The organism is Leifsonia sp. Soil_N53 (assembly GCF_057655165.1).
In genome coordinates, this window is the sequence record NZ_JBDGMM010000044.1 from 1 (window position 1) to 55,570 (window position 55,570).

The 55,570-nt window shown below is 70.7% G+C and carries 53 protein-coding genes (1 of these 53 cut by a window edge); 31 read left to right on the top strand and 22 right to left on the bottom strand.

All coding sequences use genetic code 11. The annotated features are described in order from the left end of the window. From AC3A3H_RS05000 to AC3A3H_RS05015, 4 genes are all read right to left on the bottom strand, one after another. Positions 1–1,986, bottom strand: a 1,986-nt coding sequence (locus AC3A3H_RS05000) for an FAD-binding and (Fe-S)-binding domain-containing protein (RefSeq protein WP_487613444.1), incomplete at its 3' end; no start/stop codon positions are given. Positions 1,987–2,059: 73 nt separating this feature from the next. Then, positions 2,060–2,974, bottom strand: a complete 915-nt coding sequence (locus tag AC3A3H_RS05005) for a polysaccharide deacetylase family protein (RefSeq protein WP_487613445.1) — start codon at positions 2,972–2,974, stop codon at positions 2,060–2,062. Beyond that, a complete protein-coding gene (locus AC3A3H_RS05010; RefSeq protein WP_487613446.1) occupies positions 2,971–3,702 on the bottom strand; it encodes an isochorismatase family protein in 732 nt (243 codons plus the stop codon). Before AC3A3H_RS05010 ends, AC3A3H_RS05005 begins: the two co-directional genes overlap by 4 nt. Continuing rightward, a complete protein-coding gene (locus AC3A3H_RS05015; protein ID WP_487613447.1) occupies positions 3,699–4,880 on the bottom strand; it encodes a CaiB/BaiF CoA transferase family protein in 1,182 nt (393 codons plus the stop codon). The genes AC3A3H_RS05010 and AC3A3H_RS05015 overlap by 4 nt, the downstream gene beginning before the upstream one ends. A gap of 210 nt (positions 4,881–5,090) precedes the next feature. Between AC3A3H_RS05015 and AC3A3H_RS05020 the strand changes: the two genes are divergently transcribed. From AC3A3H_RS05020 to AC3A3H_RS05045, 6 genes are read left to right on the top strand one after another with little or no spacing between them, the layout of a single operon-like run. Further along, complete coding sequence (locus tag AC3A3H_RS05020; RefSeq protein WP_487613448.1) at positions 5,091–5,822, top strand: IclR family transcriptional regulator; 732 nt, start codon at positions 5,091–5,093, stop codon at positions 5,820–5,822. Then, positions 5,819–6,709 (top strand): HpcH/HpaI aldolase/citrate lyase family protein, encoded by an 891-nt coding sequence (locus AC3A3H_RS05025; protein WP_487613449.1) that lies wholly within the window; start codon positions 5,819–5,821, stop codon positions 6,707–6,709. The genes AC3A3H_RS05020 and AC3A3H_RS05025 overlap by 4 nt, the downstream gene beginning before the upstream one ends. Next, positions 6,706–7,698 carry an ABC transporter permease gene (locus tag AC3A3H_RS05030; protein ID WP_487613450.1) on the top strand — a complete coding sequence of 331 codons (993 nt, stop codon included), beginning with the start codon at positions 6,706–6,708 and terminating at the stop codon, positions 7,696–7,698. Before AC3A3H_RS05025 ends, AC3A3H_RS05030 begins: the two co-directional genes overlap by 4 nt. Positions 7,699–7,758: 60 nt before the next feature. Then, a complete protein-coding gene (locus AC3A3H_RS05035) occupies positions 7,759–8,922 on the top strand; it encodes a sugar ABC transporter substrate-binding protein (protein WP_487613451.1) in 1,164 nt (387 codons plus the stop codon). After that, positions 8,919–10,460: a sugar ABC transporter ATP-binding protein gene (locus tag AC3A3H_RS05040; RefSeq protein WP_487613452.1), complete on the top strand. Its 1,542-nt coding sequence runs from the start codon at positions 8,919–8,921 to the stop codon at positions 10,458–10,460. The genes AC3A3H_RS05035 and AC3A3H_RS05040 overlap by 4 nt, the downstream gene beginning before the upstream one ends. Positions 10,461–10,476: 16 nt before the next feature. Next, positions 10,477–11,373, top strand: coding sequence for a cyclase family protein (locus AC3A3H_RS05045; RefSeq protein WP_487613453.1), 897 nt, complete (start codon positions 10,477–10,479; stop codon positions 11,371–11,373). A 50-nt stretch (positions 11,374–11,423) separates the two neighbouring features. Here AC3A3H_RS05045 and AC3A3H_RS05050 read toward each other — a convergent pair whose 3' ends face one another. The 10 genes from AC3A3H_RS05050 to AC3A3H_RS05095 form a co-directional block, all read right to left on the bottom strand. Then, positions 11,424–12,455, bottom strand: coding sequence for an NAD(P)-dependent alcohol dehydrogenase (locus AC3A3H_RS05050; RefSeq protein ID WP_487613454.1), 1,032 nt, complete (start codon positions 12,453–12,455; stop codon positions 11,424–11,426). A gap of 19 nt (positions 12,456–12,474) precedes the next feature. Continuing rightward, positions 12,475–13,527, bottom strand: coding sequence for an NAD-dependent epimerase/dehydratase family protein (locus AC3A3H_RS05055; RefSeq protein ID WP_487613455.1), 1,053 nt, complete (start codon positions 13,525–13,527; stop codon positions 12,475–12,477). Between the two features lie 49 nt (positions 13,528–13,576). Then, on the bottom strand, positions 13,577–13,942 hold the full coding sequence (locus tag AC3A3H_RS05060; protein WP_487613456.1) for a tautomerase family protein: 366 nt from the start codon (positions 13,940–13,942) through the stop codon (positions 13,577–13,579). Between the two features lie 69 nt (positions 13,943–14,011). After that, positions 14,012–14,803, bottom strand: a complete 792-nt coding sequence (locus tag AC3A3H_RS05065) for a carbohydrate ABC transporter permease (RefSeq protein WP_487613457.1) — start codon at positions 14,801–14,803, stop codon at positions 14,012–14,014. Beyond that, positions 14,803–15,660 (bottom strand): carbohydrate ABC transporter permease, encoded by an 858-nt coding sequence (locus AC3A3H_RS05070; RefSeq protein WP_487613458.1) that lies wholly within the window; start codon positions 15,658–15,660, stop codon positions 14,803–14,805. Before AC3A3H_RS05070 ends, AC3A3H_RS05065 begins: the two co-directional genes overlap by 1 nt. Before the next feature lie 143 nt (positions 15,661–15,803). Beyond that, positions 15,804–17,174 carry an ABC transporter substrate-binding protein gene (locus AC3A3H_RS05075; protein WP_487613459.1) on the bottom strand — a complete coding sequence of 457 codons (1,371 nt, stop codon included), beginning with the start codon at positions 17,172–17,174 and terminating at the stop codon, positions 15,804–15,806. 344 nt (positions 17,175–17,518) lie between these two features. Then, positions 17,519–18,547 (bottom strand): LacI family DNA-binding transcriptional regulator, encoded by a 1,029-nt coding sequence (locus tag AC3A3H_RS05080; RefSeq protein ID WP_487613460.1) that lies wholly within the window; start codon positions 18,545–18,547, stop codon positions 17,519–17,521. 90 nt (positions 18,548–18,637) lie between these two features. Beyond that, positions 18,638–19,369 (bottom strand): SDR family NAD(P)-dependent oxidoreductase, encoded by a 732-nt coding sequence (locus tag AC3A3H_RS05085; protein WP_487613461.1) that lies wholly within the window; start codon positions 19,367–19,369, stop codon positions 18,638–18,640. 105 nt (positions 19,370–19,474) lie between these two features. Then, a complete protein-coding gene (locus AC3A3H_RS05090; protein ID WP_487613462.1) occupies positions 19,475–20,197 on the bottom strand; it encodes an SDR family oxidoreductase in 723 nt (240 codons plus the stop codon). Further along, a complete protein-coding gene (locus AC3A3H_RS05095) occupies positions 20,194–21,249 on the bottom strand; it encodes a LacI family DNA-binding transcriptional regulator (RefSeq protein ID WP_487613463.1) in 1,056 nt (351 codons plus the stop codon). The genes AC3A3H_RS05090 and AC3A3H_RS05095 overlap by 4 nt, the downstream gene beginning before the upstream one ends. Positions 21,250–21,326: 77 nt before the next feature. Between AC3A3H_RS05095 and AC3A3H_RS05100 the strand changes: the two genes are divergently transcribed. The 9 genes from AC3A3H_RS05100 to AC3A3H_RS05140 all read left to right on the top strand — a co-directional run bounded on the left by AC3A3H_RS05100 (position 21,327) and on the right by AC3A3H_RS05140 (position 30,408). Continuing rightward, positions 21,327–22,160 carry a sugar phosphate isomerase/epimerase family protein gene (locus tag AC3A3H_RS05100; protein ID WP_487613464.1) on the top strand — a complete coding sequence of 278 codons (834 nt, stop codon included), beginning with the start codon at positions 21,327–21,329 and terminating at the stop codon, positions 22,158–22,160. After that, positions 22,157–23,134: a Gfo/Idh/MocA family protein gene (locus AC3A3H_RS05105; RefSeq protein WP_487613465.1), complete on the top strand. Its 978-nt coding sequence runs from the start codon at positions 22,157–22,159 to the stop codon at positions 23,132–23,134. Before AC3A3H_RS05100 ends, AC3A3H_RS05105 begins: the two co-directional genes overlap by 4 nt. A 104-nt stretch (positions 23,135–23,238) precedes the next feature. Next, positions 23,239–24,510: an ABC transporter substrate-binding protein gene (locus AC3A3H_RS05110; protein ID WP_487613466.1), complete on the top strand. Its 1,272-nt coding sequence runs from the start codon at positions 23,239–23,241 to the stop codon at positions 24,508–24,510. A 119-nt stretch (positions 24,511–24,629) separates the two neighbouring features. Next, positions 24,630–25,466 (top strand): carbohydrate ABC transporter permease, encoded by an 837-nt coding sequence (locus AC3A3H_RS05115; protein WP_487613467.1) that lies wholly within the window; start codon positions 24,630–24,632, stop codon positions 25,464–25,466. Continuing rightward, on the top strand, positions 25,459–26,328 hold the full coding sequence (locus tag AC3A3H_RS05120) for a carbohydrate ABC transporter permease (protein WP_487613468.1): 870 nt from the start codon (positions 25,459–25,461) through the stop codon (positions 26,326–26,328). Before AC3A3H_RS05115 ends, AC3A3H_RS05120 begins: the two co-directional genes overlap by 8 nt. 20 nt (positions 26,329–26,348) lie before the next feature. Continuing rightward, on the top strand, positions 26,349–27,899 hold the full coding sequence (locus tag AC3A3H_RS05125; protein ID WP_487613469.1) for an alpha-L-fucosidase: 1,551 nt from the start codon (positions 26,349–26,351) through the stop codon (positions 27,897–27,899). A gap of 2 nt (positions 27,900–27,901) precedes the next feature. Further along, positions 27,902–28,897, top strand: a complete 996-nt coding sequence (locus AC3A3H_RS05130) for a zinc-binding dehydrogenase (RefSeq protein WP_487613470.1) — start codon at positions 27,902–27,904, stop codon at positions 28,895–28,897. A 54-nt stretch (positions 28,898–28,951) separates the two neighbouring features. After that, complete coding sequence (locus AC3A3H_RS05135) at positions 28,952–29,998, top strand: aldo/keto reductase (protein WP_487613471.1); 1,047 nt, start codon at positions 28,952–28,954, stop codon at positions 29,996–29,998. After that, entirely contained in the window at positions 29,995–30,408 is a 414-nt protein-coding gene (locus AC3A3H_RS05140; RefSeq protein ID WP_487613472.1) for an RbsD/FucU family protein, read from the top strand. The genes AC3A3H_RS05135 and AC3A3H_RS05140 overlap by 4 nt, the downstream gene beginning before the upstream one ends. A 15-nt stretch (positions 30,409–30,423) precedes the next feature. Here the strand turns inward: AC3A3H_RS05140 and AC3A3H_RS05145 are convergent, their stop codons facing one another. Beyond that, positions 30,424–31,425, bottom strand: a complete 1,002-nt coding sequence (locus tag AC3A3H_RS05145; RefSeq protein ID WP_487613473.1) for a LacI family DNA-binding transcriptional regulator — start codon at positions 31,423–31,425, stop codon at positions 30,424–30,426. A gap of 235 nt (positions 31,426–31,660) precedes the next feature. Here AC3A3H_RS05145 and AC3A3H_RS05150 point away from each other — a divergent pair, with 235 nt between their 5' ends. Then, positions 31,661–32,593, top strand: a complete 933-nt coding sequence (locus AC3A3H_RS05150) for an aldo/keto reductase (protein ID WP_487613474.1) — start codon at positions 31,661–31,663, stop codon at positions 32,591–32,593. 37 nt (positions 32,594–32,630) lie between these two features. Here AC3A3H_RS05150 and AC3A3H_RS05155 read toward each other — a convergent pair whose 3' ends face one another. Then, positions 32,631–33,356: an SDR family oxidoreductase gene (locus tag AC3A3H_RS05155; protein ID WP_487613475.1), complete on the bottom strand. Its 726-nt coding sequence runs from the start codon at positions 33,354–33,356 to the stop codon at positions 32,631–32,633. Between the two features lie 87 nt (positions 33,357–33,443). Between AC3A3H_RS05155 and AC3A3H_RS05160 the strand changes: the two genes are divergently transcribed. Next, positions 33,444–34,016, top strand: a complete 573-nt coding sequence (locus AC3A3H_RS05160) for a TetR family transcriptional regulator (protein ID WP_487613476.1) — start codon at positions 33,444–33,446, stop codon at positions 34,014–34,016. 24 nt (positions 34,017–34,040) lie between these two features. On the opposite strand, the gene AC3A3H_RS05165 is transcribed toward AC3A3H_RS05160, so the two are convergent. From AC3A3H_RS05165 to AC3A3H_RS05175, 3 genes are read right to left on the bottom strand one after another with little or no spacing between them, the layout of a single operon-like run. Beyond that, positions 34,041–34,901, bottom strand: a complete 861-nt coding sequence (locus AC3A3H_RS05165) for a carbohydrate ABC transporter permease (protein WP_487613477.1) — start codon at positions 34,899–34,901, stop codon at positions 34,041–34,043. After that, entirely contained in the window at positions 34,898–35,857 is a 960-nt protein-coding gene (locus tag AC3A3H_RS05170) for a carbohydrate ABC transporter permease (RefSeq protein WP_487613478.1), read from the bottom strand. Before AC3A3H_RS05170 ends, AC3A3H_RS05165 begins: the two co-directional genes overlap by 4 nt. Positions 35,858–35,860: 3 nt before the next feature. Further along, positions 35,861–37,168 (bottom strand): ABC transporter substrate-binding protein, encoded by a 1,308-nt coding sequence (locus AC3A3H_RS05175; protein WP_487613479.1) that lies wholly within the window; start codon positions 37,166–37,168, stop codon positions 35,861–35,863. A 206-nt stretch (positions 37,169–37,374) separates the two neighbouring features. Here AC3A3H_RS05175 and AC3A3H_RS05180 point away from each other — a divergent pair, with 206 nt between their 5' ends. The 6 genes from AC3A3H_RS05180 (at position 37,375) to AC3A3H_RS05205 (ending at position 45,180) form a co-directional block, all read left to right on the top strand. Further along, entirely contained in the window at positions 37,375–38,427 is a 1,053-nt protein-coding gene (locus tag AC3A3H_RS05180) for a LacI family DNA-binding transcriptional regulator (RefSeq protein ID WP_487613480.1), read from the top strand. 104 nt (positions 38,428–38,531) lie between these two features. Further along, positions 38,532–39,974, top strand: coding sequence for a glycoside hydrolase family 5 protein (locus AC3A3H_RS05185; protein ID WP_487613481.1), 1,443 nt, complete (start codon positions 38,532–38,534; stop codon positions 39,972–39,974). Positions 39,975–39,977: 3 nt separating this feature from the next. After that, positions 39,978–41,081: a zinc-binding dehydrogenase gene (locus tag AC3A3H_RS05190; RefSeq protein WP_487613482.1), complete on the top strand. Its 1,104-nt coding sequence runs from the start codon at positions 39,978–39,980 to the stop codon at positions 41,079–41,081. Between the two features lie 30 nt (positions 41,082–41,111). Next, complete coding sequence (locus tag AC3A3H_RS05195) at positions 41,112–42,821, top strand: IlvD/Edd family dehydratase (RefSeq protein ID WP_487613483.1); 1,710 nt, start codon at positions 41,112–41,114, stop codon at positions 42,819–42,821. After that, positions 42,818–43,717: a fumarylacetoacetate hydrolase family protein gene (locus AC3A3H_RS05200; RefSeq protein ID WP_487613484.1), complete on the top strand. Its 900-nt coding sequence runs from the start codon at positions 42,818–42,820 to the stop codon at positions 43,715–43,717. Before AC3A3H_RS05195 ends, AC3A3H_RS05200 begins: the two co-directional genes overlap by 4 nt. Continuing rightward, the gene (locus tag AC3A3H_RS05205) at positions 43,714–45,180 is read left to right on the top strand and encodes an aldehyde dehydrogenase (NADP(+)) (protein WP_487613485.1); all 1,467 of its coding nucleotides are present in this window, start codon (positions 43,714–43,716) and stop codon (positions 45,178–45,180) included. The genes AC3A3H_RS05200 and AC3A3H_RS05205 overlap by 4 nt, the downstream gene beginning before the upstream one ends. Here the strand turns inward: AC3A3H_RS05205 and AC3A3H_RS05210 are convergent. Both AC3A3H_RS05210 and AC3A3H_RS05215 read right to left on the bottom strand, forming a co-directional pair. Then, positions 45,168–46,031, bottom strand: coding sequence for an SMP-30/gluconolactonase/LRE family protein (locus AC3A3H_RS05210; RefSeq protein ID WP_487613486.1), 864 nt, complete (start codon positions 46,029–46,031; stop codon positions 45,168–45,170). The two genes, AC3A3H_RS05205 and AC3A3H_RS05210, sit on opposite strands and share 13 nt — an antisense overlap. Next, positions 46,028–46,810, bottom strand: coding sequence for an SDR family NAD(P)-dependent oxidoreductase (locus tag AC3A3H_RS05215; protein ID WP_487613487.1), 783 nt, complete (start codon positions 46,808–46,810; stop codon positions 46,028–46,030). The genes AC3A3H_RS05210 and AC3A3H_RS05215 overlap by 4 nt, the downstream gene beginning before the upstream one ends. 139 nt (positions 46,811–46,949) lie before the next feature. Here AC3A3H_RS05215 and AC3A3H_RS05220 point away from each other — a divergent pair, with 139 nt between their 5' ends. The 8 genes from AC3A3H_RS05220 to AC3A3H_RS05255 all read left to right on the top strand — a co-directional run bounded on the left by AC3A3H_RS05220 (position 46,950) and on the right by AC3A3H_RS05255 (position 54,790). Further along, on the top strand, positions 46,950–47,978 hold the full coding sequence (locus AC3A3H_RS05220) for a LacI family DNA-binding transcriptional regulator (RefSeq protein ID WP_487613488.1): 1,029 nt from the start codon (positions 46,950–46,952) through the stop codon (positions 47,976–47,978). Between the two features lie 250 nt (positions 47,979–48,228). Beyond that, complete coding sequence (locus AC3A3H_RS05225) at positions 48,229–49,605, top strand: ABC transporter substrate-binding protein (RefSeq protein ID WP_487613489.1); 1,377 nt, start codon at positions 48,229–48,231, stop codon at positions 49,603–49,605. Next, the gene (locus AC3A3H_RS05230) at positions 49,602–50,585 is read left to right on the top strand and encodes a carbohydrate ABC transporter permease (RefSeq protein ID WP_487613490.1); all 984 of its coding nucleotides are present in this window, start codon (positions 49,602–49,604) and stop codon (positions 50,583–50,585) included. Before AC3A3H_RS05225 ends, AC3A3H_RS05230 begins: the two co-directional genes overlap by 4 nt. Continuing rightward, positions 50,585–51,373: a carbohydrate ABC transporter permease gene (locus AC3A3H_RS05235; RefSeq protein ID WP_487613491.1), complete on the top strand. Its 789-nt coding sequence runs from the start codon at positions 50,585–50,587 to the stop codon at positions 51,371–51,373. The genes AC3A3H_RS05230 and AC3A3H_RS05235 overlap by 1 nt, the downstream gene beginning before the upstream one ends. A 24-nt stretch (positions 51,374–51,397) precedes the next feature. Continuing rightward, positions 51,398–51,754 carry a tautomerase family protein gene (locus AC3A3H_RS05240; protein ID WP_487613492.1) on the top strand — a complete coding sequence of 119 codons (357 nt, stop codon included), beginning with the start codon at positions 51,398–51,400 and terminating at the stop codon, positions 51,752–51,754. After that, positions 51,751–52,833, top strand: coding sequence for an NAD-dependent epimerase/dehydratase family protein (locus AC3A3H_RS05245; RefSeq protein WP_487613493.1), 1,083 nt, complete (start codon positions 51,751–51,753; stop codon positions 52,831–52,833). Before AC3A3H_RS05240 ends, AC3A3H_RS05245 begins: the two co-directional genes overlap by 4 nt. Before the next feature lie 2 nt (positions 52,834–52,835). Further along, positions 52,836–53,777, top strand: a complete 942-nt coding sequence (locus AC3A3H_RS05250; protein ID WP_487613494.1) for an aldo/keto reductase — start codon at positions 52,836–52,838, stop codon at positions 53,775–53,777. Further along, entirely contained in the window at positions 53,774–54,790 is a 1,017-nt protein-coding gene (locus tag AC3A3H_RS05255; protein WP_487613495.1) for a Gfo/Idh/MocA family protein, read from the top strand. The genes AC3A3H_RS05250 and AC3A3H_RS05255 overlap by 4 nt, the downstream gene beginning before the upstream one ends. Here the strand turns inward: AC3A3H_RS05255 and AC3A3H_RS05260 are convergent. Continuing rightward, positions 54,787–55,570, bottom strand: the 3' portion of a protein-coding gene (locus tag AC3A3H_RS05260) for a LacI family DNA-binding transcriptional regulator (RefSeq protein ID WP_487613496.1). The gene runs 233 nt beyond the window's last position; only the last 784 of its 1,017 coding nucleotides appear in the window; its start codon lies off the right edge, out of view — the gene reads right to left on this strand; the stop codon is at positions 54,787–54,789. The two genes, AC3A3H_RS05255 and AC3A3H_RS05260, sit on opposite strands and share 4 nt — an antisense overlap.

A 55,570-nucleotide genomic window follows, 5' to 3' on the forward strand; every position in this document is an offset into this window, starting at 1 on the left:
CGCGGTGAGCGCCAGCGAGCCGGCGCGGGTGGCGGGACCCCACGCGGCCGCGGCGGCACGCCATCCCGCGGCGAGGACCGGGTCGGCGTCCTCGCGGCGCAGGCGCTTCACGAGCGCGCCGGTATTGATGCCGACCGGGCACGCCGTCTGGCACATCCCGTCGACCGCGCAGGTCTGGACGCCGTCGTAGTCGTACTCGCGCTCCAACTGGGCCACGAGCTCCGTGTCGCCGCGGGCGGCGGCCGAGGCGGCGGCGCGGCGCACGACGATCCGCTGCCGCGGGGTGAGGGTGAGGTCCCGGCTCGGGCACACCGGCTCGCAGTACCCGCACTCCACGCAGCGGTCGACCTCCTCCTCGACCGTCGGCGCGAGGGCGACGTCGCGGAGGTGGATGTCGGGATCGTCGCTGATGATGACGCCCGGGTTGAGGACGCCGGCCGGGTCGCACGCCCGCTTGAGCTCCCGCATCACCTCGTAGAGCTCGTCGCCGTACTGGCGGCGCACGTAGGGCGCCATCGCGCGGCCGGTGCCGTGCTCCGCTTTGAGGTTGCCGCCTGCCGCCAGCACCAGGTCGACCATCCCCTCGGTGAACCCGACGAATCGCGACAGGGCCTGCTCGCCCTCGAACCGGTCGGTGAGCATGAAGTGGAGGTTGCCGTCCTTCGCGTGCCCGAAGATCACGCTGTCGGCGTAGCCGAACCGCGCGAAGAGCTGCTGCAGCCCGTCGCACGTGTCGGCGAGGGCCGGGACCGGGACGGCGATGTCCTCCAGTAGGGCGGTCGTGCCGCTCGGCCGCGCCCCGGCGACGGACGCGTAGAGGCCCTTGCGGAACGACCACGCCGCCGCCCGGGCGGGCGCGTCCGTGTCGAACGGCGAGAACCCGCCGGTCGCCGCGGTCAGCACGTCGGCGCCCGCGGCGGCAGCACGGTCGAGTTCGACCCGGTCGTCCGCGTGGTACTCCACGAGCAGGGCGGCCTGCGTGCCGACCTCGAACCCCAGGATCTGCGCCGGCGCGCCGCGCAGGCGCTGCCCCACCCGCAGAGAGGTGGAGTCCATCAGCTCGAGCGTCGCCGCACCGGTCGCGACCAGGGCGGGCAGCGCGCGCGTCGCGCTGTCCAGGTCGTCGAACACGGTGAGCGAGGTGGTCGCGAGGGCGGTGAGCGGGACAGTGCGGAAGGTGGCCTCGGCGACGAACGCGAGCGTCCCCTCCGAGCCGATGATCAGGCGGGCGAGCAGTTCGGCGGGCCGGTCGTGGTCGAGGAACGCGTTGAGGCCGTAGCCCATCGTGTTCTTCAGGGCGAACTGGCGGCGGATCGCGGAGACGGACGAGCTGTCGGCGCGCACCCGGTCGCGCAGCCGCAGCACGCTGTCGGCGAGCGCGGGCTCGCGCTCGTGGAGAAGCCGGTCGGCGGCCGGGTCAGCGGTGTCGACGACCGTGCCGGAGGGGAGGACGAAGACCATCGACTCGAGGGTGCGATAAGTGTTCTCGTCGATTCCGCACGCCATCCCGCTGGAGTTGTCGGCGACGACCCCGCCGACGGTGCAGGCCGCCTCGCTGGCCGGGTCCGGGCCGAGGCGGGTGCCGTACGGCTTCAGCCGCGCGTTGACCTGACGCACCGTGGCGCCGGGCTGGACGCGCACCCGTGACCCGTCGTCGAGCACGTCGATGCGGCGGAAATTGCGGCGCACGTCGACGAGGACATCGCGGCTCACCGCCTGGCCGGAGAGGCTGGTGCCGCCGGAGCGGAACGTCACGGGGGTGCGCGAGACGGTCGCGGCGCGCATGACGGCCCCGACCTCCGCGGCGTCTGCGGCGACGATCACCGCGCGCGGGGTGAGCAGGTAATGCGATGCGTCGGCCGCGTAGGCGACGCGGTCGATCGCGCGGCTCCGGATGCGGCCGGCCTCACGCACAGCCTCTCGGAAGGCCTCGGGGAGGTCGGCGCCCGGCAGCGCCGCGGGACGGGGCGTCTTCGCAGGCGTCATGCCGGCCTGCCCTTTCTGGATCGGTGACAGAGGTGCACGCCGCCGCGGAGGGGGGGCGCGGCGGCGTGCGGGATCAGGAGGCGGGGAACTCCGTGATCCAGTACTCGGCGATCTGGCGCCGTGTGGCTATCCAGACATCGCCGAGGCTTGTCGCGTACTCGAGGAACTCCTGCACCGCCGACGCCCGCGCGGCCTGGCCGGAGAGGCGGGGGTGCAGCCCGACGGACATCATCCGCGGGACGCCGTCGCCCTCGCCGCGCAGGTGGTCGAGCCCGCGCCGCAGGTAGTCGAGGAAGTCCGCGGGCGAGGCGAGGTGGCCATACGAGTACGCGCTGTCGTTGTAGGTGAGGGAGTAGGGGACGACGAGGTGCGGCCGCTGCTCGGGGCCGACCGGGACCCAGTAGGGGAGGTCGTCGTTGTAGGCGTCGGAGTCGTAGAGGAACCCGCCGTGCTCCACCAGGAGTTCGCGGGTGTGCGGGCTCGGCATCCAGCGGCTGTACCAGCCGGCGGGCCGCGTGCCGGTGACGCGTTCGAACGTCTCGACGGCCAGGGCGATCTGCGCGGCCTCCTCCTCGCGGGAGAGCGTCCACTGCTCGGCCCAGCGGTAGCCGTGCGAGCAGATCTCGTGACCGGAGCGCACCAGCCATTCGGCGGCCTCCGGGTTCAGCTCCAGGGCCCGGGCGGCCGCGAAGGCGGTCATCGGGAGGCCGAGCCGGTCGAACAGGCGCAGGACGCGGTAGACGCCGGCGCGGCTGCCGTACTCGTAGACGGACTCGGTGCCCAGGTCGCGGTAGGCGGGGTCGATCGCGCGCGGCACCTCGCCGAGGCCTTCGTTGACGCCGTCGCCCGCGGCCCAGGAGCGCTCGGACCCTTCCTCCACGTTGAGCACCAGGCTCAGGGCGACCGTGGCGCCGCCGGGCCAGTGCCCGGTGGGCGGTGTCGCGCCGTAGCCGACGAGGTCGCGCTCGGGGCCCGGCACGCCGTTCATGCGCGCTCGCCCCCGCCCTGCAGCTCGGCGATCACGTCGTCGGCCCAGCGCACGTCGCCGTACTGCCGGTCGAGGTCGAACAGGGCGGTGCGGTGCGAGAGCGCGAAGCGGTCGAACACGGCGTCGGCGGGGATGGTCACCCGCAGGTTGATCGACATCGCGTCGACGGCGGTGGCCCGCACGCAGTTGCTGGTGGAGCCGCCGACGATGATCACGCCGTCGACCTTCCTGTCGATGAGCAGTCCGGTGAGCGGCGTGCCGTGGAAGCCGGACGGCTTCTTCTTGACGAACACGGTGTCGCCGGGCTGCGGCGCGACCGCCTCGGCGATCTGCGCGCCGAAGCTGCCCTCCAGCGCCCAGCCCTCCGATTCGACGAGGTCGCGCTTGAGGCGGTACGTGCCCATGTCCGAGCCGTCCCTGGCCAGCTGCCACTGCGTGTAGAACACGGGGGCGCCCGCGGCCCGGGCGGCGTCGAGGAGCCGCGCGGTCACCGCCAGGGCGGCTTTGCCGGCCTCCCCGCACGACGACGGGTAGGCGTACGGCTCGTCGCCGATCGGGCCGACCATGTAGTTCTGGGCGTCGATCACCACGACCGCCGGGCGGGATCCGAGCCCCGAGCGCCGCCCGAAGCGGGCACGGGAGACGAGCGCCCTGTCCTCATCGGTGAGGAGGTGGTTCCAGAGCGACGAGGGCGGCTCGAGCGACGAGGCAGGCTGGTTCGGGGTCATGCGGTCTCCTTCCGGCGGTTCGCGCTCAGCATCGCGAGCACGTCGTCCCGATCATGGTCGATGGCCGTCCACCCGGTGGTGCGGATGCGACCGGGTGTGGCTGTGAGCCTAGGGACCACGTTCTGCATGCGCACCCGGCCGAGGTCGGGGTCGTCGACGGCGATCACGGTCTCACGGGCGAGGTACTGGGGGTCCTCGACGATCTGGTCGGTCGTGTAGGCGGGCGCGATGGGGGCCTGCGCGCGCTGGAACGAGTCGAGGACCTCGTCGAGGGGATGCACCGCGATCCACTCGGCGACGATGGCGTCGACGGTGTCGGCGTTGTCGTGCCGGGCGGCGGGCGAGCTGAAGCGCAGGTCGCTGGAGAGCTCGGGCCTGCCGATCGCGGTGAAGATGCGGTCGGCGATCTGCTGCGTTCCGGCGGACAACGCCACCCAGCGGTCGTCGGCGGTGCGGTAGGCGTTGCGCGGCGCGGTGCGCGGCGACCGGTTCCCGCGCCGCTGCTGCACGATGCCGAGCTGGTCGTATTCGATGATCTGCGGGCCGAGCAGGCTGAAGAGCGGTTCGTAGAGGCTCACATCGACCACCTGGCCGCGTCCGTCGCCCGCGTGGTCGCGGTGGTGCAGCGCCGCCAGCGCGGCATAGGTGCCGGCCATCGCTGCGATGCCGTCGGCCAGGCCGAACGCTGGGAGCGTCGGCGGCCCGTCGGCGTCGCCGGTGAGGGCCGCGAAGCCGCTGAAGACCTCGGCGAGCGTGCCGAAGCCGGGGCGGTCGGCGTACGGCCCGGTCTGGCCGAATCCGGTCACCTTGACCATGACCAGCCCGGGGTTCTCGCGGGCGAGCTCGTCGTAGCCGAGCCCCCACGCGTCCAGGCGCCCCGGACGGAAGTTCTCGATGACGACGTCCGCCCAGAGGCAGAGCTCGCGGACGATCGCGCGATCGTCGGCGTCGTGGAGGTCGAGCGAGATCAGCTTCTTGTTGCGCGCGATCGCCTTCCACCAGAGCGGGATGCCGTCGCGGGACTGGCCCCAGCGCCGGGCGTCGTCGCCGCGCGGGTGCTCGACTTTGATGACTTCTGCTCCGAAGTCGCCGAGGTTCGTGGCGATGAGCGGCCCCGCGTAGAGCGTCGCGAGGTCGAGCACCTTGAGGCCTTCGAGGGCCATGGACTGTTGGGTCATTCTGCTCCCGTCGTTCTCATTTACTGAGAACGTCATGTAACTGTTGAGAGCAGCATGATCATCCGGCCGCGACTTGTCAAGAGCGGGGCGCACATGTTTCACGGAGGTTTCATTACTGTTGCAAACAAGAATTGAGGGTTGACAACCTCAGTTGGACGGGATCAAGCTACTCCCACCCAGCACAAACAGTTCTCAATGAATGAGAGTGACATGTCTCGAACCGCCACCCGTACGTTCGACCTCTTCGAGGCGGTCGTGCAGTCCGCCATCCCGCTCGGGCTGATGGACATCGCCGAGGCGACCGGTATGGACAAGAGCACGGCGCAGCGCCTGCTCGGCTTCCTCGTGGAGCGGGAGCTGCTGACGCGGGACACGGCCAAGCGCTACCTCCTCGGGCCGGCGTCGTTCGCCATGGCGGCCTCGATCGGCTCGCGCAGCGATCTGCGCACCGTCGTCGCCCCCGCGCTGCGGCAACTGCGCGACGCCAGCGGAGAGACCGTCAGCGTGCACCTCGCGGTCGGCAACCGGCGCGTCTGCGTCGACGGCCTGGAGAGCACGGCCGTGATCCGCCGGGTCGTCCCGCTCGGCGACTCCCTCTCGCTGCACCAGGGACCGTCCGGCAAGGCGATCCTCGCCTACCTGCCGGAGCCCCGGATCGACGCCGTGCTCAACGAGGCCGGGGTCAAGCGGCTCGACCGCAAGGAGATCCGCGACGAGCTCGAGAACATCCGCTCGCAGGGCTACCTGCTCACGGTCGGAGACCGGTCGCCCGGTGTGCGCGCCATCTCCGCCGCCATGTTCGACGTCCGTGGGGTGACCGCGTCCCTGACGATCGCGGGCCCGAGCGAACGATTCACCGAGGAGGGCGCCGACTCCCTGCGGCCCTTGCTCCTCGCCACCACCGCCGACATCTCCCGAAGCCTTGGAGGCCACCGCCCATGACCCTCATCCTCACCTCGATGCTCTTCGTCCCCGGCGGCGACGAGCGCAAACTCGCGAAACTGGACACGCTCCGCGCACCTGCGCTCATCCTCGACCTCGAAGACGCCGTCGCGGAGTCGCGCAAGCCGGCCGCGCGGCGCATGGTCGCGGCCGCGCTCGCCGAAGCCACCACCCGGGTTCCGCTCTGGGTGCGGGTCAACCCGTCGGGTCCGGAGGCCACCGTGGCCGACCTCGACGCGGTCGTCGGGCCGCGGCTGGCGGGCGTCGTCCTGCCCAAGGTCGAGTCCGCCGCCGAGGTGAACCGGGTCGACTGGTACCTCAGCGCACTTGAGGCCGAGCGCGGACTGCCCGCCGGCTCCGTGCACCTGATGGCCAACATCGAATCGGTCGCCGGCCTCGCGGCCACCGAGGAGATCGCCGCCGCGAGCTCCCGGCTGGAGTGCCTGATCTTCGGCGCGGGCGACTTCTCGCTCGACGCCGGCCTGGACTGGCCGGCCGAGGGCGGTCTGAGCCCGCTCGTCCTCGCCGCCAAGCAGCGCCTGGTGCTCGCCTCCCGAGCGGCCGGCCTGCTGCCGCCGCACGACGGCGTCTACCCGATGTTCCGCGACCACGACGGGCTGCGCGCCGAGGCCGAGCAGGCCCAGGCCATCGGGATGTTCGGCAAGCACGCCGTGCATCCCGAGCAGATCCCGGTCATCGACGCCGTCTTCACACCGAGCGACGCGCGGCTGCGCAGAGCGCAGGAGATCGTGGACGCGTTCGACGCCAGCGAGAGCGGAGGCGTCGGCAACATCGACGTCGGCGGCCAGTTCATCGACTACCCCGTGGCCCACCGTGCCAGGGCGCTGCTCGAGCTCGCCGCGGGACTGCAAGGAGTGGACGCATGAGCCAGACCGCAGAACGCGCACCGGAGCGCACGACGGAGCGACGCCACGGCGGATCGCAGCTGCTCGGCCGCTACGCCGTGCTGCTCGTCCTGATCGCGATGATCGCGGTGTTCTCCGTCCTCCGCCCCGACACCTTCTTCACCGCGGGCAACTTCACCTCCCTCGCGAACTCGCAGGCGGTGCTGCTCATCCTGTCGCTCGCCTTGATCTTCCCGCTCTCCGTGGGCGAGTTCGACCTGTCGATCGCAGCCAACCTCGGCTTCGGCGCGATCCTGCTCGGCTTCCTCAACGGAGAGGCGCACCTGCCGCTCGGCCTGAGCGTGGTGATCGTGCTGATCGTCGGCGCGATCGCCGGCGCGGTCAACGGCTTCTTCATCGTCCGGCTGGGAGTGAACGCCTTCATCGTCACCCTCGGCACCGGCACCGTGCTCACCGGACTCACGATCTGGGTCTCGAACGGACAGATCCTCTCGGGGATCGACCCGGCGCTCAGCAACGCCATCACCACCACGTTCGGCGGCCTGGCGATCCCGTTCTGGATCGCCGTGCTGCTGGTGTTCGCCATCTGGTACCTCTACGAGTTCACCCCGCTCGGCCGGTACCTGACCTTCATCGGCCTCGGTCCCGAGGTCGCCCGGCTGGCGGGCCTGCCCGTGGCGCGGCTGCGCTTCGGCGCCTTCGTCGTCGCCGGGTTCCTGGCGGCCGGCTGCGGCATCCTCGCCGTCGGCCTCCTCGGCTCCGCCGATCCGTCCGCGAGTGCGGCCTACCTGCTGCCCGCGTACGCCGGCGCATTCCTCGGGACCACCGTCGTCAAACCCGGGCGCTTCAACGCCTGGGGCACCGTCATCGCCGCGGCCCTCCTGGTCGTCGGCGTCACCGGCCTGCAGCTGCTGGGCGCTGCCGGCTGGGTCGAGCAGGTCTTCAACGGCGCCGCTCTGGTGGTCGCCGTGACCTTCGCCCGCCTCGTCTCCCAGCGCAAACGCACCTGACCCCTCAACCCCCCACCGGGCGGACCCCCAGCCGCCCGGCACACAGATAGGAAACCCGCAATGAACTGGACGCACCACACCCGGCCTGTCCATCGGGCCGGCCTCATCGCAGCGGCCGCCGCGATCGCAGTGGGAACACTCGCCGGATGCTCGCACATCGGCGCCGACGCCGAATCGACCTCATCCGGATCGGCCGACCGGTCGGCCAACCAGAAGGAAGCGCAGCAGCGTGTCGACGCCGCCACCGAGAAGCCGACCTTCACGGCCAACTCCGGCATCGACATGAAGAGCCTCGCCGGCAAGAACGTCACCATCCTCACCTCCACCAACGCCGTCCCCTTCGTGGCGAACATCGCCAAGGGCGCGGCGGAGGCCGCGGGCGTCGCCGGCTGGACGACCACCACGGTCGACGGCAAGGGCAGCGTCACCGAGTGGTCGCGCGTGGTCAACCAGGCCGTGGCGCAGAAGGTGGACGGCATCATCACCGTCGGCGCCTCGCCCTCCCAGTTCAAGCCGGCGGTCGCGGCTGCGAAGGCGGCGGGCATCCCGCTGGTCGACGTGCTCACCGCCGACCAGGACAAGGACCCGCTGATCGACGGCACCTTCTCGCACGTCAGCATCTCGTTCTACGACTCGGGCCGGCTGCAGGCCGACTACGCCATCGCGAACGGCAAGCCGGACGACCACATCCTGATCCTCGGCGACAACGAGTTCCCCGGCGAGGTCACCCGCGTGCAGGGCATGAAGGACGAGTTCGCCAAGCTGTGCCCGAAGTGCACGGTCACCGTGCAGGACACGCAGGTCGCCAACCTCGGGACCACGCTGCAGTCCACAACGCAGAACGCGCTGCGGCGCGACCCGAAGACCGCCTGGATCCTGCCGACCTACGACGCGCAGGGGCTCTACGTGGTCGCCGGCGTGAAGGCGGCAGGCGCCGCGGGCAAGACCAAGGTGGTCGGCTCCGACGCCGTGTCGAACAACCTCGACCTGGTGGCCAAGGGCGACGTGCAGGTCGCCGACGTCGGCGAGCCGGACATCCAGTCGGGCTGGGCCGGGGTCGACATGCTGGCCCGCGCGATGCTCAAGCAGGAGCCCGTCAAGCCGAACATCCCGCTGCGGATGTTCACGAAGGAGAACCTGCAGGGCGTCGACACCAGCGACACCAGCGCCCTCTTCGGCGACGACTACGTGGCCGGCTACAAGAAGGTCTGGGGACTCGGATGACCTCCGCCGGTGACGCCGGCGCCGACCTGCTCGAGGTGCGCGGTCTGACCAAGCGCTTCGGGCCTGTGAACGCCCTCGTCGGCCTGGATGTTCGAATCCGGGCCGGCGAGGTGCACGCCCTCATCGGGCAGAACGGCTCGGGGAAGTCCACCCTGATCAAGTCGCTCGCCGGCTACCACCAGCCGGACGAGGGGACGATCACCCTGCGCGGCGCCGAACTCTCCCTCCCGGCGTCGCAGGGCGCACTGGCCGACGCCGGTCTGGCGTTCCTGCACCAGGACGCACCTGTAGCGCCGGCGATGACGGTGCTGGAGAACATCCGCGTCGGCCGCTACCGCCAGCCTCTGCTCGGTAAGGTCTCCCCGGCGGCCGAGCGCCGCCGGGTCCGGGCCCTGCTCGACTCGATGGGCGTCGCCGCCGACCCGGACGACCTCGCCGGCGACCTGCCGACGGCGGACCGCGCCCTCATCGGCTTCGCCGCGGCCGTCGACGCGCTCTCCGCCCGCCCGGGCGTGCTGGTGCTCGACGAGCCGACGGCGAGCCTGCCGCCCGGCGCGGCGCAGCGGCTGTTCGACGCGATCGCCCGGGTCACCTCCGCCGGGTCCGGGGTTCTGTTCGTCTCGCACCGGCTGGACGAGGTGCTCGCCATCTCCGACCGCATCTCGGTGCTCAGGGACGGCCGGCTCGTGACCACGCTCGAACGCGCCGACGCCGACGAGGACCAGCTAGTCCGGCTGATGCTCGGCCGCGACCTCGACGAGATCTACCCGGAACGGCCCGAGGACGACGACGAGCAGCGACCGGTGGTGCTGGAACTGCGCGGGATGCGCGGGCGCCTGGTCGACGACGTCGGCCTCCGGGTCCGGGCCGGCGAGATCGTCGGCGTGACGGGGCTGGTCGGCATGGGCCAGGACGAGCTGCCCTACCTCGCCTACGGCGCGCTCCCCAGCGGCGGCGGCGAGGTGCGCATCCACGGCGAGCCGCTGCCGAAGCTCACGCCGGCGCACGCCAGGCGCCGCGGCGTCGCGCTGGTCCCCGCCGACCGCCCGCGCGCCTCCGGCTCGCTCTCCGCCTCGATCACCGAGAACATCTCCCTGCCCGTGCTGCCGCGGTTCTTCCGCGGCGGGGCCCTGCGGGCACGGCACGAGCGCGCGAACGCGCGCCGCCTGGTGGCCGACTTCGACGTCCGTCCCGCGCGGATCGACCTCGACCTCGGCCAGCTGAGCGGCGGCAACCAGCAGAAGGTGCTGCTGGCCAAGTGGCTGCAGTCGTCGCTCTCCCTGCTCCTGCTGCACGAGCCGACGCTCGGCGTCGACATCGGCTCCCGAGCGCAGATCTTCGGCATCATCCGGGCCGCGGCCGACGAGGGCATGGCCGTGCTGGTCGCGTCCTCCGAGTACGAGGACCTGGCCGGCATCTGCGACCGCGTCGTCGTGCTCAACCGCGGCCGGGTCGTCGCCGAGCTGGCCGCCGACCGGCTCAGCGAGGACGCCATCCTGCGCGCGTGTTTCGTCACCACCGGCGACGCCGTCGCCTGAACCGAGGAGGTCTCCCGTGTCCGATCGTGCCCCGCTCGAGGTCGTCCCGCGCCGCTACGGCGACGACGACGTCATCGGCGCCGCCAACGAGATCACGCCGGAGAAGGTGCGCGCCGCTGCGGCGCTGGTCCGCACCGGACAGCGCTACGCGCTCGGGCAGGTGCTCGACGCCGACTCGCCCGGCCAGATGTGGCGCTACTGGAAGCAGGCGCTGCTGACCGACCGCGTCTCGCCCGAGCGAGCGTTCGGCTCGAACGTGCAGACGTTCGTCGAGGAGTCGGTGAGCGGCGCGCTGCACAGCGGCACGCACCTGGACGGCCTGGGTCACATCGGCCTCGCGGAGTTCGCCTACGGCGGGCGGCGCTGGACCGACATCATCGCCGCGGACGGCCTCACCGACCTCGGCATCGAGAACACCCCGCCGCTGGTCTCCCGCGGAGTGCTGCTCGACATCGCGGCGCTGCGCGGCGTCCCGATGCTTGGCGACGAGGAGGCCGTGACCGCCGACGACCTCGCGGCCGCCGCCGAGCGCGCCGGGGTGGAGGTCGAGGCGGGCGACATCGTCCTCGTCCACACCGGCTGGGGCACGCTCTGGAATGCGGACGGCGACCGCTACGCCGCTACGGAGCCCGGGATCGACGAGTCCGCCGCCCGCTGGCTGACCGACCGCAGGGTCACCGTGATCGGCGCGGACAACTGGGCGGTCGAGCGGGTCCTGCGCGAGCCTCCCGCCGACGGGCCGTCCTTCCCGGTGCACCAGGAGACGATCACGCGCAACGGCGTCCACCTGCTCGAGAACGCCCGGCTGGAGGAGATCGCCCGCGACGGCGTGACGACGTTCCTCGCGATCATCGCGCCGGTGCGGCTGCGCGGAGGCACCGGCTCCATGGTCGGGCCGATCGCCGTGGTGTGAGGCAGGACGAGCGCTGAGAGCGGGCCCGCTGTGCAGCGGGCCCGCTCTCGCTACGCTGCGTGGTCCGGCACCACTACGTTCTTGAGCGTGGCCGGCTGCGTGGCCGACTCGAGGGCGGCCTCGACGTCCTGGAGGCCGAACCGACCGGTGACGAGCGAGTCCAGGTCGACCTGGCCGGAGGCGGCGAGCTCGATGGCGAGCGGCCAGGTGTTCGCGTAGCGGAACACGCCGGTCACCACGAGCTCGCGGTTCTGGATCCGGGAGACCGGCAGCGTCAGCTCGGGCCGGCCCATGCCGACCAGCACCACCCGGCCCGCCGGCCGCACGCTGAGGATGCCGGCGGTCACCGCAGGACCGGCGCCGGAGGCGTCGATGAAGGCGTCGACCTCCAGCTCGAGCCCGGCCACGTCCTCGGTCACCGGGTTGACCACCCGGGTGGCGCCGAAGCCGAGCACGACGTCGAGACGCTCCTGGACCGGGTCGCTCACGATCACCTCCGCGGCGCCGAACGCCCGGGCGACCTGGGCCGCCACGATGCCGATCGGGCCGGCGCCGGCGATCAGGATGCGCGAGCCGGGACCGGTCCCGGCCTTCTGGTTCGCCCAGATCCCGACCGAGAGCGGCTCGCAGAGCGCCGCGGCCTCGAAGCTCAGCGAGTCCGGGATCGCGAAGGCGTAGTCGGCCTGGATGACCGCGTACTCGGCGAACGCGCCGTCGATCGGCGGGGTGGCGTAGAACTCGATGTACGGGCAGAGGTTGTACCGGCCGTGCTTGCACTGGTCGCAGACCCGGCACGCGCGCTGCGGCTCGATCGCGACCCGTTCGCCGATCCGGTCGCGGGGCACGGCGGCCCCGACGTCGACGATGGTCCCGCTCGCCTCGTGGCCGAGGACCATCGGGGCCTCGACGACGAAGTCGCCGATCCGCCCCTCGTGGAAGTAGTGCACGTCGGAGCCGCACACGCCGACGGCGGCGATCCGGATGAGGACCTGGTCGTCGGCGAGCTCCGGGGTCGCGATGGTCTCCAGGCGGACGTCGTGCGCGGAGTGCAGGACGCTGGCGCGCATCGTGGCTGCGGTCATGGTGTTCTCCTGTTCCGCTTCACGCGCTCAGCCGGGCGGGCGCGGGTGCGAGGGCGGCGAAGACGTCCCGCGAGCGCTCGTAGCCCTCGACCATCCGGTCGAGGATCTCCTCGGTCTCGGCGTCGGGCGCGGTGGCCTCGGGGTGCGCTTCGTGCCACGCCAGCATCCGCAGCACCGAGCGGTGGAAGGTCAGCCGAGGCGCGAAGCCGGGGACGAACCGGCGGATCTTGGAGTTGTCGAAGATCGCGCTGTGGCCGAGGTCGCCGAGGAACAGCTCCGACCAGCCCCAGTCCGGCGCGGCCAGCGTGAACATCTCCGAGGGGACGTGGACGAGGTTCGGGGTCGTGCCGAGGGCGTCCGCCACGATCGTGTAGATCTGGTCCCAGGTGTACACGTCGTCGCTGGTGATGTGGAACACCTCGCCGATCGCGCGCGGGTTGGCGAACAGCCCGATCAGGCCGACGGCGAAGTCGTCGGCGTGGGTCAGCGTCCACAACGACGTGCCGTCGCCGTGGACGGGGATGGCGGCGCCGCGGGCGATCCGGTCGACGACGTTCCAGCCGCCGGGGAGCGGCGGGTTGGTGTCGTCGTAGGTGTGCGACGGACGCACGATCGTCACGGGGAAGCCGAGTTCCTCGTGCGCCCGCTGGAAGACCTTCTCGGCCTCGATCTTGGCGCGCGAGTAGGCGACGAACCGGTTGTGCACGGGGGTGGACTCGGTGATCGGCACCTGGAGGACGGGCTTGCCGTAGAGCGACGCGGTGCTGATGTGCACGTACTGCTTCGTCCGGTCCAGGAACAGGTCGATCGCGGTCTGCGCGTCCTCGGCCGTGAAGCAGAGGAAGTTGACGACCGCGTCGAACGTGCGGCCGCCCAGCGCCGCCTCCACCGACGCCGGGTCGTGGATGTCGGCGGTGAGGCGGGTCACCTCTGCGGGGAGCGCACTGCCGCTGCTGCCGCGGTTGAGGACGGTCACCGTCATGCCGTCGGCGACGGCCCGCCGCACGCTGGAGGCGCTGATGGTGCCGGTGCCCCCGACGAACAGGACGGACACGGGAGAGGGGAATGTCATGGGAGTTGCCTTCTGGTCGTCGCCGGCGGGCCGGCGGAATGGGGGAGGGTCAGTCGGCGAGCGTGCCGGCGAACCAGTCCTCGTAGTAGTTCTCGACGATGCCGATCTGCACGTCCTCACGGCGCACCCCGATCGCCTCGAGCCGGGTGATCAGCGCGCGGTACAGGGCGCGCTTGATCTCGACCGTGTAGCGGCGGACCATCAGGATCTGGATGATCACGAGGCTCCTGCGGTCGACGCCGCCGTAGGTCGGGTCGAATTTGATCTCGTCCGCGTCGTGCGGGTGGAAGGTCTGGAACTTGTCGTCGGCCGGGATGTCGAGCGCGTCGATCTGCGCCTGGTGGATCTCGCGGCTGAGCTCGAGGTGCTTGCTGTCGAACAGCGCGCGGTCGAGGTCGACTCTGATGAGAGGCATGGTTCTCCTAAGGAAGGGTGGTGTGGCGGTGGATGGATGGTCGGTTGGGGACGGGCGGATGGATGGGTGCTACTTGAGCGCTCCGGCGGCCAGGCCGCGCTCGAAGAGCCGTTGCAGGCACAGGTAGGCGGCCACCTCCGGGATCGCCGTGATGACGGCGGAGGCGAGCACCTTCGTCTGATCGTTGGTGAACTGACCGACGAAGAACTGCGGGATCAGCGTGACCGTCTGGGTGCTGGTGTCCTGCAGGAAGACGAGGGGGAAGAGGTAGTCGTTCCACGCCGCGATGAGCGTGATGATGACGATCGAGGCCAGGATCGGGCGGGTGAGCGGGAGGATCACGTGCCAGAACGCCTGATAGACGTTCGCGCCGTCGACCCGGGAGGCCTCGAACAGCTCGTCCGGGATGCCGTTGACGAAGTTCCGCGCCAGCAGCACCGCGAACGGCACCTGCAGGGCGGCCAGCGGGATGATCACCGCCCAGTAGGTGTTGTAGAGCCCGAGGGTGCTCGCCGTGACGAACAGCGGTGTCAGCAGCACGACCTCCGGGAGGGTGAGGCAGGCCAGCAGCGCCCAGAAGTAGATCTCCCGCCCGCGGAGGTGCAGCTTGGAGAAGCCGAACGCCGCCAGCATGGTCACCCCGAGGACGAGGACGATCGTGACGAAGGCGATGATCGCGCTGTTGCGGAAGAACAGGATGAAGCCGGGGACGGCGAGCACCTTGGCGTAGTTGGTCCAGCCCTCGCCGCTCAGCGACCCCTGCACCATCGCGACCAGCGGGAACAGGTAGGGCAGCACGGCGATCGTGAGCAGCACCTGCAGGACGACGCGCGAGCGGCGCCTGCGTGTCTCGATGAACATCAGCGCTTCCTCTCCCGTCCGGCGACCTGCAGGACGATGGCGAGCCCGAGGGCGAGAATGAGCAGGAGGATCGACAGGGCGGCGCCGTAGCCGACGTTGCTCTGCGGGATCGACTGGCGGTAGATCAGCGTGCCCAGGAACTCGGTGGCGTAGTTGGGGCCGCCGCCGGTCACCAGGTAGGGGATGTCGAAGGTCTTCAGCGCGCTGATCGCGCTGAGCATGAGCAGCGCGGTCGTCGTGCCGCGCAGGCTCGGCCAGACGATGTCCCAGACGACGCGCACGTTGCCCGCGCCGTCGAGGCGCGCGGCCTCGACCATCTCCGGTTCGATCTGGCCCATGGCCGCGTAGTAGAGGATGAACGTCAGCCCCGTCCACTCCCAGACCGTGATCACCATGATGACCGGGAGGGCGGTCTCGGACTGCGCGAGCCAGGGCTGCGCGAGCGCCGAGAGGCCGATGTGGTCCAGCACCCAGTTCAGCTGGCCGTCCGCCGCGAAGATCTGCCGGAACACCGGCGCCATCACCGCCGGCGCCAGCACCACGGGGACGAACAGGATGATCTTGTACAGCGTCCCGAGCCGCACCCGGGAGTGCAGGATCAGCGCGAAGAACACCCCGAGGGCCGTCTGCACCACGAAGGTCGCGATGAAGTAGACGGCCGTGTTCGCCAGAGCCTTCCAGAACACCGGGTCGTTCAGCGCCGTCACGTAGTTGCTGAGACCGACGTTCAGCTTCTCGATGTCGGTGCCGTTCCACGTGAGGGTGGAGATGTAGCCGGTGTAGCCGATCGAGTAGTAGAGCACGCCGATCACGAGCGCGAGCGCCGGCAGGATCCACGGCAGTCCCGACGGCCGCATGTGCTGCGGACGGCGGGGGCGCCCCCCGCCGCGAGGGAGCGGGGGATTTCCTCGCGTGCGGGGGGCTGTCTGGAGGTTGGTGAGAGCCACTTCGAGTGTCCTTGTCCTGGTCGCGTCCTGGATCGTCGGCGACGTTCGGGTCTCTAGTTGTGGGGGAGGGAGGCGGCGGTCTGCTGCAGCGTCTGAGCCGCTTGCTCAGGAGTCGCCTTGCCTGCCGCGACCGTGGTGGCCGCGACGCCGATCGCCGTCTGCAGGTTGGCGCTCACCGTCTCGAGCCGGGGCTCGGACGACGAGGTCGCCTTCTTGGCCAGGTCGATCAGGGCCGGCTTCTGGGTGGCGGAGTCGACGAGCTTGATGGCGTCCCACTCCGGGTTGACCCCGATCAGCGAGGGGATGTCGTTCAAGCCGTTTGCGATGGCCTGCTGGCCAGCCTGGGAGGTTCCGAGCCAGACCGCGAAGGTGGTCGCCGCCGCGGTGTGCTTGGACTTCGCGTTCACCGCGAGGCCGTAGTCGGAGTCGCCGAAGAGGGTCGGCGGGTTGCCCTTGCCTGCCACGTCGGGGAAGTCGACGGGGAGGATCGGGAAGTTGACCGGGTTTCCGACGCCGGCCGCGGAGATCGCCGCGGACATGCCGTCCTGGGTGGCGTACTGCATGTACCAGGTGCCCATCATGACCATGGCGTACTTCTGCGCCATGAAGTCGTTGCTCGCGTCCGGGTACTGCTGGACGCCGAGGGCGCCTTCCTCGAAGATGCCGTCGTCGAACATCGACTTCCAGATGCCGAGGGCCTTCACGATGGCCGGGTCGGTCCACTTGGCCTCACCCTTGGTGGCCTTGGTCCAGACTCCCGGCGAGACGCTGTCGGTGATGGCCTGGAGGGTGTCCTGGTCGAACGCGACCTGGCCGACGCCCTGGACGAAGCAGCCGACGTTGTGCTGCTTGAAGGTCGAGCACACGTCCTTCCACTCGGCGAGGGTGGTCGGCGGCTTCAGGCCGTACTTCTTGAACATGTCGGCGTTGATCCACAGCGATCCGGCGGAGGTGGAGCCGACCGAGACGGCGGCGAGCTTGCCCGCCTTCGTGGTGAGGCCGGCCACGTCGTTGGGCGCCAGCTTCGACTTCCAGTCGCTGCCCAGGGCCTTCTCGACCGCGGGCTTCAGGTCGATCGCGGACCCGGCGAAGGCGCTCATGTACTGCCCGGGGGAGATGTTGAAGATGTCGGGTCCGTTGGACGACGCGAGCGCGGGCCGGAGGGCGGCGTTCCAGCCGTCGATCGTCACCTGCTTGTAGGTGACGTGGATCTTCGGGTACTTCTTGTTGAACTCGGCGATGTACGCGGTTGCGTTGTTGGGCTGGGGGGTCCAGCCCCACCAGGTGACGTTGCCGGACGTGGCCGAACCGGCGGACGGGGCCTCGGACCCGCTGCAGGCGGCCAGCGACAGCGCCGCCAGGCCGGTTGCCGCGGCGATGACGCCGGTGCGAAGCAAACGCTTCGCTGATGAACTGCGGAACATTTCTACTCCTCGTGAGTGGACGGGCACAGCGTTGTGACCGGGACCCCCCTGCGACGGCTTCGCCCCATCGGGGGAAGCGGCGCTCCGGGATTTGCAGGGACCTCGGGGTGCATCTGGAGGTGACGACCGCAGCCGGCGGCGAGGAGAGAGAGTCCGAAAGAAGGTCTTCCTCGACCATCGGCGGGTGCCGCACATCTGCAACTGACTGCGACGGTACTCTCGCGATAAAACCTATGTCAACTATCCCAACCAAATAGGAAAATTTCGTAACTCCCGATGGCAAACGAAAACCGGCCCCGCGAATCGCGGGGCCGGTGCAGAGTTCGGGGCCGGTGCAGTGGAGGTCAGTGAACGAGCGGCTTGGTGCTCGCCCGGACCACGAGGTCGGTGGCGAGCTCGACGCGCACCTTCTCCGGGGCGTCGCCCGAGCTGAGGCGCAGCACCAGATTCGTGGCCTGCTCCGCCATCTCGACGATGGGCTGGCGGATCGTCGTCATCGGCGGTCCAGCCCACTGGGCGAGCGGGAGGTCGTCGTAGCCGACGACCGAGAGGTCGTTCGGGATCGACAGCCCTTTCGCCCTGGCCGCCTCGTACACGCCGAGCGCCTGGAGGTCGCTGCCGGCGAAGATGGCCGTCGGCGGGTTCGGGAGGGAGAGCAGCCGGTTCCCGCCGCTGATCCCGTCGCTCTGCAGGAACTCTCCCGGCACGAGCAGCTCCGGGCGGAAGGGGATGCCGGCCGCGTCGAGAGCGGAGCGGTATCCCGAGAGGCGCGCCTGGGAGCACAGCATGTCCGCCGGCCCCGTGATGATGCCGATGTCGCGGTGGCCCAGCTCGATCAGATGCCGGGTGGCCAGGAGGCCGCCCGTCCAGTTCGCCGACCCGATGGACGGGACGTCCGGGGCCGGACTGCCGGAGGGGTCGAGGATGACGAACGGGATGTTCCTCGTGCGGAGCTGGCGTTTCTGCGATGCGCTGAGATCCGAGCAGTTCAGCACGACGCCGAGCGGCTTGCGGCGCACCACGTCGTCGATCCAGTCGTCGGCCGGATGCAGCCGGTTGCCGCTCTGCGTCACGATGAGGCCGAGCCCGTTGGCGCGCGCGACGTGCTCGGCGCCCTTGATCACCTCGTAGACGCCCGGCGACTCCATCTCGTAGAACACCAGCTCGATCAGGGGCCGGATGGTCTGCTTCGCCGTCCGCTGGTTGTAGCCGTAGTCGTGGAGCAGCTCCTCGATCCGCGCGCGCACGGACTCCGAGACGCCGCCCTTGCCGTTCAGCACCTTGGAGACGGTCGAGATCGACACGTGCGCCTCGTCCGCGATGGTGGACAGGGTGGTTCGGCCCTTGTCGGTGGTGACCGTTTCTGACGACATGCACACACTGTAGCTCGGTTTCGCGCAATTTGACCGGTCAGCGACGGGAAATTTTACGCGATTCGAGCGCGAACTCGTCGACCTACGCGCTCAGTGGAACGCCGCAGCGCCGTTGACTGCGACGGTGGTCCCGGACGCGAAGCCGCCGGGCTCCGAGGCGAGGTACAGCGTCGTGGCGGCGACGTCGGCGGGAACGCCCGCGCGCCGGAGCGGGGTGGCGGCGATGGTCGCCTGCTGGTCGGCCTCCGGGGTGAATCGCTCGTGGAACGGGGTGTCCAGGATGAGCCCGGGGGCGACGGCGGACACCGCGATCCCGCGCGGACCGAGCTCCTTGGCGAGGGCCCTGGTGAGGCCCTCGACGCCCGCCTTGGCCGCCGCGTACGCTCCGGAGCCCGTGCCGCCGCCGTTGTGGCCGGCCAGCGAGGAGATGTTCACGATGCGGCCGCCCGCGGCCATCCGCGGCAGGGCGGCCCGCACCACGTAGAAGACGCTCGACAGGTTCAGCTCGATGACCCGGTGCCAGTGCGCGTCCTCCGCCGTCTCGAGCGCCTGGCGGGCCACGAGGCCGCCGGCGTTGTTGACCAGCACGTCGATCCGGCCGCCGAGGGCCTCGCCGAGCCTGTCCACGGTCGCGGTCACCTCCGCGCTGTCGGTCACGTCCATCCGCTCCGCGATCACCTGGCCGGCCAGCTGCTCCGGCACGGGCGACGCGTGCGTGGTGATCGCGACGCGGTCGCCGGCACGGAGGAACGCCTCGGCGATGCCGAGGCCGATGCCGGTCGCGCCTCCGGTGATCAGGACGCTTCGGGGGGTGTCGTTCACAAGTATCTCCATCTCGGTTGTGGGTTTCGGTGCAATCTCTTCCGGACTTGTGCACGCGACACGCCGGTCGGCGGCGTACACAACTCAGGAAGCGATGGCAGGGTCTCAGCCGGCCGAGGGCCGCATGACGACCTCGCTGACGGTCGCCCGCGCGGGCAGCCGGATGACGGCGAGGCAGATGTCGGCGATGTCCTCCGGCCGCAGCGCGCCGGCCAGCTCCTCGGGCGACGGCGCCGTCGGGCGGTGCCGCACGAAGGCGGTGTCGATGAGGCCGGGCGAGATGGTCGTGACGCGCACGCCGTCGCCGCCGGCCTCGACCGTGGTCGCCCGGGCGAGCGCGGCGAGACCCGCCTTGCTCGCCTGGTAGGCCGCGCCGGAGCCGTCGGCGACGGACGCGGCGACGGACGAGATGTGGACGATCAGGCCGCCGCCCTCGGAGCGGAAGGCGGGCAGCACCGCACGGGTGAGCAGGAACGCGGAGGTCAGGTTGCTGTCCAGGACCGACCGCCAGCCGGCTTCGTCGAGCTCGTCGAGCCGGCGCGCCTTGAGGTTGATCCCCACGGCGTTGACGACCACGTCGATGCCGCCGGCCGCGTTCCGCAGTGCGGAGACGGCGCTGTCGAGCTGCTCCGCCGACGTCGCGTCGGCGACCGCGACGTGCGCCGTCCCGCCGGCGTCGAGCACGTCCGCCCGCACGGCGTCGAGGCCGGCGCGGTCGCGGCCGAGCAGCAGGACCGTCATCCCCTGCTCCGCCGCGCGCACGGCCAGGGCGCGGCCGACACCGCCGGCCGCTCCCGCGATGAGAACGTTGCTGCCGGTTGCGCTCATCCGAGCCTCCTTGCGGTCGATGCCCGCACCACGAGCGTGGGCGGGAAGACGAGTGAGCGGCGCGCCTCGGCGCCGGCGTCGCCGGTCGTCAGCGCGACGACCGCCTCGGCCATCTCGCCCAGCGGCTGCCGGACCGTCGTCAGGGCGGGCGAGACGAGGGCGCCGATCGGGATGTCGTCGAAGCCGACCACCGCGACGTCGTCGCTGTCGCGGCCGGCCTCCCGGATCGCGGCGGACAGGCTCAGCGCGAACATGTCGTTGACGGCCACCAGAGCGGTGGGCGGGTCGTCGAGCGCGAGCAGCGCGTGCACCGCCGCGCGGGCGAGGGGATCGCTGTCCGCGTCCCCGAAGTCGGGGGAGAGCGGGACGAGGGCGTCGTCGAGCGGGATGCCGTTCTCGGCGAGGGCCCTCCGGTAGCCGGCCAGGCGCCGCCGGCGGCTGACCGTGCGGATCGCACCGGAGACGAAGGCGATGCGGCGGTGCCCGCGCTCGACCAGGTGCTGCGTGGCCAGCCACGCTCCGGCCTCGTTGTCGACGCTGACGTTCAGCAGCCCGGGCGGGTCCGACTCCTGGTGCTCACGGTCGAACGCGACGATCTGCACACCGGCGTCCATCGCGGGCCGCAGATGATCGAGCGAGGGCAGCGAGGTGGAGAGGACGATGTGCTCGACGCCGTCGGCCCAGAGCTGTTCGACGTAGGAGCGTTCGCGCTCCGGTTCGCGCTCGCTGTTGCACAGGTAGACCTGCCGGCCGCGCGCGTGGAACGCCGTCTCCAGGTGTGCGGCCCACGAGCCCCAGAACGGGTTGGCGACGGAGGGGACGATGAGCCCGAAGGTCGGATTGGGCGCGCCGCGCAGTTGCCGGGCGACCCGGTTCGGCCGGTAGGAGAGCGATTCCATCGCCTCGAGCACGCGCCGGCGCGTCTCCGGCTGCATGAGATGCTCGCGGGCGTTGAGCAGGTTCGAGACGGTGGAGGGCGATACTCCGGCGGCCTGGGCCACGTCTTTGATCGTCGCGATCGCTCTCACCTCATCTTCGGGTTGCCCTGTCATGGATGCACTGTATCGTTGCACAAGCTACTGTATCGTTGCACAAAATCCCCCCGCCGTCTCGAACCGAGGAGTTCGCCATGCCGCACGATCACCCGCCGACGACCTGGAGCGTCTTCACCAAACCGTGGCGCGAGCCCGAGATCGCCGCCCTCGGCGAGCTGGTCGCCGCCATGGGGTTCGACGCCGTGGAGCTGCCGGTGCGCCCCGGCTACCAGGTGGCGCCGGCCGAGGTCGCCACCGCCCTCCCGGCCGCCGTGCGCGAGCTCGGGCGGGCGGGCGTGACGATCGCCAGCGTCGCCTCCGGCACCGACGAGGCCACCTTCGCGGCCTGCGCCGAGGCGGGCGTGCCGTTCATCCGGATCATGGTGCCGATCGGCCCCGACGGTTACGCCGCGACGGGCGCCGAGTTCCGCAGGAGCCTCGACGTCCTCGCCCAGCGCGCCGAACGGCACGGCGTCCGGGTCGCGATCCAGCCGCACTACGACGACTACATCGCCGACTCCTCCGAGCTCTTCGCTCTGCTGCGCGACGTGGACCCGCGGTTCGTCGCCGCGATCTGGGACTCCGCGCACGACGCCCTCGCGCGCAAGCGGCCCGAGCACGGGCTGGAGCTGCTCTGGCCGTGGCTCGGCATCGTCAACCTCAAGAGCGCGTACTTCGCGCGCGTCGAGGACGCCGTCTCCGCGCACGGCGATCCCGTCTGGGAGCCGGTCTTCACCGATGCCCGCAGCGGGATGGCCGAGTGGGGCCGCGCTCTCGGCTACCTCGAGGAGCACGGCTTCGCCGGGCCGATCTGCCTGACGGCGGAGTACACCGACGAGAGCGACCTCGTCGCCAAGGTGACCCGCGACCTCGAATACGCGCGGAGCCTGCAGGCCGCGGCGCACGGCGCCGTCGGAGCGTCGCGGTGAGCGCCGTCGCGGAACGGACGGTGCGGGTCGCCGTCATCGGGGCCGGGCAGATGGCGAACCTCGTGCACTATCCGTCGCTGGTCTCGCTGCCCGGGGTGGAGATCGTCGGCATCTGCGACATCTCGCCCGAGCGTCTGCAGGCGACCGGCGAGCGGTGGGGGATCGCCGACCGGTTCGACGACTGGTCGGCCATGCTCGACGAGACGCGCCCCGACGCCGTGTACGTCATCGGGCCGCCCGAGCTGATGTTCGGGATCTGGTGCGCGTGCCTCCAGCGCGGGCTCGACCTCTTCGTGGAGAAGCCGCTCGGCCTGACCCTGCACCAGGCGCGCACGCTCGCCCGGCTCGCCGAGGAGAACGGCTGCGTCACGCAGGTCGGCTTCCAGCGGCGCACGTCCCCGCTGCTCGAGCGCATGCTGGAGCGCGTCCGCGAGCACGGCGACGTCGTCCACGCGGTGTGCCGGTTCTACAAGAACGATCCGACCCCGATGGTGTCCGCGCGCGACCGGATGATGGACGACGGCGTGCACGTCATCGACACCCTCCGGCATCTCTGCGGCGGCGAGCTCGTCGCCGTCTCGGACGTGACGCGCCGGGTGGTCGTCGACGACCTCAACTTCATCGCGGCGACCCTCGAGTTCGACACCGGCGCGGTCGGCGTGATGCTCACCAGCTGGACCAGCGGCCGGCGGACCTTCGGCGTGGAGATCCACGCGCCCGGCGTCATGGCGGAAGGCGACCTCGAAGTGGGCGGCACCGTCTGGGACGCCGACGGGTCCCTGGAGCTGGATGCCGCCGAGGTGGCGGGATCGGCGGAGCTGCACGTCCGCGGCGGCTTCCGTGCCAAGAGCGCGGAGTTCATCGACTCCGTGCGCTCGCGGCGGCTCCCGTCGTCGCATTTCGGCGACGCCCTGAAGACCATGACGATCGCGGAGGTCATCCTCGCGCACGACGTGCTCCGGGAGGCGGTTTGAGCGAAACGTTTAGTCTTTTGCGGAAAAGCTTGACTCCGCACCACCGTATTTCCTAGCATTCCATTTGGTCGTAACGTTTCGCTTTGGCACTCAAGGAGGAGTTCATGAAGTCAGGATTGAAAACCCTGAGAGGACGGGGACGCGTCGGCGCCTCCATTCTGGTCGCGGGAACGCTCGCGCTCGGCCTCGCAGCGTGTTCGGGAGGCAGCGACTCGTCGTCCGGCCTGTCCGGCGACACGCTCAAGATGTACACGTGGATCGGCGGCAAGCCGGACAAGCAGCAGTGGAGCGACTACATCGCCGGCGGAAAGCACGCCGACCCGAAGGTCGCCGTGAGCTTCTCCGGTCCGCCCATCAACGACTACTACACCAAGCTCCCGACCGTGATGAAGAGCAGCAGCGCCCCGTGCCTGGTGACCTTCCAGAACGGCCGGGTGAACCCGTACGTGCAGGGGCTCGAGCCGCTGGACGACCTGGCGAAGAAGAACAAGCTCGACCTGTCGGCGTACAGCTCGGCCATGCTCGAGCAGCTCAGCGTCGACGGCAAGCTCTACGCCATCCCGTTCAACGCCGGGCCCAACGTGATCTTCTACAACAAGAAGCTGTTCAAGGACGCCGGTGTGGCGGAGCCCACCAGCAACTGGACCGTCGACGACTTCATCTCGACGGCCAAGGCCACGACGAAGAACGGCGTCTACGGCTTCGCGATCGGGCAGGGCTCGACCCCCATCAGCACCCTGATGGCGGCGGACGGGCACCCCTACGCGGACAAGAACGGTCCGAAGCTCGATGACCCGAACTTCAAGAACGCCCTCCAGCTGCTCGTCGACCTGGCGAACAAGTACAAGGTGGCGAAGCCCCTCGAGGCGGCCGCCGGCGGCACGTTCCCGGACATCGACGCCTTCAGCACCGGCCAGGCGGCCATGTCGCTCGAGGGTCTCTGGGACCTGCAGCACGAGCAGCAGACCCTGGGCAAGGACAACGTCGGCATCGCGGTGATCCCGAGCACGAGCGGCAAGTCCAAGGGCTTCATCAGCGGCTCGGGCTTCGGCATCACGAAGACCTGCGGCGACAAGCAGAAGGCCTTCCAGGCCGTCGAGGCCATGACCAGCAAGAGCGGACTCGAGTTCGTGACGAAGTCGCAGGCCTCGGTCCCGGCTCGGCTGGACGCGCTGGACGCCTGGACGACCAACGTCGGCTCGCCGACCTTCGCCGCGGTCATCAAGCAGATGACGTTCGACGCGACCCCGTCGCCGGTGCCGTCCGACCAGGCCCAGCTCGACACGCTCCTGACCCAGTACGAGGTCGACGCGTTCTCGGGCAAGAGCACGGTGGCCCAGGTGCTGCAGCAGGTGAAGGCCGGCCTCGGGCAATGACGTTCGTGCGTCTGGACCAGGCGGAGAAAGAGGTCTCCAGCGGGTCCGTCGCGCCCCAGGACCGTCCGAGGGGCCGGGCTCGTCGCCGGCCCCTCGGAGGCCCCCGCTGGGTGGGGTGGGTGTTCGTCCTCCCGGGGCTCGTCGGGCTGGCGGTGTTCATCGTCATCCCTCAGCTTGCCTCGCTCATCCTGGGGTTCTCGAACTCCACGCTGCTCGGCGGCACGCAGTTCACCGGTACGGCGAACTACGTGCGGCTGCTGCACGACCCGCAATTCCTCAACAGCGTCCTGGTGACCGCGATCTTCGTGCTGGTGTACGTCCCGGCGAACATCGGGATCTCGATGGCGATGGCGCTCTGGCTGAAGACGCGCATCGCCGGGCGGAACTGGCTGCGCGTGATCTTCCTGATCCCCGCGCTGTCGCCGATGGTGGCGAACGCCGCCGTCTTCCGCCTGCTGTTCCAGAAGGACGGTGCCGTCAACGAAGGCCTCCAGGCCATCGGCCTCGGTCCGATCCCCTGGCTGAGCGACGGCAACTGGGCGCTGGCCGTCGTGATCGGGGTCTCGCTCTGGCAGTCCTTCGGCTACAACATGATCGTGCTCGGCGCGGGGCTGGACTCCATCAGTCCCGATGTCATCGCGGCGTCGAGGATCGACGGGGCCGGGCGGTTCCGCCGCCTGTTCTCGATCACGCTGCCGCTGGTCAGCCCCGCGCTGTTCTTCACCACGGTGCTGACCGTGATCGGCGCGTGGCAGACGTTCGCCCAGGCCTACGTCATCACCGGCGGCGGCCCGGGCAACAGCACCATGACGATCATGCTGTACCTCTATCAGACCGCCTTCACCAACAACGAGCTCGGGTACGCGTCGGCGATCGCCACCGTGCTGTTCCTGATCATCGCGATCTTCACGCTGTTCCAACTCTGGGGGCAGAGGAAGTGGGTCCACTATGACTGAGCACCAGTTGCGCGCCTCCGCGTCGCCCTGGCGCCGCCGCGGGCGGGCCGCCGGGTCCGCCGCGAACACCACGGCCGCGTGGCTCTTCGCGCTCGTGTTCTCGTTCCCGCTGATCTGGACCGTGTTCACCGCGCTGAAGCCGGCGAACGAGGTCTTCGGCGCCCAGATCAGCTTCATCGGCTCGAAGGTGCTCTGGTCGAACTTCGTCGACGCGTGGACCGAGGTCGACTTCGGGCGCCTCCTGCTGAACAGCCTGGTCGTCGCCGCCATCTCGACGGCGCTCACGCTCGTGGTCGCGACGCTCACCGCCTTCGCCTTCGCGCGACTGCGGTTCCCCGGCCGGAGCGCGGTCTTCCTGCTGTTCGTGATCACGCTGACGCTGCCGAGCGAGGTGGCGGTCGTGCCGCTGTTCCTCGGCTTCGACCAGGCGGGGCTCGCGGACACCTGGGTGGCGCTGATCCTGCCGGGACTCTTCGGCGCCTTCGGGGCGTTCCTGCTCCGCCAGTTCATGCTCCAGATCCCCGCGGAGCTGGAGGAGGCCGCCCGGCTCGACGGAGCGTCCACCTGGCGCATCCTGATCAGCGTCATCGTCCCGCTCGTGCGCCCCGCGCTGTCGGTGCTGGCGATCTTCGCCTTCCTGGGGAGCTGGAACAGCTTCCTGTGGCCGTTGATCATCCTGAACAGCTCGGAGAAGTGGACGATCCCGATCGGGATCGCCGGCTTCACCACCCAGACCGGAACGCAGTGGCAGCTGCTGATGGCCGCCTGCGTGATGACGATCCTCCCCGTGGTGATCGTCGTCGCCTTTGCCCAGAGACAACTGGTGGCCGCGATCGGCGCGGGCGCCTTCGGCGGCCGTTGAGCCGCGACGGACGGAGATCTGTGAACCTCGAACCCCTCGACCCCTCGACCCTGCCGGCGCCGGTGGACGTCTCGGACAATCGCGCGGCCCTCGCGCAGATCGACGCCGTCATCGACGCCGGGCCGTACGACGCCACCTGGGAGTCGCTCTCCGGGTATCGCGCACCGCAGTGGTACCGGGACGCCCGGTTCGGAATCTTCCTGCACTGGGGCGCCTTCTCGGTGCCGGCGTTCGGCAACGAATGGTATCCGCGGACGATGTACCGGCGCGGGACGCCCGCGTTCGAGCACCACGTGGCGACCTACGGGCCGCACGATCGCTTCGGCTACAAGGACTTCCTCCCGCATTTCCGCATGGAGCACTTCGACCCGGACGAGTGGGTCGCCCTCTTCAAGCGGGCCGGCGCGCAGTTCGTGGTGCCGGTCGCCGAGCACCACGACGGCTATGCGATGTATGAGACGGCGCGCTCGCGCTGGAAGGCTACCGCGATCGGTCCGCAGCGCGACGTGATGGGGGACCTCCTGTCGGCTGTGGACCGGTCGTGGTTGGTCACCGGAGCCTCCACCCACCGGGCGGAGCACTGGTTCTTCATGAACGCGGGAGCGGAGTTCGACTCCGACGTGCGCGATCCCGCCTACGCCGATCTCTACGGCCCTGCACTGCGCAAGGAGATGAACCCGACCGAGCGGTTCCTCGAGGACTGGCTGCTGCGCACGGTCGAGATCATCGACTCGTACCGGCCGCAGATCCTGTACTTCGACACCGGCATCGAGGAGCCGTCGTTCGAGCCCTATGTCCGCCGGCTCGCCGCGTACTACTACAACCGGGCCGCCGAGTGGGGGCGCGAGGTCGTCATCAACTACAAGTGGGAGTCGTTCGCGCCGGGTTCGGCGGTGCTCGACGTCGAGCGCGGCACGATGGGCGGCATCCGCGCCGACGTCTGGCAGAACGACACCTCGGTGTCGCGGACGTCGTGGAGCTGGGTGGAGGGCCACGACTACAAGGACGCCTCCGAGCTCATCCAGGAGCTCGTCGACGTGGTCTCCAAGAACGGCAACCTGCTGCTCAACATCGGCCCGCGCCCCGACGGCACGATCCCCGAGGAGGAGGCCACGCTGCTGGAGACGATGGGAGACTGGCTGGCCGGGCACGGCGAGGCGATCTACGGCTCGAGCCCGTGGACCGTCTTCGGCGAGGGGCCGACCGCTCCCACCGCCGGATCGTTCACCGACGCCGCCTCCGCCGTGTACACCGCGGAGGACATCCGGTTCACCACGATGACCGAGGTGGGGCACCGCTACGTCTACGCGATCGGCATGGTCCGGCCGGAGGACGGCCGGATGCGGATCCGCAGCTTCGGCTCGGGGAGCCGGTTCGTCGATCGTCCCATCGTGGACGTCCGCGTGCTGGGCTCCCGCGACCGGCCCGAATGGACGAGGACGGACGAGTACCTCGAAGTCGTGCTCCCCGCCTCCGAGACAAGCGGGCCGGGCGGGGCCGTGGTGCGGATCGAGCTGGAGCCCGAGGCCGCGGAGACGCGCATCGACTTCTTCCACGGACTGAACATCTAGCGATGCGCGCGTTCGTGATGGACGGCCCGGGCAGCGGCTCCGTCGTCGAGGTGCCCGATCCCCGGGCCGGCGACTACGACGCCGAGGTCGAGCTGCTCTGGTGCGGCGTGTGCTCCAGCACCGACCGGATGCTCCGCGCCGGCACCTTCCGCGGCGGCGTCTCGTACCCGAGCATCCTGGGCCACGAGTCGGTGGGCCGCGTGACCGCGATCGGCTCCGGCGTGCGCAATCTCGCCGTCGGCGATCTCGTGACGCGCCCCGCCGCGTACGCTCCGGAGTCCGCGCCGCTCGCGATGCACTGGGGCGGGTTCGCCGAGCGCGGGGTCGTCCGCGACCTCCGTGCGGAGGCCGAGGACCACGGCGCCGTCGCGGCCGCCGCGCCCTGGGTGCGGCTGGAGCCCGGCACCGATCCGGAGTCCGCCGCGCTCGCCATCAGCCTCAGCGAGACGTTCAGCGTGATCTGCCGCGAGGACCTGGTCGGCAAGACCGTGGTGGTCGTCGGCACGGGAGTCGCCGGCCTCTCGCTGATGCGGTTCGCGTCTCTCCTGGGCGCCGCCCGGATCATCGGCGTCGGGCGCCGGGCCGCGCGGCTCGACGCGGCGGCGCTCGCCGGAGCGACCGAGACCCTGCTCGCCGAGGACGCCGCCGCCGAGCTGGCGCGTCGCGGCGACGCGGACCTCGTGTTCGAGGCGTCCGGGCAGGCGGCCATGGTCGGCACCGGGCTCGGCTGGCTCCGCACCGGAGGCCGGCTCATCGTCTACAGCGCCGCCGAGGACGCGGCATCCCTGGACCTCATGGCCGCCCCGCGCGACGTCGACCTGCGGGTCGCGTCGACGCACGAGACCGCGGTGCTGCCCGGCGTCGTGCGGCTCGTCGAGTCGGGCGCGCTCGGTCTCGGGTCGTTCGTCGCGCTCCGCGTCGACCTCCCCGACATCGCCTCCGCGTTCGAGGCGATCGAGCACGGCGACGTCGTCAAAGCACTGGTACGGCTGGGCTGAAGCGATGCCCGCAGCCACGCCGTCCGCATCCCCATCGAAACGGAGAACACACACATGACCACGATCGACAGCGTCCCCACCCGTCGCCTCGCGAGCGGGGCCGAGATGCCCGCGATCGGCGTGGGAACCTTCGGGTCGGACCACTACGGTCCGGACGAGGTCGCCGCCGCGGTCGGGGGCGCGATCCGCGCGGGCTACCGCCTGATCGACTGCGCCGCGGTGTACGGCAACGAGGCCCAGGTGGGCGCCGTCCTGGAGGACGCCATCACCGGCGGGGTGCCCCGCGACGAGCTCTTCGTCATGTCGAAGGTCTGGAACGACGCGCACGAGCCGGCCGCGGCCGTCGCCTCGGTCCGCCGGTCGTTGCGGGACCTCCGTCTCGACGTGCTCGACGCCGTGTTCGTGCACTGGCCGTTCCCGAACCACCACGCGCCGTTCGCGGACGCGGCCGAGCGCGACGCTCACGCCCGCCCCTACCTCCACGAGGAGTACATGGCGCTGTGGCACGCGTTGGAGGAGCTCGTCGACGAGGGCGTGGTGCGTCACCTCGGGACCTCGAACGTCACCATCCCGAAGCTGAGCGCGATCCTCGGCGACGCCCGGATCGCTCCGGCGCTCAACGAGATGGAGCTGCACCCGTGCTTCCAGCAGCCCGAGCTGTTCCGGTTCTGCCTCGATCACGGGATCCAGCCGGTGGGGTACTCGCCGCTCGGCTCGCCGTCGCGACCCGAACGCGACCGCGATGACGAGGACGTCTCCGACATGGCGCATCCCGTCGTCGTGTCGATCGCCGAGGCGCACGGCGTGCACCCGGCGCTGGTCTGCCTGAAGTGGGCGGTCCAGCGCGGTCAGGTGCCGATCCCGTTCTCGGTCAAGGAGTCGCAGTACACCGCCAACCTGCGGGCCGTCGTGGAGGACCCGCTGACTCCCGCCGAGCTCGAGCTGCTGCGGTCCGCGGAGCGCAACAACCGCCTGATCAAGGGGCAGGTGTTCCTCTGGCCGGGCGCCACGAGCTGGCTGGAGCTCTGGGACGTCGACGGCACGATACCCGGCTGGGACGGCTACGCGGCCGACCGCTCTGCAGTGGAGGCGAACGCATGATCACCGGACCTCTCGTCCACCCGCCCCTGCTGGAGGCGCTGGCCTCCTCCGGCCACGGCTCCGGAGTGCTCATCGCGGACGGGAACTACCCGTATCTGACCGCGACGGGTCCGGGCGTGCGGCTGATCCACCTCAACCTGCGTCCCGGCCTCCTCGACGTGACGTCAGTGCTGGAGGCTGTGCTCACCACCGTCAACGTCGAGTCGGCGACCGTGATGCAGACCCCGGCCGGGGTGTCCGCACCGGCTCAGGACGAGTACGCGCGGATGCTCGGCGACGGCGTGCCGTTCGAGAAGGTCGATCGGTTCGCCTTCTACGACCGGGTGCGCTCGCCCGATGTCGGCGTGGTCATCGCGACCGGCGACGAGCGCCTGTACGGCAACCTGCTCCTCACGGTCGGCCTGCGCTGAGCTGAGGGGCGCCGCTCACTCGTCGAGTCGGAGGACGGAGGCGCCGGGGATCAGCTGCGGTTCGAGGTACTCGATCCGCGGCGCCGGGCGCTCGTCCTCGGACTCGATGTCGTCGGCGATCATGCGCGCGGCGTGCTGGGCGATCTCGCGCAGGGGCTGGACGATGACGGTCAGCTTCGGCACCAGCGCCTGGGCCAGCTCGCGGCTGTCGAACCCGACGACGGAGATGTCCTTGCCGATGCGCAGCCCCGAGTCGTTGATGGCGGTCACCGCGCCCAGGGTGAGCTCGTAGTTGGCCGTGAAGACGGCCGTGGGGCGCGGCCGGAGGGTGAGCAGCTCCTGTGCCGCCCGGTAGCCCGCGTCGATGGTCAACGGCACCAGGCGCTGCAGCGCGGGATCGGCCTCGACGCCGTCGGAGGCCAGGGCGTCCACGAACCCCTTGGTCCGCAGGCGCATGGACGAGATCACCGGGTCGCCGCCGATGAAGCCGATCCTGCGGTGGCCGTGGTCGAGCAGGTGCCGGGCGCCGAGGGCGCCCGCCGCCTCGTTGTCGAGGAACACGCCGTCGGCCCGGATGTCGTCGATGAACCAGTCCACCATCACGACCGGCACCTGCTTGGCGGCGGCGGTGAGCGCCGGCACGTCGTGCGGCGAGGTGACCGCCACGATCCCGTCGACCATCCGGCCCATCAGGAGGTCGACGGTCTCGTCGCGCGGATCGGGGCTCGCCGCCACGATGACGCTGATCCCGCGCGGGCGGAGCGCCTCCTCGACACCGGCGATGATGGTCAGGTGGAAGTCGTTGTCGAGCGCGGGCAGCAGCACCCCGACCGTCCGCGACCGCCGCGAGCGCAGCGTGCGGGCGAACTGGTTCGGCCGGAACTCGAGCTCGCGCGCGGCGGTCTCGATGGCTTCGCGATTGGCCTCCAGCACGTTGCGCCCGTTGAAGTATTTGGAGATCGTCGCGAGCGACAGCCCGGTGGCCCGCTGGATGTCCTTGTAGGTCGTCACAACCACGTCTTCCCCTGATGTCCAGGGCCCGCAGCCTCGACGGCTGGTGATTCGCGGGCCCGCGTCCGCCCAGCATAATCGAGGCGCGGCCGGAAGGCGAAACGTTTCGCCTTCGGGTTTGATCGACCGTGCTCATCACTGGCAGAGCCGGTAGTTGTTGGACTTCCGAATGCGTCCTTCGTAGCGTTGGAGGAGCGTCCGTCCGGGCGTGTCTCCACCGTTCTCCAGAAAGGTCGTCGCCGTGAGAACATTCACGTTGCCCGGCACCGAGATCACCGCTCCCAACGTGGTGCTCGGCCTGATGCGCATCCAGGACAAGTCCGACGAGGAGGTGCGCACGCTCGTCCGGACCGCCAGGGACGCAGGGATCAACTTCCTCGACCACGCGGACGTCTACGGGAAGCCGGTGCACGGCTGCGAGCGCCGGTTCGCCGAGGCGATGAAGCTGAGCGCGTCCGAGCGCGAGGAGTACGTCATCCAGTCGAAGGCGGGCATCGTCCCGTCCGGACCGTACTTCGACTTCTCGGCCGAGCACATCCTGGAGTCGGTGAACGGCAGCCTGGAGGCGCTGGGCACGGACTACCTCGACATCCTGCTGCTGCACCGTCCCGACGCGCTGGTCGAGCCCGAGGAGGTCGCGCGCGCGTTCGACGAGCTGGCGTCCTCCGGCAAGGTCCGGGCGTTCGGCGTCTCGAACCACACGCCGGGCCAGATCGACCTGCTGCGCCGCTACGTGACCCAGCCGCTCGTCGCCAACCAGCTGCAGCTGTCGATCACGCACGCGCCGATCATCGCGCAGGGCGTGGCCTCCAACATGCAGGCCCTGGACCAGTCGATCAGCCGCGACTACGGCATCCTCGACTACTGCCGCCTGCACGACATCACCGTGCAGGCCTGGTCGCCGTTCCAGGCCGGCTTCTTCGACGGCCCGTTCCTCGGTTCGGACCGCTACCCCGAGCTGAACGCGGTCGTGGACCGGCTGGCCGGGAAGTACGGCGTTCCCGCCGAGGCGATCGCCGTGGCGTGGATCACCCGGCACCCGGCGCGGATGCAGGTCGTGCTCGGCACCACGACGCCGTCGCGCGTGGCCGCCGCCGCCCTCGGCTCCGAACTGCCGCTGACCCGCCCGGAGTGGTACGAGCTCTACCGCGCGGCCGGCTACCTGGTTCCGTAACCGGCCCGGCGGGGCTCCCTGCCGACGGGTCGGCGTGCTAGCCCGCCGTCAGCAGTGAGCCCCCGTCGACGGCGAGGGTGGTCCCGGTGACATAGCCGTTCGTCATCAGGTAGAGGTGCGCCTGGGCGATCTGCTCCGGCTCGCCCATCGCTCCGACGAGCGTCCCTCGGGCGAGGCGGGCGAAGACGGCGTCCCGCTGTGGGCTGGGGACGCGGTCCCACATCGGGGTCTTGACGGCGCCGGCGCGGACGGCGTTGACCCGGATCGGTGCGAGCTCGACCGCCAGCGCGCGCACCAGGGCCTCCGCGGCGCCCGCGCCCGCCGCGGCGATCACCGCGCCCGGCATCGGTCGCTGTCCGACGGTCCCGGTCGTCAGCGAGATCGAGCCGGTCGGTCGCAGGCGGCCGATCGCGTGCTTGATGACGGTGACGGCGCCCCAGAACCGGACGTCGAGGGCCGCGCGGGCGACCTCCAGGTCGAGCTCGGCGAGCGGGCGGGGACTGAAGTCGTCGCCCGCAGTGAAGACGAGGTGGTCCAGCTCCTCGAGCTGTTCGAGGACCGCTGCGACCTGGGACTCGTCCCGCACGTCCAGCACCGCCCCCGTGCACCCGTCGGGCAGTTCGCGGAGTGCCGCGTCGATGTGGGCCCGATCGCTCGACGCGATCGTGACGTGCGCGCCTTCGAGTGCCGCCGCCCGCGCCGTCGCGAACCCCATGCCGGAGCTGCCTCCGACGACGATGACCCGCTGTCCTGCCATGTTCATGCTGCCTCCCGACCACGTGATGTCCCTGTGGGACATGAGCGTAGCACCAACGATGTCTCAGTGGGACATTCCCGGTAGAGTCGACACATGAGCAGATGGGAGCCGGGGGCCGAGGAACGTCTGCGCGCGGCCGCAATCGAGCTGTTCCTCGAATTCGGCTACGAGAACGTCACGGTCGCGCAGATCGCGGATCGCGCAGGGCTGACGCGACGCACGTTCTCGCGCTACTTCGCGGACAAGCGCGACGTGCTCTTCGCCGGTTCCGAGCGGCTGCCGCAGACGCTGGCGGAGGCGCTGCAGGCGGTGGAACCCGGCATCGCGCCCTTCGCGGCCATGCTTGAGGCTCTCGTCGACGTCGGCGGGAGGCTCGGAGAACGCGTCGCCGAGCACGCCGCGCAGCGCCGCGAGATCATCGCAGGGAGCCCCGAGCTGCAGGAGCGAGGCCAGGCGAAGTCCGCCGCCGCGGCCTCCGCCCTCGCTGCCGCCCTGCGCGAACGGGGCGCCGAGCGGTCAGCGGCTCAGCTCTTCGCGGACGTCGGGATCGCGATCTTCCGGAGAGGGTTCGAGCAGTGGACCGAGAACGGCCAGGGGGCGGGGCTGGCCGCGTGCATCCGGGATGCGGCCGATCAGCTCGCCCAGGCGGCAGCCGGGACGGACTAGCCGATCGCCGGCGGGGCTCCCTGGTCATCGCCCGGCCAGGGAGCCCCCGATCCCCCCGACACTGAAGTAGCGGTTGAGCACGGCGAACACGATGATCGGCGGGATCATCATCACCACGGCGACGCTCATCACCGGCCCCCAGTCGGTCTGGTTCTGCTGGAAGAACGTCTGCAGCCCGATCGGCAGCGTGAAGTTCTGGTCCGAGCGCAGGAAGACGACCGCGACGAGGTAGTCGTTCCACGCCAGGAGGAACGCGAAGATCGCCGTCGAGAGCACGCCGGGGAGGGAGTTGCGCAGCACCACCCGCGTGAAGCTGCCGAAGACGGAGCAGCCGTCCATCCAGGCCGCCTCCTCGAGGCTGATCGGGATGGAGTCGAAGTACGCCGCCATCATCCAGATCGCGACCGACATCGTGCCGCCCACGTAGAGGATCACGATGCCGCCGAGGGTGTCCACCAGCCCGATGTTCGCGAACAGGATGAACAGCGGGATGACCGCCGTCACCACCGGCAGCGACTGGATCACGAAGAGGGTGAGCGAGAACCCGGACACCAGCCTGCCGCGCCCCCGGGAGAGCACGTAGCCGGCCGGCGCAGCGATGACGACGGAGACCAGCACGGTCGCGAGGGTAACGATGAGGCTGTTGGTCACCCACAGGCCGAGGTCGGTGGAGGTGACGATGGTCACGAAGTTCTCGAACGTCCAGCCGGTCGCGGAACTGCCGAGCCCCGGCTGCAGGGACAGCAGGATGACGGCCACGAGCGGCACGAGCACGACAGCCGTGACGACGGCGAGGAGGCTGAACCGCCACCACCGGCCGCGGTCGCCCTCCGGACGGGGTCGCCGCGCCACTGCCGGCGCGGTCTGCTGGGCCAGTGCCGTCATTCGATGGCCGCCTTTCGGATCTGCCGGTAGAGCGTGACGCTGACGACGATGAGCACGATCGTCATCAGGAAGGCGATCGCGACGCCCGGTCCGGTCTGGAAGTTCTGGAAGACGGTCGTGTACGCCAGCACGACCAGCGTCTGGGTGGAGTTCACCGGACCGCCGCCCGTGAGCAGGAAGATCGTCGGGAAGTCGTTCACGCAGAAGATCGTCATCAGGATCCAGCTGATGTAGGTGGACCGCGAGATCATCGGCAGCGTGATGAACCGGAAGGTCTTCCAGCCCGACGCGCCGTCGACGCGGGACGCCTCGTAGACGGTGGTGTCGACCGACGCGAGCGCCGAGGACATCATCATCATCATGAACGGGAAGCTGACCCAGACCTTGAAGACGCAGACCGTGACCTGCGCGAGGAACGGGTCGGCGAGGAAGAGCACGTCGCCGAAGCCCAGTGCCTTCGCCAGCAGCGGAAGCGGGCTCTGGGGCGTGGCGACCAGCCAGTTCCACGACGTGGAGGAGACCACGATCGGCACGACCCAGGGCAGCAGCAGCAGCACCTTGAGCAGGCCGTTCGCCGGCACCCGGGTGCGGAGCAGGAGGGCGAGGCCGAGGCCGATGGCCCAGCTGCCGAAGACGCCGACGACGGTGAAGACGACCGTGAACCAGGCGGCGTGCCAGAACTCCGGGGAGCTCAGCACGGTCGCGTAGTTCTGCAGGCCGACGAACGTGCCGGCGTCCACGAGGTCGCCGTTGCGCAGGGACTGCTGCCCGGCGTACAGCACCGGGTACAGGTTGAGCAGCAGGAGCAGCAGGACGGCCGGGGCCGCGAACAGGATGAGGGTGAGCGCCGTCGAGCTCAGCCGCCGGGGCGGCCGCGCGCCGGGTCGCCCCCGGCCCGCGACCGCGACGCCGCGGCGCGCGCGCCGGACGGACTCCAGTGTGGTCTGGGTGGCCATGGGTTACTTCTGCTGCGAGGTCAGCGTCTTCTGGAGCGTCTGGAGGGACTCCTTGGGAGTGGCCTTCAGCGACAGGACGCTCTGCGCCCAGGTCGTCATCGCCGGGGTGCTGTCGACGAGCGTGACGTCGGCGAACAGGGCGTCGCCGCCCGGGGCCGCCCAGGTCTTGCAGATCGGCTGCCACTTCTCGATCATGGTGACCGCGTTGGGGTCGGCCTGGAACTCCTTCGTCGCCACGATCGACTTCAGCACGGGGAGGCCGATGCCGGTGTTCTGGGTCCAGAGCGGAGCCATGTTCTTGTAGTAGTAGGTCAGGAAGTCCTCGGAGCCCTTCTGGCTGGGCGTGTGCTTGTACATCATGATGTTGTTCGGGAAGTACAGCGCGCCCTTGCCGCCCTGTGCGCCGGTGAGCGGGTCGGAGACGACCATGTCCTGTACCAGCTGGCCGCCGAGCACCGACGCGAGGCCGGGGCTCTCGAAGCCCATCCCGAATTTGTCGGCCTTCCACTGGCTGTACGCGTTGGTGGTGGAGTAGCTGACGCTGCCCGGGTCCATGTAGCCCTTGCGGATGAGCTCGACGACGAACTCGAGAGCCTCGATGTTGGCCGGGGTCACGCAGTCCGGCTTCTGGTCGGCGTTGAAGAGGCCGCCGCCGTTGTTGATGAGCAGGCCGGTCAGGGCCTGGAAGCCGTTGCCCTGCGCCCCGGACGCGATCCCGAAGCCGTACACGCCGATCTTCTTGAGCGCCGCACTGACGTCGAGGTAGCCCTGCCAGTCGGTCGGCGCCTCGACGCCGGCCTTCTCCAGGAGCGACTTGCGGTACCAGAGCACGCGCATGTCGAGGTTGTACGGCACGGCGACGTAGCCCTTGCTCGTCTTCATCGCGTCGAGCACGCCCGGGAGGAAGTCGTCGAGCATGCCGTTGCTCTTCCAGGAGTCGAACAGGGCGTCGGCGTACGCGATGTAGTTCTTCTCCGCGAACTGGAAGGCCTGGGTGCCGGCGCCGCTGCTGACCGCCGGGCCGGTGTTCGAGGCGAGGGCCGACGCGAAGGTCGTCGTGAAGTTGGACCACTGGACCGCCTGGTAGCCGGCCGCCGGGAGACCGCTCGCGGGCTTGTAGGCGAGCGTGATCTTCTTGTCCAGGGGGTTGAAGGTGGTGCCTCCCCACGGCATGTTCCAGAACTTGAGCGTCTGGGTCGACGTGCCGCCCGGCGAGCTGCAGGCTGCGAGGGCGGCGAGGACGGCGAGTCCTCCGGTGCCGGCGAGCAGTCCTCGCCGCGAGACGGTTCCCGAGAGCAGGCCGTTCGTCATGTGTCTTCTCCTCCGTCGGCCGGGTCGTTCCCGGCGGCTTTCCTCGTCGAACACCTGGAGAGGTGGCCCGTCTCATCCTGTGATTTGCGCAACTCTGCGGCGCCGGATGGGACGGTTTGGCCATGTTTTCAGCAAATCTCCCACGGCACAAGTCGCAAAAGTCACGAAAGTTTGCGCAACCATTGGGGGCTGATTAGGCTTTGGGCATGAGTGGCGAGGGTGTCAGGCGCGAGCGGGCGACCCTCTCCGACGTCGCGGGGCTGGCCGGAACGAGCATCCCCACGGTGTCGAAGGTGCTCCGCGGCGGCACCGACGTGTCGCCGGCGACGCGCGATCGGGTCATGGAGGCCGTGCGCACCGTCGGCTACGCGCGGACGGCCAAGGCGGGCGCGCCCAAGACCGGAACGTCCGACGCCGAGGCCCCCGCGATGATCGACCTCGTCGTCAACCACGTGCACGGCACCTGGGCGAACGGCGTCCTCACCGGTGTCGAGCACGCCGCCACCGCGGCGAACGTCGATGTGGTCATCACGGTCGCCCGCGAGGACGGCAATTGGGTGTCGCGCCTGCTGCGGCGGCCGTCGCAGGGGGCGATCGTGGTGCTGGTCGACCCGGCCCCGAGCCACTTCGCGGCGCTGGAGGCCGCCCACATCCCGGTCGTGCTGGTCACCCCGATGAGCGAGCCGAGCGCGCCGGCCATGCGGGTGGGCGTGACCAACTGGGACGGCGGCCGCGCCGCCGCCGAGCACCTGCTCGCGCTCGGCCATCGGCGCTTCGCGGTGCTCGGCGGCGATCGGACCCACCTCTACAGCCGGGCACGGATCGACGGCTTCCGCTCGGCGCTCGAGGTCCAGGGGGTGCCGACTCCCGCGGTCGTGCACGGCGACTGGGACCGCGGTCGCGCCTCGGCGGCCATCGCACCGCTGCTCGCCGGCCCCGATCGGCCGACCGCCGTGTTCGCCTGCTCCGATCTGATGGCGATGGGCGTCTACGACGCGGCCGCGGCGGCCGGGCTGCGCGTGCCGGAGGATCTGAGTGTGGTCGGCTTCGACGATGTGCCGGAGGCGAGCTGGGGTTCGCCGGCGCTCACGACGGTGCGCCAGCCGATCGCTGAGATGGGCGACGCGGCGGTCCGTCTGCTGCTCTCCGGCCCCGAAGCGCCGGGGGACCAGGGGGCTGCCGACCTGCCGCGGGTCGACCTCGCGACGACCCTCGTCGTGCGGGCGTCGACGGCGCCGCCCAGGGGCGATCGCGCTTGACACGCCTCCCCGCCGTCCATAGCCTGAGAGGGCGACGAAACCAGTCGTAAATTTTTAGAAAACTTTCGTGACCGTGAGGTCAGCAGACAGTGAGGTCAGCAGAAATGAGCGAAGGACGTCCGCCGGGATTCGTGCGCACCGAGAGGACCGGGTTCCTCGACGGCTGGGGCCGCCCGATCCGGTTCACCGGCGTGTGCGTGGGCGGCTGGCTCAACATGGAGAACTTCATCACCGGCTACGCGGCCAACGAGACGCTGATGCGCAACAGGGTCGCCGCCGTGCTCGGCGCCGACCGCGCCGGCCGCTTCTTCGAGCGGCTGCTGAACGCCTTCTACGGCGAAGCGGACGCGGCCTTCCTCGGATCGCTCGGCATGACGATCATCCGCATCCCGGTCAACTACCGGCACTTCGAGTCCGACGCGGACCCGTTCACCATCCTGCCGACGGCGTTCGACCACCTCGACCGCGCGATCGAGGCCTCCGGACGGCACGGGATCTACTCGATCATCGACCTGCACGCCCTCCCGGGCAGCCAGAACCACCACTGGCACTCGGACAACGCGACCCACGAGCCGCACCTGTGGCAGCACCCGCACTTCCAGGACCGGGTGGAGAACATCTGGCAGGCCATCGCCGAGCACTACAAGGACAACACCTGGGTCGCCGGCTACAACCTCATGAACGAGCCGGCCGACGAGTCGCGCGCGGTCGTCGGGCCGCTCTACCGCCGGCTGTACGAGGCCGTCCGGGCGATCGACCCCGACCACACGATCTTCCTCGACGGCAACACCTACTCCACCGAGTTCGACATGTTCGACGACGAGCCGTGGCCGAACGTCGTCTACTCGCTGCACGACTACGTGGCGGCGGGACTCGGCCGCGGCGGCGACTACCCCGGCTACACCGACGGAACGTACATCGACGCCGCCTACGCCCGGGAGAAGTTCCTGCAGCGCTCCGAGTACGCCCGGCGCACCGGGACGCCGATCATGGTCGGCGAGTTCGCGCCGATCTACACCGGCGACGAGCGCACGGACGCGATGCGCCGGCAGATCCTCGCCGACCAGCTCGAGCTGTACCGGGAGTTCGACGTCAGCTGGACGAGCTGGATGTACAAGGACCTCGGCCGGCAGGGCCTGGTCGAGGTGTCCGCCGAGTCGCCGTACCGCCGGCGCTTCGACGCCTTCGTCGCCAAGAAGAACCGGCTTGCCGCCGACCAGTGGGGGAGCGACCGGCTCGGCGGCGACGGAGTGCGTCCGGTCAGCGAGGCCGTGCAGGAGCTGATGGCGCGCGAGTTCCCGGACTGGAAGCCGTACCCCTGGGGTCGCTTCGACACCGTGGCGACCGTGCTGAACAACCTCCTGTTCGCGCAGCCGCTGGCCGACCAGTACGCGGAGCTGCTCCGCGGCCTGACCGACGAGGAGCTGGACGCGCTCGCCGACTCGTTCGCGTTCGAGCAGTGCGCCGTGCGCGAGAGCCTGCGCGACCAGCTGGTCGCCGGGCAGGACCGGCAGTCCGTCCCGGCCGCCTCCGCCGGGCAGGCCTGAGGCGTGCGAGCCGTCGTCCTGCGTGCTCCCGGCCGGGCGCCCGAAGTCGAAGAGGTCCAGCTGGCCGAGCCGGGGCCGGGCGAGCTGCTGGTGCGCATCGAGGCCGCAGGCGTGTGCCACAGCGACTACCACTACATGACCGGCGACCTCACGGCGCCGCTGCCGCTCGTGCTCGGCCACGAGGGCGCCGGGATCGTGGAGCAGGTCGGCCCGCAGGGCTCCGGACGCGTCAGCGTCGGCGAACGGGTCGCTCTGCTCTGGCGGCCGCGCTGCGGACGCTGCGCCGCGTGCGTCGCGGGCAATCCGGTGCTCTGCGAGCTCGGGCCCGTCCAGGCGCGATCGGGCGGCCTCCCCGACGGGACGTCGCGGCTGGCCCAGGAGGACGGCGGCGAGCTACACCACCTGATGGGCGTGTCGTGCTTCGCCGAGCGGGTCGTCGTGAACGAGAACGCGACCGTGGTCGTGCCGGACGGCGTCCCGCCGGAGGTCGCGGCCATCTCGGCCTGCGCCGTCATCACCGGCGTGGGAGCGGTCTTCCACGAGGTGCGGGAGGCGGCCGGCGGCCCCCTCCTGGTCCTCGGCGCGGGCGGCGTCGGCCTGTCGAGCGTGATGGGGGCGGCCCTCGTCGGGGCGCATCCCGTGATCGTGGTCGACGTCGACGAGGCGAAGCTCGACCTGGCGCGCGAGCTGGGCGCCACGCACACGATCGACGCCCGGAACGAGGACGTGGTGGAGCGCGTGCTCGCGCTCACCGGCGGGTCCGGGGTGCCGTGGGCGATCGAGGCGATCGGCCGGCCGGCGACGCTGGAGCAGGCGCTGGCCTGCGTGGCCCCGGGCGGCACGCTCGTGGCCGTGGGCCTCGGCGCCGCCGACGCCGGCTTCGCCGTCCCGCTCAATCAGCTGGTGCAGCGGCAGAAGCGGATCGTCGGTTCGCTGTACGGGTCGAGCAATCCGCAGCTCGACCTGCCGCGCATCTTCGCCCTCTACCTCGCGGGCAGACTGCCGATCGACCGCCTCATCGGCGACCGGCTCCCGCTCGCCGATTTCGGCGAGGCTTACCGCAGACTCACCGCAGGAGCGGTCGGACGCGGAATACTCGTGCCCTGAAGGCACGACGACGTGAAGGAGTTCCCACAGATGGTCCGTTCCCAGGGCTGGTACGGCGGCGACGGCCGCGACCCCTACATCCACCGGGCGTGGATGCGCCGCGGCGTGCCCGATCACGCGTTCGACGGGCGCCCGCAGATCGCGATCGCGAACACCGCGAGCGACCTCACGCCGTGCAACATGCACCTCAACGAGGTCGCGGAGTACGTCAAGCAGGGCGTCTGGGAGGCCGGCGGCGTGCCGGTCAACCTGCCCGTCGTCTCGCTGGGGGAGACCCTGGTGAAGCCGACGGCGATGCTGTGGCGGAACATGGCCGCGATGGCCATCGAGGAGATGCTGCGCGCCAACCCGATCGACTCGGTCGTGCTCCTCGGCGGCTGCGACAAGACCATCCCCGCGCTGCTGATGGGCGCCGCCTCGGTGGACATCCCCGCCGTGGTGGTCCCGGGCGGCCCGATGCTCAACGGCTACTTCCGCGGTGAGCGGATGGGCTGCGGCACCGGCGTCTGGAAGCTCTCGGAGGAGGTGCGCGCCGGCACCCTCGCCGCCGAGGAGTTCGAGGCGACCGACAAGACGATGATCCGGAGCAAGGGCCATTGCAACACCATGGGGACGGCCTCCACCATGGGGCTGATGGCCGAGGCGCTGGGCATGACCATCCCCGGCGTCGCCGGGACCCCCGCCGCCGACAGCCGGCTGCTGGAGGCCGCGCACGCCTCGGGCCGGCTCGCCGTCGAGCTCGCGCTGGAGGACCGGCGCATCTCCCAGGTGATCACCGCCGAGTCGTTCCACAACGCGATCGTGGCGCTCGCCGGGATCGGCGGCTCCACGAACGCGGTCGTCCACCTGCTCGCGATCGCGGGCCGGCTCGGCATCGACCTGACCCTGGACGACTTCGACCGGATCGGCGCCGACGTGCCGCTGCTCGTCAACCTGCAGCCGGCCGGCACCTACCTGATGGAGGACCTGTTCCGGGCCGGGGGATTCCTGGCGGTGCTCGATCAGCTCACCGACCTCCTCGACCCGGCCGCGACCACGGTGACCGGCCGCCCGCTCACCCATTACCTCGGCAAGAACCAGGTCTGGGATCGCGACGTCATCTCGCTGCGGGAGGACCCGCTGCAGGACGACGCGGGCATCGCCGTGCTCCGCGGCAACCTCGCCCCGCGCGGCGCGATCATCAAGCCGGCGGCGGCGAGCCCGGAGCTGCTGGTGCACACCGGCCGGGCCGTCGTCTTCGACTCCATCGAGGACGCCCACGCGCGCCTGGACGACCCGGACCTGGACGTGGACGCCGACTCGGTGCTCATCCTGCGCGGGTGCGGACCGAAGGGCTATCCGGGGATGCCGGAGGTCGGCAACCTCCCGCTGCCGCAGAAGCTGCTGAAGCAGGGCGTGCGCGACGTGGTGCGGATCAGCGACGGCCGGATGTCCGGCACCGCGTACGGGACGGTCGTGCTGCACGTCGCCCCCGAGGCCGCGGCCGGCGGCCCGCTCTCGCTCGTCGAGGACGGCGACCTGATCTCGCTCGACGTCCCCGCGCGGCGCCTCGAACTGCTCGTCGACGCGGACGAGCTCGCCAAGCGCTCGGTGTCGCGGCGGCAGGTGGAGGCCTTCGCCCAGGCCGACCGCGGCTGGCAGAAGCTGTACATCGAACACGTCCAGGGAGCGGACACCGGTGCGGACCTCGACTTCCTGGTCGGGGCGAGCGGGTCCGAGGTCACGAGGGAGTCGCATTGAGCAACGCGGAGAGCACGTCCACGCCGGGAACGGCGCTGGCACGGGTGGAGGTCGACGGCGCGGTCGTCTGGGCGGTGCGCCGCGGTGACGAGTACTCGCCGCTGGGGTCGACCCTGTCGGAGCTGCTCCGCCTGACGCCGGCGGAGGCCCGCGAGCGCGTCGAGGGCGCGACCGGCGGCGGGCTGACGCCGTCGCGCGTCCTCGCGCCGATCGACCCGCAGCAGGAGGTCTGGGCCGCCGGCGTGACGTACCTGCGCAGCCGAGACGGCCGGATCGAGGAGGCCACCGACGGGACCCCCTACGACCGCGTCTACGCGGCCGAGCGGCCCGAGCTGTTCTTCAAGTCGACCGGCGCGCGAGCGGTCGGGCCCGGCGAGCCGATCGGCGTCCGCGCGGACTCGGTCTGGAACGTACCGGAGCCCGAGCTCGGCCTCGTGCTGGACTCCGAGGGCGGCCTGTTCGGCTACGTGGCGGGCGACGACGCGTCGAGCCGGTCGATCGAAGGCGAGAACCTGCTGTACCTGCCGCAGGCGAAGGTCTACACGGCGGCGTGCGGCCTCGGTCCCGAGATCGTGCCGGCGTGGGAGGTCGGGACGCCGTTCGCGATCGGCCTCGAGATCCGCAGGGACGGGGCCGTGGTGTTCAGCGGATCGGCATCCACGGACCAGCTGGCGCGCCGGCTGGACGACCTCGCCGACTGGCTTTTCCGCGGACTCGATTTCCCGGACGGCGCGATCCTCCTGACCGGCACCGGAATCGTGCCGGAGGCGGACTTCACGCTCCTGCCCGGCGACGAGGTCGCCGTGGACATCGCGGGCGTGGGCAGACTGGTGAACCCGGTGGTGCAGGTGGGCCGCGGCCCGGACAGCCACGGACTGGAAGGAGCGGCACGATGATCCAGGAGACACAGGTCGCGGTCGACCTCGAGACCGCCATGGCGGCCGCGGCGGACGCCGCGCCGGCGCTGGTCAGCTCCCCGCCGGGCGACCGCGCGGGCTGGCTGCGGGCGATCGCGGACCGCCTGGACGCCGACGCCGACGCGCTGGTGGCCCTGGCCGCGCGCGAGAGCCACCTCACCGAGCAGCGCCTGCGCGGCGAGCTGATCCGCACGACCTTCCAGCTGCGCCTGTTCGCGCGCGTCGTGGAGGAGGGCGGCTACCTCGACGCCACCGTCGACCACGCCGACGCCGACTGGCCGATGGGCGCCCGGCCCGACCTGCGCCGGATGCTCCGGCCGCTCGGCCCCGCGGCGGTCTACGCCGCGAGCAACTTCCCGTTCGCCTTCTCGGTGGCCGGCGGCGACACGGCCGCGGCCATCGCCGCCGGAGCGCCCGTCGTCGTGAAGGCGCACTCCGCGCATCCCGAGCTGAGCCGTGCCGTCGCCGCGCACGTCCAGGAGGCGCTCGCCGCCGCGGGTGCGCCGCGCGGCGTGTTCGCCCTGGTGGAGGGACGGGAGGCGGGCCGCGCGCTCGTCCTCGACCCGCGGCTCACGGTGGCGACGTTCACCGGGTCGCTCTCGGGCGGGCGGGCGCTCTTCGACCTGGCGGCCTCCCGGCCCGAGCCGATCCCGTTCTACGGCGAGCTCGGCAGCGTGAATCCGGTCTTCGTGACCGAGGCGGCCGCGGCCGCCCGCGGGCAGGAGATCGCCACCGGCTTCGCCGCCTCCCTGACGCTCGGCGTCGGGCAGTTCTGCACCAAGCCAGGCGTTCTGCTGGTCCCGGCCGACTCGTCGCTGGCCGACGCGGTGGTGGAGGCGGTCCGCGGCACCTCCGGCGGCCCGATGCTCTCCGACGCCATCCGCGGCGGCTACTTCGCCAGCCTCGCGCCGCTCGCCGAGCGCGACGACGTGGAGCTGCTGATCGGGTCCCCCGCCGAGGCGCCGGAGCCGGTGCCCACCGTCTACGGCACGGACGCGGCGACGTTCCTCGCGCACGCCGACGAGCTGCTGGAGGAGCACTTCGGCCCGGCCGCGGTGCTCGTGCGGTACAGCTCCGCCGACGAACTGCTGGCGGTGGCGCGCGCGCTCCCCGGTCAGCTGACCGCCACCGTCCAGGGCGTCGACGGGGATGCGGCCGGCCCGCTGCTGGAGCTGCTGGCGGCCCGCGCCGGGCGCGTGCTCTGGAACGGCTGGCCCACCGGGGTGTCGGTGACCTTCGCGCAGCAGCACGGCGGACCGTACCCGGCCACCACCGCACCGCACTTCACGTCGGTCGGGACGGCCTCCATCGGCCGCTTCCTCCGTCCGGTGGCGTATCAGGACGCGCCGGACGCCCTGCTGCCTCCCGCGCTGCAGGAGGCGAACCCGTGGGGTGTGCCGCGGCTGGTGGACGGGATCCGCACGCCCGGTCAGCCGGCGTAGGCCGGCAGCGGGACGCCGCGCACTCCCGGACGCACCGCGAAGACGGCGCCGGCCTCCGGCTCGGCGTCGTCGGCCAGGTGCTGGCGGGAGGACGTGATGTAGAGCGTGTCCAGGTCGGATCCGCCGAACGCGGCGGCGCTGGTGTGGCTGACGCCCGGCACGTCGACGACCTCGGTCAGCGCGCCGGAGGCGTCGAACCGGCGCAGCGCGCCGCCGCCCCACAGCGCCACCCAGAGCCCGCCCTCCGCGTCGATCGCCATGCCGTCCGGCGAGCCGGCGACGTCGTCGCCGAGCCGGACGAACGGGCGCCGGTCGTGCAGCGAGCCGTCGGCCTGGTCCACGTCGAAGACGTCCACGCGCCGGGTCGGGGTGTCGATGTAGTAGGCGAGTGAGCCGTCCAGGCTCCACTGGAGACCGTTCGAGATGGTGATCCCGGTCAGCACGGTCCGCGTCGAGCCGTCGGGGTCGAGCCGATAGACGGCGGCCGCGCCGGGAGTCATCTCGTACGCCATCGAGCCGATGTGGAAGCGGCCGGCGGGGTCGCAGCCGCCCTCGTTGAGCCGGATGGCCGGGTCGTCGAGCAGGTCGGGGAGGCGACCCACGAGCGCGAAGTCCTCGTCGAAGAGGGCGAAGCCGTGCTCGGTCGCCACGATGAATCCGCCCTGCGTCCGGCGGCGGATGACCGCAGCGACCGGACTGCCCACCTCGTAGCGCTTCGGGTGCGCGAAGGACGCCAGGTCGACGACGGCCCCGGCGAGCATGTCCACGATCAGCAGCCGCTGCCCGGCGTCGTCCCAGAACGGCCCCTCCCCGTGCCAGGTCACCGGCGGGGTCACTTGTTCCGCTCTCACTGCCATCCTCCGTCCATCACCCAGGTCTGCGCCGTCGCCATCCGCGAGTCGTCGGCGGCCAGCCAGAGCAGCAGCCGGGCGACGTCAGCAGGGTACAGGAGCTCGGGCAGGCACTGGGCGGCCAGGATCTTGTCGTGCTCGGCCTCGCCGACCCAGTTGTCGAGCTGGCGCTGCGTCATGATCCAGCCGGGGACGATGCAGTTCACCCGGATGCCGTCGCCGCCGAACTCGCGGGCGAGCGTGCGGGTGAGGCCCTCGATCCCGGCCTTCGCCGTGATGTAGACGGGGAGGTCGACCAGGTCGATGTGAGCGCTGATCGAGCCGAGGTTGATGATGGATCCGCCCCCGGCGGCCTTCATCAGCGGCCGGACGGTCTGGGCGGCGAAGAAGTGATGGCGCACGTTGACGGCGATCCCGTCGTCCCACGCGGCCACGTCGATGTCGGAGACCGAGCGCCGGGCGTCGTTGGCGGCGTTGTTCACGAGCACCGTCGGGGCGCCGAGGCGGTCGGCCGCCTGCAGGATCGCGTTCTGCAGCGCGTCGACGTCCCGCACGTCGACCGCCTGGAACAGCGGCTCGGGGTGGCCGCGTCCGGCGACCGCCGCGACCAGTTCCGCTCCAGCGGCCTCGTCGAGGTCGGCGAACGCCACCCGCACGTCCTGCGCGGCGAGCTCTGCGACGAACTCCGCGCCGAGCCCGGTGGCGCCGCCGCTGACGAACGCGGTGCGGCCGGCGAGCGATGGATACCGGGCGAACTCGGACTCGGCGGTGATCGTCATTGATACCCTGTTCCCTGTAAGGTTTCTTCATTCGAGCGAAAACTATCTGAATCGTCAGACTATGAGCACATCCGCACCTCGTCAACCGTCCCGCAGCGCCGGCCGGGCGCGCGGCGCGGCCGCGGCTAGCATGAGGCCCATGGAAAACGCCGCCGCCGCCGCACCCGCGAGCCGCGCCACGCTCTCGGAGGTCGCCGCGCTCGCCAACGTCTCGGTCGCGACGGTCTCGAAGGTCCTGAACGGGCGGGCCGGCGTCTCCGACGAGACCCGCAAGCGGATCGAGTCGCTGCTCGACGAGCGCAACTACAACCGGCGGCTGAGCGCGCAGAGCGAAGCGCCGCTCATCGACGTGCTGTGCTTCGAGATCGACAGCCCGTTCGGCGGTGCGGCGATCGCCGGCATCGAGCGGGTCGCGAGCGAGCACGGCATCGGCATGGTCGTCTCGGCGGCCCAGGAGTCGCACCTGCCGGGGCCCGGCTGGGTGGACGGCGTGCTGCGCAGGCAGCCGCTGGGAATCATCCTGGTGGCGGCGCTGCTCCCGGAGAAGGACAAGGCCCGGCTGCGCAGCCGGTCGATCCCGATCGTGATGATCGACCCCTACGGGGCGCCGGCGTCCGATGCCCCGTCCATCGGCTCGGCCGACTGGAACGGCGCGTTCCAGGCCACGCAGCACCTGATCGCGCTCGGGCACGAGCGCATCGCCATCATCACCGGGCCCGACAGCATGATGGCGTCGACGGCCCGCCTCTCCGGCTACCGTGCGGCGCTCGACGGTGCGAAGCTCCGGGTGAGGCCGGAGTACATCCGGCCGGGGGAGTTCCACCGCCAGGACGGCTTCGTGGAGGCGCGCGCGCTGCTGTCGTCGGCGGACGCGCCGACCGCGATCTTCGCCTCCAGCGACATCCAGGCGCTCGGCGTCTACGAGGCGGCGCGCGTGCTCGGCCTCCGGGTGCCGGAGGACCTCTCCGTCGTCGGGTACGACGACCTCTCGATCGCCGAGTGGGCGGGCCCGCCGCTCACCACGGTGCGGGTGCCGCTGGCCGAGATGGCCGAGCAGGCGACCCACCTGGTTACGCGCCTGCGCGACGAGCCGGAGCTGGCGTTCAGCCGGGTCGACATGGCGACCTCCCTCGTCGTGCGCGAGAGCACGGCCGCCCCGCGCTCCTGAGGCCGCGCGATCTCCGGTGTTCTGGCCGGTTTCGTGCGCCCAGTTAACGAAACGTTTCTAAATTCCAGGTAAAACTTGACTCGCGTTTACGTAGGCGTTTAGATTCACCTCAGTGTCAAGGCGCGTCCGATGGACGCGCCTCGCGAAGACGAAGAGGTCGCCCGGCCTCATCGGACTTCGATCACGCCGGGTCCACCGATCCGGCGCTCACCCGGACACGCTGACGTGTCCGCGACGCAAGAGGACTGACATGCGATTCACATTCACATCGAAGACGGTGCTGCGGTCGATCGCTGCGCTCACCGTGGCCGGTCTGGCGGGCCTCGGGCTCGCCGCCTGCTCGAGCTCGGGCTCGGGCGAGGCCGGCTCGGCGACGAGCGGGACGATCAACTGGTGGGGCTGGACTCCGACGAACACCGACGAGGCGAAGCAGTTCATCGCCGCCTTCAACAAGGAGTACCCGGACATCAAGGTCAACTTCAAGCTGATCGGGATCTCGGACTACCAGGCGGCGATGCGCCCGGCGCTCGCCTCCAACAGCGGGCCGGACGTGTTCGATCTGCAGCCCGGAGCCTACGTGCAGCAGTTCGGCAGCTATGCCGAAGACCTGGCCCCCACCGCCGAGAAGGCGCTGGGCAGCGACTGGAAGTCGAAGATCGCGAAGATCGCGGTCGACGGCCTCACGGCCAAGGGCAAGCTCACCGCGCTGCCGATCGGCTCGTCCTACGCCGGCTCGCTCTGGTACAACGCCGACATCTTCAAGAAGTACAACCTCCAGCCGCCGAAGACCCTCGACGAGTGGAAGCAGGTCTGCAAGACGCTGCAGAGCAACGGCCAGGGCTGCTTCGCCCAGGGCGCGTCGCAGGAGGGCTTCGACCAGGACACCCTGCAGGCCATCTCCAACTCGGTGGAACCCGGCTACTGGACCAAGGCGTCCAAGGGCGAGGCCAAGTGGGACTCGCCGCAGATCGTCCAGACCCTCTCGATCTGGAAGGACCTGTTCACCAGCGGGATCATGCAGGAGGGTGCGCTCGGGGCGCAGCAGTACCCGGACATCAACAACGGCTTCCTGACCGGCAAGTACGCCATGGTGATGATGGGCAGCTGGTACACCCAGTACGCCACCGAGGCCGCCATGACGCAGTCGATCTCCGCGGCGGGCGTCGCGGGCGCCAAGCCGTTCCCGATCCTGCCGATCCACTTCCCGGACGTGGCGGGCAAGGGCAACACCAGCGAGATGTTCGGTGACGCCGACTACGGCCTGGCCGTGGCGAGCAAGTCGAAGCACCGCTCGGCGGCCGAGACGTTCGTCAAGTGGATGTCGACCAGCACCAAGGGCCAGCAGGTCGTCGCGGACCGCCTCGACACCACGCCGGTGCTCAAGGGCGTCGCGCCCGACTTCACGAGCATCAAGTTCGTGGACGAGGCCCAGCAGTCCAAGCCGGTCAACGACTACCTCGACGGCTTGACCGCGATCGACGAGCCCCGGTTCGCCCTGCTGAACGCCGACATCGAGAACGCCTTCCTGGCTGCGGCACAGTCGGTCGGCAGCGGCAGCGCGACACCGCAGGCGGCGGCGAAGACGCTGCAGCAGGCCGCCGACGCGGCCAAGGCGGCGAACGGATGACTGTCTCCACCCAGGAGCGGTTGACCCGCGCGGTCGGCTCGTCGAGCCGGCCGCGCGGCCGCCGCCTCCAAGCCCCTGGACTGCCCTGGATCCTGCCGGCGCTCGTGCTGAGCGCCGGGCTGATCTACTACTGCATCGGCTACACCGGCTACATCTCGACGTTGAACTGGGACGGCGCGAGCCCCGACCCCGAGTCCATCGCGCTGCGCAACTACGCCAACATCGCCAACGACCCGGTGTTCTGGGGCGCGATCTGGCACACCGTGATCTTCTTCATCGTCACCTTCACGTTCCAGACGGCGCTCGGCGTGCTGTTCGCGGTGATCATGCACTCGCGGATCAAGCTCGCCGTCGTCTACAAGGTGATCATCTTCGTCCCCGTGGTCCTCGCGCCCGCCATCATGGCGCCCGTGTTCCGCCAGATCTTCGCCGCGGACGGCCAGCTGAACCAGGTGCTGCACTTCATCGGCCTCGGCTTCCTCGCCCAGCCGTGGATCGGCCAGTCGTCGACGGCGCTGCCGGTCATCATGGTGATCACCATCTGGCAGTGGACCGGCCTCACCTTCGTGCTCTACTACGCGGCGATGAGCCAGGTCGATCAGTCCCTGATCGAGGCGGCACGGATCGACGGCGCGGGCAACATCCGCACGCTGACCAGCATCATCTGGCCGACCCTGCGCGGCACGACCCTGGCGCTCGGCATCCTGAGCGCGATCGGCGCGCTGAAGACCTTCGACATCCCGTGGCTGGTGACGATCGGCGGGCCGAACAACGCGACGCAGTTCCTCGGCACGTACATCTACCAGATGACCATCCAGCTCGCCCACGTCGGCTACGGCGCCGCCCTTTCGATCATCCTGCTCGTCATCGCGCTCGCCATGGCGATCCTGCTGCAGGTGTTCGGCCGGGAGCGGACCGGGCTCGAGCGGACGGCCGGGATCGGCAGGCGGGGACGCCGCGAGAAGACGGGAGCCCGCTGATGTTCGAAGTCCGCCGCTGGTGGAGCAAGGGCCTGCTGCAACTGCTGGCCACGGTCCTCGTGCTCCCGTATCTCTTCCCGCTGATCGCGATGGTGCAGGGCTCGTTCGCCGGCGCCGGCTGGGGCAACTACCGCGACGTGCTGGCGGTGCCGGGCTTCTTCCGGTTCTTCCTGAACAGCGCGATCATCTCCGCCGGGGTCATCGTCCTGGTCTACGCGGTGACGATGCTCGCCGCCTACGGGTTCGCGAAGCTGCACATCCGCTTCCGGGAGGTCTACTTCTGGATGCTGCTGGCCTGCCTCACGCTGCCGGAGGTCGTGCTGCTGACGCCGCTGTTCGTCACCACCCAGGCTCTCGGGCTGTTCAACACGTACGCCGCGGTGATCCTGCCGCTCGCCGCGCTGCAGATCCCGTTCGCCGTGCTGCTGACCCGCAACTTCATCAACGGCCTCCCGGACGAGATGTTCGAGGCGGCCCGCGTCGACGGCGCCAACTCGGTCCGCGGCTTCTTCGCCCTGATCGTGCCGCTCACCCGGCCGATCGCGGCCGCCGTCCTGATCTTCACGCTGATCGGCGCGTGGAACGACTACCTGATGCCCCTGGTGTTCCTGCAGTCGCAGGACATGCAGACCATCACGCTGGTGCCGCAGTTCTTCGTCGGGGAGTTCAGCAACGACCAGACCAAGATCCTGGCCTCTGCGGTGCTGACCGCGATCCCGGAGATCGTCGCCTACCTGTGCCTGCAGGGCATGTTCGAGCGCGGCCTCGCGGCCGGCGCCATCAAGTGAATCCGACCCTAGGAGTCTAGAAAAATGCCACTCATCCAAGTCGACCTCGAGCGCGAGCTGTTCGAGAACTCCCACGCGGAGATCGGGGACGCGATCCACGACGCGCAGATCGAGGCGCTCGGAATCCCCGCCGACGACCGCTTCCAGGTCTTCCGCCCGCACGGCGCGGACGAGCTGAAGTTCGACCCCGGGTACAACGACGTCGACCGCAGGAGCCTGCTGCTCATCCGCGTGACGGCCGTCCACATGTATCCTGTCGCCGTCAAGCGGCGGTTCTTCGAGACGGTGGTGGCCAAGCTGGCGCCGCTCGGGATCCGGTCGGAGGACGTGCTGATCTCGCTCGTCGAGAACGGCTTCGAGGATTGGTACGCGGGACGATGACCGGTGCGGAGTTGCTGAGCCACGACGGGGCGCCGCTGAGCGTGCTGTTCCTCGGCGGGACGGGCACGATCAGCGCGTCCTGCGTGCGGCTCGCCGCCGCGAGCGGCATGGCCGTCACCGTGCTCACCCGCGGTGCGAACGCCACCGGACGGGCCCTGCCCGCCGGGGTCGAGAAGGTGTTCGGGGACGTGTCCGACTCGGCGTCGGTCCGTGCCGCCCTCGGCGAGCGTTCGTTCGACGCCGTGGTGAACTTCCTCTCCTACGACGAGGACGACGTCGCCCGCTGGGTGGAGCTGTTCTCGGGCCGCACCCGGCAGTACGTCCACATCAGTTCGGCGTCGATCTACGCCAAGCCGGTGCGGACCACCCCGATCACCGAGTCCACCCCGACCGGGCCGAACCCGCCGCTGCCCTACGCGACGGCGAAGTGGCGGGCGGAGCTCGCTCTCGCCCGCGCGCACCGCGAGCAGGGCTTCCCGGTCACCGTCATCCGGCCGTCGCACACGTACGACGACGCGAACCCGCCGCTGCCCGGCGGCTGGACCGTGATCGACCGGATCGCCCGCGGAGCCGAGATCCCCGTGCACGGCGACGGGACCTCGCTGTGGACGCTGACCCACGCCGAGGACTTCGCGCAGGGCCTGGTCGGGCTGCTCGGCAGCGAGCGCGCGGTGGGGGAGACCTTCCACATCACCGGCGACGACGTGCTGACGTGGGACCAGATCTACGGCCTGTTCGCGAACGCTCTCGGCGTCGAGGCGCGGCTGGTCCACGTCGCGAGCGAGCTGTTCCCCGTGGTCGCCCCCGAGTGGTTCTGGTCGGGCGAGTTCGTCGGCGACCTCGGTCACTCCGCGGTCTTCGACACGTCCAAGATCCGCCGGTTCGTCCCCGGGTTCGCCCCGAAGCTCACGTTCGAGCGGGCGGTGCGGCGGATGATGGAGTGGCGGGCGGCCCATCCCGACATCGCGACCGGCGACGCGCCCACGGAAGAGGTCCTCGACCGGGTCGTCGACGCCTACCACGCGGCCCGTCAGTCGTTCGCCGACCGCGCGCCCGTGCTCCAGGAGGCGACGGCGTGATAGTGGCCACCCGTCAGCTGGGCGCCACCGGGCTGGAGGTGACGGAGCTCTGCATGGGCACCAGCCCGCTGGCGAGCATGCCGCAGCTCTACGGCTACCCGGTGACCGCCGAGCGGGCGGTCGCGACGGTCGAGGCGGTGTTCGACAGCGACATCCGCTTCATCGACACCTCGAACGGCTACGGGGACGACGGAACGGCGGAACGGCGGATCGGCGCCGCCATCGCCGAGCGCGGCGGCCTCCCGGACGGCGTCGTGCTCGCGACCAAGGTCGACCCCGACCCGGTGACCGGCGACTTCTCGGGCGAGCGCGTGTTCGCCTCGTACGCCGAGAGCCTCGAGCGCCTCGGCGTGGAGCGGGTGCCGCTGCTGTACCTGCACGACCCGGAGCGGATCCCGTTCGAGGAAGCCGTGGAGGCCGGCGGCCCCGTGGACGCGCTGGTGGCCCTGCGCGCCCGCGGCCTGGTCGGCCACATCGGCGTCGCCGGCGGCCCGGTCGGGCTGATGCGCCGCTACCTCGAGACCGGGGTCTTCGACGTGGTGCTGAGCCACAACCGCTACACCCTGGTGGACCGCTCGGCGGAGGAGCTCTTCGGCTTCGCCCGCCAGCACGGGATCGGCGTCGTGAACGCGGCTCCGTACGGCGGCGGCATGCTCGCCAAGGGTCCGGACGTCCAGTCGAACTACGGCTACGGCGAACGCCCCGGCGAGCTCGCCGACGCGGTGCGGGCGATGGCGGAGGCCTGCGCGGAGCACGGCGTGCCGCTGCCCGCCGCGGCGCTGCAGTTCTCGCTGCGGTCCCCGCTGATCGACTCGACGGTGGTGGGCGTCTCCTCGCCGGAGCGGGTCGCTCAGACGCTCGGCTACGCCGAGTGGGACATCCCCGAGGCGCTGTGGGGGCGGCTGGAGGAACTGGTGCCGTCCTCGCAGAACTGGCTCGGATGAGCGCGGCCGAACCGTCGGGTGCCGCCGCGCGGCCGTTGCGGATCGGCGTGCTGGGAGCGGCCGGCATCGCGCCGCGCGCCATCATCGCGCCCGCGCGCCGCCGCGACGACGCCGAGATCGCCGCGGTCGCGTCACGGCACGACGCCGCGGGCTTCGCCGCCCGCCACGGGATCCCGACCGCCTGCGACACGTATGAGGAACTGCTCGCCGACCCGACCCTCGACCTGGTCTACGTCGCGCTCCCGCCGTCGGAGCACGCGCGCTGGACCATCGCGGCGCTCGAAGCGGGCAGGGACGTGCTCTGCGAGAAGCCGATGACCATGGACGCGGCGCAGGCGCGGGAGGTCTTCGCGGCCGCCGAGCGCACCGGCCACCGGGCGGTCGAGGCGTTCCACGACCACTACCACCCGCTGCAGGAGTGGCTCCGGTCGTTCGTGGCATCCGGTGAGCTGGGCACGCCGCTGTCGGCCACGGCGACCTTCACCGGCGCCAACCCCTACGACCCGCGGTCGATCCGGCACGCTCCCGAGCTGGGCGGCGGCGCCCTGATGGACCTCGGCTGCTACCCGCTGCACTGGCTGCGGAGCCTGTTCGGCGAGCCCGAGGTCGTCTCGGCCCGTGCCGCGCTGAATCCGCTGGGCGCCGACGTGTCGATCGAGGCGTCGCTCTCCTTCGGCGGCGACGTGACCGCCCGGCTGACCGCGAGCATGGAGCCCGACGTCGCCCTCGACTCGAGCATCGAGGTGCGCGGCTCCGACGCCGTCGTGCGCGTGCAGAACCTGGTGTTCCCGGTGCAGGGCCACACGATCGAGGTCGAGCGCGACGGCGTCGGCACGCGCTCGACAGTGGCCGGCCTCGACACCTACGACCATCAGCTCGCGGCGGTGATCCACGCGCTGCGGACCGGGACGCCCCTGCCCACAGAAGGCATGGACTACGTCGGGAACATGGCGGCGATCGACGCCGTGTACCGTGCGGCCGGGGTCGGTCGCGCGCCGGTTACCGCCGGCTAGGCCCGCACCGAGTCGCGCTGGACCAGCGGCATCGAGACCCGGGTCTCGCCCGCCGGGCCGCCGCCGAGCAGCAGCTCGACGGAGCGCCGGCCCATCTCCTGGTGGGGGAGGGCCACGGTCGTCAGCCCGGGCCGCAGGTAGGCGGCCAGCTCGTCGTTGTCGAAGGACACGATCGAGATGTCCTCGGGGACGCGGAGCCCGGCCTCCGCGATCGCCTGGTAGGCGCCGAAGGCCAGCCGGTCGTTCATGGCGAGGATGGCCGCCGGCCGGTTGCGCTGGCGGAGGATCTTCGTGGTCGCCTGGTAGCCGCCGTCGGGCTCCCAGAGCCAGATCGACGCCTCGCTGCTGAACTCGGCGTCGCGGTCGGCCATCGCGCCGCGGATGCCCGCGATGCGCTCGGCGACCGTCGCGGAGCGGAAAAGGCCCTGCTCCTGCTTCTCGCTGTGCCCGAGCAGTGCGATGCCGTCGTGGAACCCGGCGCCGAACAGCACCTCGACGGCCGTGCGGCCGCCTTCGCGCTCGTCCGGGAGGACGGCGCGGGGGAAGCGCGCGTTGGTGGCGTTCAGCATCACGGCCGGCGTCTCGAACGCGATCTCGGGCAGGAAGAGCTCCCTGGCGCGCATGGACGCGAAGACGAAGCCGTCGACCTGGCGGTCGAGCGCGGCCCCGATGGCCTCGGTCTCGCGCTTGGGCTCGCCGCCGGTCTCGAGCACCATCATCACGTGACCCGCCGCCTCGGCCGCCGCGATCGCCCCGGTGATGAGCCCGGACGCGTAGCGC

Coding starts and splice junctions, on each gene's coding strand:
- AC3A3H_RS05005 (WP_487613445.1), bottom strand. CDS start 2,974: ATGAACGGCGTGCCGGGCCCCGAGCGCGACCTCGTCGGCTACGGCGCG.
- AC3A3H_RS05010 (WP_487613446.1), bottom strand. CDS start 3,702: ATGACCCCGAACCAGCCTGCCTCGTCGCTCGAGCCGCCCTCGTCGCTC.
- AC3A3H_RS05015 (WP_487613447.1), bottom strand. CDS start 4,880: ATGACCCAACAGTCCATGGCCCTCGAAGGCCTCAAGGTGCTCGACCTC.
- AC3A3H_RS05020 (WP_487613448.1), top strand. CDS start 5,091: ATGTCTCGAACCGCCACCCGTACGTTCGACCTCTTCGAGGCGGTCGTG.
- AC3A3H_RS05025 (WP_487613449.1), top strand. CDS start 5,819: ATGACCCTCATCCTCACCTCGATGCTCTTCGTCCCCGGCGGCGACGAG.
- AC3A3H_RS05030 (WP_487613450.1), top strand. CDS start 6,706: ATGAGCCAGACCGCAGAACGCGCACCGGAGCGCACGACGGAGCGACGC.
- AC3A3H_RS05035 (WP_487613451.1), top strand. CDS start 7,759: ATGAACTGGACGCACCACACCCGGCCTGTCCATCGGGCCGGCCTCATC.
- AC3A3H_RS05040 (WP_487613452.1), top strand. CDS start 8,919: ATGACCTCCGCCGGTGACGCCGGCGCCGACCTGCTCGAGGTGCGCGGT.
- AC3A3H_RS05050 (WP_487613454.1), bottom strand. CDS start 12,455: ATGACCGCAGCCACGATGCGCGCCAGCGTCCTGCACTCCGCGCACGAC.
- AC3A3H_RS05055 (WP_487613455.1), bottom strand. CDS start 13,527: ATGACATTCCCCTCTCCCGTGTCCGTCCTGTTCGTCGGGGGCACCGGC.
- AC3A3H_RS05060 (WP_487613456.1), bottom strand. CDS start 13,942: ATGCCTCTCATCAGAGTCGACCTCGACCGCGCGCTGTTCGACAGCAAG.
- AC3A3H_RS05065 (WP_487613457.1), bottom strand. CDS start 14,803: ATGTTCATCGAGACACGCAGGCGCCGCTCGCGCGTCGTCCTGCAGGTG.
- AC3A3H_RS05070 (WP_487613458.1), bottom strand. CDS start 15,660: ATGCGGCCGTCGGGACTGCCGTGGATCCTGCCGGCGCTCGCGCTCGTG.
- AC3A3H_RS05075 (WP_487613459.1), bottom strand. CDS start 17,174: ATGTTCCGCAGTTCATCAGCGAAGCGTTTGCTTCGCACCGGCGTCATC.
- AC3A3H_RS05080 (WP_487613460.1), bottom strand. CDS start 18,547: ATGTCGTCAGAAACGGTCACCACCGACAAGGGCCGAACCACCCTGTCC.
- AC3A3H_RS05090 (WP_487613462.1), bottom strand. CDS start 20,197: ATGAGCGCAACCGGCAGCAACGTTCTCATCGCGGGAGCGGCCGGCGGT.
- AC3A3H_RS05095 (WP_487613463.1), bottom strand. CDS start 21,249: ATGACAGGGCAACCCGAAGATGAGGTGAGAGCGATCGCGACGATCAAA.
- AC3A3H_RS05100 (WP_487613464.1), top strand. CDS start 21,327: ATGCCGCACGATCACCCGCCGACGACCTGGAGCGTCTTCACCAAACCG.
- AC3A3H_RS05110 (WP_487613466.1), top strand. CDS start 23,239: ATGAAGTCAGGATTGAAAACCCTGAGAGGACGGGGACGCGTCGGCGCC.
- AC3A3H_RS05120 (WP_487613468.1), top strand. CDS start 25,459: ATGACTGAGCACCAGTTGCGCGCCTCCGCGTCGCCCTGGCGCCGCCGC.
- AC3A3H_RS05130 (WP_487613470.1), top strand. CDS start 27,902: ATGCGCGCGTTCGTGATGGACGGCCCGGGCAGCGGCTCCGTCGTCGAG.
- AC3A3H_RS05135 (WP_487613471.1), top strand. CDS start 28,952: ATGACCACGATCGACAGCGTCCCCACCCGTCGCCTCGCGAGCGGGGCC.
- AC3A3H_RS05140 (WP_487613472.1), top strand. CDS start 29,995: ATGATCACCGGACCTCTCGTCCACCCGCCCCTGCTGGAGGCGCTGGCC.
- AC3A3H_RS05155 (WP_487613475.1), bottom strand. CDS start 33,356: ATGAACATGGCAGGACAGCGGGTCATCGTCGTCGGAGGCAGCTCCGGC.
- AC3A3H_RS05160 (WP_487613476.1), top strand. CDS start 33,444: ATGAGCAGATGGGAGCCGGGGGCCGAGGAACGTCTGCGCGCGGCCGCA.
- AC3A3H_RS05165 (WP_487613477.1), bottom strand. CDS start 34,901: ATGACGGCACTGGCCCAGCAGACCGCGCCGGCAGTGGCGCGGCGACCC.
- AC3A3H_RS05170 (WP_487613478.1), bottom strand. CDS start 35,857: ATGGCCACCCAGACCACACTGGAGTCCGTCCGGCGCGCGCGCCGCGGC.
- AC3A3H_RS05175 (WP_487613479.1), bottom strand. CDS start 37,168: ATGACGAACGGCCTGCTCTCGGGAACCGTCTCGCGGCGAGGACTGCTC.
- AC3A3H_RS05180 (WP_487613480.1), top strand. CDS start 37,375: ATGAGTGGCGAGGGTGTCAGGCGCGAGCGGGCGACCCTCTCCGACGTC.
- AC3A3H_RS05185 (WP_487613481.1), top strand. CDS start 38,532: ATGAGCGAAGGACGTCCGCCGGGATTCGTGCGCACCGAGAGGACCGGG.
- AC3A3H_RS05195 (WP_487613483.1), top strand. CDS start 41,112: ATGGTCCGTTCCCAGGGCTGGTACGGCGGCGACGGCCGCGACCCCTAC.
- AC3A3H_RS05205 (WP_487613485.1), top strand. CDS start 43,714: ATGATCCAGGAGACACAGGTCGCGGTCGACCTCGAGACCGCCATGGCG.
- AC3A3H_RS05215 (WP_487613487.1), bottom strand. CDS start 46,810: ATGACGATCACCGCCGAGTCCGAGTTCGCCCGGTATCCATCGCTCGCC.
- AC3A3H_RS05220 (WP_487613488.1), top strand. CDS start 46,950: ATGGAAAACGCCGCCGCCGCCGCACCCGCGAGCCGCGCCACGCTCTCG.
- AC3A3H_RS05225 (WP_487613489.1), top strand. CDS start 48,229: ATGCGATTCACATTCACATCGAAGACGGTGCTGCGGTCGATCGCTGCG.
- AC3A3H_RS05230 (WP_487613490.1), top strand. CDS start 49,602: ATGACTGTCTCCACCCAGGAGCGGTTGACCCGCGCGGTCGGCTCGTCG.
- AC3A3H_RS05235 (WP_487613491.1), top strand. CDS start 50,585: ATGTTCGAAGTCCGCCGCTGGTGGAGCAAGGGCCTGCTGCAACTGCTG.
- AC3A3H_RS05240 (WP_487613492.1), top strand. CDS start 51,398: ATGCCACTCATCCAAGTCGACCTCGAGCGCGAGCTGTTCGAGAACTCC.
- AC3A3H_RS05245 (WP_487613493.1), top strand. CDS start 51,751: ATGACCGGTGCGGAGTTGCTGAGCCACGACGGGGCGCCGCTGAGCGTG.
- AC3A3H_RS05255 (WP_487613495.1), top strand. CDS start 53,774: ATGAGCGCGGCCGAACCGTCGGGTGCCGCCGCGCGGCCGTTGCGGATC.